We start from the raw sequence: 56,175 nt of genomic DNA, 5'->3' as shown, positions 1-56,175 counted from the left end.
GTAGCGCGGCGAGCAGCCCTCCGGCCAGCCAACCGCCGTGGCGCAGCAACGCCCGTACCGTGTAGCGGTCAGGAATCCCGGCCAGCACGGCGAACGGCAGCACCACCACGGCAGTGGCCTTCACCGTGACCGCCAGCCCGAGCAGCGCTCCGGCCAGCAGCAACGCCGCCGGCCGACCCGGTCGACGGACCACGATCAGCAGCCCAGACAGCAGCAGGCCCAGCATCACGGCGTCGTTGTGCGCGCCGGCCACCAGGTGTACGCCGACCAGCGGACCGGCCAGCGCCAACCAGACCGCCCGCCGGGCCGGCGTCCCGGCCGCCCGCGCCAGGCCGGGCAGGCAGAGCGCGGCCAGCAGCAGCCCCGCCACGGCGATCACGCGCAGCGCCACGATGGTGCCGGTGAGCCCACCACCGAGGCCGACGGCGAGCGCCGCGAGCAGCACGAACACCGGCCCGTACGGTGCCGGGGTGTCCCGCCAGATCGGGGCCACCGTGTCCAGCCATGGGCAGCCCGCCGCCGCCACCCCCACTGTGTACGGGTCGACGCCGTGCGCGTACGTCCAGCCCTGGCAGGCGTACGAGTAGACGTCCCGGCTGCCCAGTGGTGGCGCGACAAGCAGCGGTAGTGCCCACAGCCCGGCGGTGACGTACGCCCAACGGGTCGACGGGGCGCCCCCGCGCAGCGACCACCACGCCCCGACCAGCAGTGCGGTGCCGATCAGCCAGCAGGTGAGCGTCGTCGGGCCGTCCGGGGCCGTCCAGATCGACGCGGGCGTCCCGCCCAGCGGGGCGTTGGGCAGCGCCCCGCCGAGGTATCCGGCCACGGCGAGCAGGACCGCGCCGACCAGGCCCGCGTACCGGGCACCCAATGCCACCAACGACACAGGCAGTGGTGGAACAGGCGGGCCGGGAGTGGTCACCGGCGCACCTTCCCTCAGTCGGCGGCGACCGGCTGACGGGCCGCCCGAGCCGACCGTACCAACCGGATGACCAGCACGATCACCAACAGTGTCATCAACGGCGCACCGACCGTCTTGGTGTACCGGGGCAGCCCGGTGCCGTCGGGCAGCACCAGGAACGACGCGACAAGGGCGACCACGATGAACCATCTGGTCCGCTGGGCGGTGGCCGCCAGCACGAACAGCGGCCACATCCAGTACCAGGGGTGCACCACGGGGGCGAGCGCGACGGTGAGGGCGAGCGCCAGCCCGGCGTGGTACAGCGGGTCGCGGGTGCGCGCCCGCCACCAGAGCCAGACGAGCAGCACGGCCAGAAGCACCACGGCGATCCCACGAGTGACCGGCAGCGCGTCGATGTGACCGCCGAACGGCGCCGCGACGTACCCGATCGTCTGCCCGACAGCTGTCGACGGGGAGGTCCAGGCGATGGCGGCGCCACCCCCGGACAGCCCGCCGACCCAACCGAAGTCCAGCCCACCGGCGACTGTCACGCCGACCACGGCGGCGACCGTGCCGCCGACGACCCAGCCGCCGTCGCGGATCAGCGTTCGGATCCGGAACGGCCCGGCGGTGGCCGCCAGCGCGGCGAACGGCACCACCACCACTGCGGTCACCTTGATCGCCACCGCGACCCCGAGGAGCAGGCCGCCGACCAGCAGCATTCCGCGCCGGCCCGGGTGCGCCGCCACCACGGCCAGCCCACCGACCAGCGCGGCGAGCATCAGCACGTCGTTGTGGGGGCCACCGATCAGGTGCGCGGCGACCAGGGGGGAACCCAGCGCCAGCCACACCGCCCGCTTCGCCGGCACACCGGCTCGACGCGCCAGCACCGGCAGGGCCCAGGCGGTGAGGACCACGCCGACCAGCGACAGCGCACGGAAGAGCACGATGCTGGCGGTCAGCGAACCGGTGGCCTTCACCACGGCGCCCGCGATGAGGACGAACAGCGGCCCGTACGGCGCCGGTGTGTCGCGCCAGATGACCGAGACCGTGTCCAGCCAGGGGCAGGGCAGCGCGGAGACACCCTGTTCGTACGGGCTGATGCCGCCGGCGAAGCTGGCGCCCTGGCAGGCGTACGCGTAGACGTCCCGGCTTCCGAAGGGCGGCGCGATCAGCAGTGGCAGCAGCCAGAGCCCGACGGTGATCAGCGCCCACCGCGTCGAGGGTCCCCCGTCACGCAGTGCCCACCAGGCGTACGCCATCAGGCCGGTGCCGACCACCCAGGCGGCGAGGATCAGCGGGCCGTTGGGCCCCTGCCAGATGCTGACCGGGGTGCTGCGCAGGGGGCCGCTGGGGAACGCGCCGCCGAGGAAGGCGGACAACGCGAGCAGCATCGAGCCGGCCAGGCCGGTCCAGCGCGCGAGGTGGGAAGGCACGCCGGACATGCTGCCAGCCCGACGGTGTGCGGCCGACGGCAGGCACGGTCAACAGTGGCGCGTCGGTGCCAGCGCACTGGAGATCGAGTAGTCACCGGCGGCGCGGACCCGCACCTCGGTCCACCCGTCCTCGCCCGGTCGCAGGCAGCCGTCCGGGCCGCTCAACGAGAGCCAGCGCGACCAGCGCACCCGGACCGGCACGTCCCCGGGCGTGGCGGTCAGCCGAACCGCGCCGCGCTCGGCGGCGACGAGTTGACCCGGGGCGCCGACCAGCGGGGTCGGGTCGACCACTGCGTACATCCGCCAGGTCGGGTCGCTCCAGACCTCCCGCAGGTACGGCAGGCCGGCGCGGATCAGTGCGGCCTCGTCGCGGCCCCACCGGTCGGCGGGGGCCTCCGGGGCGAGCACCACGTAGGTCACCGCCTCGTGCCGTAACCACTGCTCGTACGTCTGCGCGGTCAGGCTGCCGTCGTAGAACAGCGCGTTGCGGTCGCTGTCGACCTGGCGTTCCCAGCCCCGGGCCAGTGGCACGGTCGGCGGCAGGTACGCGGACTCCCAGTGGTCGCGCAACGGCACCACCTCGACCCGCCCGGCCGGCTGCCGCCTGTCGAGTTCGGCGACGAGCGGTTGGTAGAAGCTCCTGGCGCTCTCCGGGGCGCCGGCCCGGGTCACGTCGCTCACCATCACCGGGGACTGCCACCAGACGGTCGCTGCGAGCAGCCCGGCCAGCCACGGCCCGGGCAACGCGGCGTACCCGGCCAGCACGGGCAGGGCGAACAGCATCGGCAGTCGCAGGGCGTTGGATCCGATGGGGCTGGGCACGTAGTACGCCGCGACCAGGAGCAGCACGGTGAGCGCCGCGCCGATGCGCAACACCCGGCGGCGACGCGGCAGCACGACTCCCACCAGCACCGCGAGCGCGACGTTTATGCGCATCGACTCGGCCGAGTACGGCTGGGTGCCGCCGTTGCCGAAGACGAACGCGATCGGGGCGAGCGTGACGGCGGGTGCCACGGCCAGGACGAACCCCTCGGTCAGTGGCCGCTCGGCTCGCCAGCCTCCGGCCAGCGGGCGGCCCGGCCCGTCACCGGTACGCAGGGCGGCCAGCAGCAACGCCGCGCCGGCCAACCCGGTGAACAGGCCGGCGACCGGGCTCGCCGCCGTCGCCAGGGCGGCGCAGCCGGCGGCGAGCGTCAACCGGAGCCAGCGCGGTGGACGTTCCGCGCTGACCGCGCAGAGCGCCAGCAGACCGAACGCCAGCCCGACCGCGAAGGTGATCCGACCGCTCGCCAGGTTGCCGACCAGCACCACGGCGCCGAGGACGCCGGCCAGCAGCGGCCGGCGGGGCCGGTTGCGGGTGAACAGCCAACCCAGCGCGGCCGCGCCGACCACGGCGGCGACCGCCCCCAGCGGGCGCACCCCGATCAGCGCGCCCAAGCGGGCCGTGAAGAGGCTGTAGCCGTACTGGTTGACGCCGCCGTACCAGCCGAAGTCGACAGGCGCGGCCCCGTACCGCTCGGTGAACCCGGCACGGGCCACCTGGGCGGCGAGGTCGGTGCCCATCGGCGGCGCGAGGAGGAACGCGACGGCGAGCGCCACCGCGACCCCGGTCACCGTGCCCACGACGCGTAGCCCGGTGGGGCGCGGCGACGCGTCAGGCATCGAGGACCCGTTCGGCCGCGGCGCGGGAGCGGCGGCCGGTGCGCAGGTACTCGTCGAGGAACTCCCCCGGGTCGTCCCGGCCGAGCAGCCGGGCCACCCCGGCCAACTCCACCCCGTGCCGGGGCAGTTGGTCGCCGGCCCGGCCGCGGACCAGCATCAGCGCGTTGCGGACCTGCGCGGCCAGGGACCATCCGGCGGCCATCTCCGCGGCGTCCGTCGGGTCGATCAGGCCGGCCCGCTCGGCCGCCGCGAGTGCGTCGAGGGTACGCGTGCCGCGCAGCGCCGGGTTCGCGCCGGCGTGCCGGAGCTGGACGAGTTGCACAGCCCACTCCACGTCGGCCAGCCCACCGCGACCCAGCTTGGTGTGGGTGGCCGGGTCGGCGCCTCGGGGCAGCCGCTCGGTCTCCACCCGGGCCTTGATCCGCCGGATCTCGACGACCTGCTCACGGGTCAGCCCGTCGGCCGGGTAGCGCACCGGCTGAATCATCGCCTCGAACTCGGCGCCCAGGTCGGCGTCACCGCAGACGAACCGGGCGCGCAGCAGTGCCTGCGCCTCCCACACCCGCGACCAGCGGGCGTAGTACTGCGCGTACGCGGCGAGGCTGCGCACCAGCGGACCCTGGCGGCCCTCCGGCCGCAGGTCGGCGTCGACGCCCAGCGGCGGGTCGGGGGCGGGCACGCCGAGCAGTCGGCGCAACTCCTCGGCGACGGCGTGCGCGGCGGCGCTGGCGGCGCTCTCGCTGCTGCCCGGCGGCGGGTCGTAGACGAAGAGCACGTCGGCGTCGGAGAGGTAGTTCGACTCGTATCCGCCGAGCCGGCCCATGCCGATCACCGCGAAGCGCAGCCCCTCCGGTGCCGGCTGGCTGGCCTGGGCGGCCCGCAACGCGGCGGTCAGGGTGGCGTCGGTGACGTCGGAGAGGGCCGTACCGACCACTGTGATGTCGGACAGCTTGGGGGCCGACCGGTTCGCGCCGTCCGGCCGGGTGGGACTGGGCGCGAGCGCGCCCGCCCGGCAGAGCAGGTCGGCGCAGGCCACCCGGACCAGCTCGCGACGTCGCAGCGCGCGCACCGCGCTGGTGGCCTCGACCGGGTCGGTGTGCCGGGCCGCCGCCGCCAGGAACCCCTCCCGCAGCACCTCGGGCGGGCGTGGCGCCAACTCGTTCTCCTCGGCCAGCAGCCGCAGCGCCTCCGGGTCGCGGGCGAGCAGGTCGGCGACGTACCGGGACAGGGCGAGGACCCGGGCCAGCCGACGGGCGACCGGGCCACCGTCGCGCAGCAGTCGCAGATACCAGGGGGTGCTGCCCAGCTTGTCGGAGACCTTCCGGTAGTTGAGCAGCCCCCGGTCCGGCTCCGGCGCGTCGGCGAACTCGCTGAGCAGCACCGGCAGCAACGTGCGCTGGATGGCCGCCGTGCGGCTCACTCCGCCGGTGAGCGCCTGGAGGTGACGCAGCGCCCCGGCCGGGTCGGCGAAGCCGAGGATCTCCAGGCGGTTCCTGGCCGCCTCCGGGGTGAGCCGCAACCCGTCGGCCGGCACCCGGGCCACCGACTCCAGCAGCGGACGGTAGAGCAGTTTGGCGTGCAGTCGGCGTACCTCGGTGGCGTGGGTGACCCACTCGGCCCGGAAGCTCTCCACGGCGCTGCGCCCCGGCGCGGCCGTGAAACCCAGCGCGGCGGCGAGCCAACGCAGCGCGCCCGGCTCGGCGGGCACTGTGTGCGTACGACGCAGGCCCTGGAGTTGCAGCCGGTGCTCGACGCTGCGCAGGAAGCGGTAGCCGCGCAGCAGGGCCTCGCCGTCGGCCCGACCGACGTAGCCGCCGGCGACGAGCGCGCGCAACGCCGGGATGGTGCCGGGCGGGCGCAGCGACTCGTCGCCGCGACCGTGCACGAGTTGCAGCAACTGGACGGCGAACTCGATGTCGCGCAGCCCGCCCGGACCGCGCTTGATCTCGCGCTCCAACTCCTTCGGCGGGATGTGGTCGATGATCCGGCGGCGCATGGCGCGGACGTCCTCGACCGCCTCGGGCCGCTCGGCCGCCCGCCAGACCAGCGGCGCGAGCTGGTCGATCCACTCCTGGGCCAGCGGCAGGTCACCGGCGGCCGGGCGGGCCTTGAGCAGGGCCTGGAACTCCCAGGTGCGCGCCCACCGCCGGTAGTAGGCCAGGTGGCTGGCGAGGGTCCGCACCAGCGGGCCCCGGTTGCCCTCCGGGCGCAGCGCGGCGTCCACCGGCCAGGCGACCAGCCCGCAGATGTAGATCAGCCTGGTCGCCACCAGGGTCGCGGCAGACAGGTCGGCGTCCTCGGCGGCCACGAAGATGACATCCACGTCGGAGACGTAGTTCAGCTCGCCGCCGCCGCACTTGCCCATCGCCACGACCGCCAGCCGGGGCCGCTCGGTGCCCTCCGCCAACTCGGCGACAGCGATCTCGTACGCCGCGGACAAGGTCGCGTCGGCCAACGCCGAGAGCGCGGCCATCGTCTGCTCCAGGCCTCGACCGCCGGTCAGGTCGGCCGCGGCGATCCGCAACAACGCCAGCCGGTACGCGGTCCGCAGCGCCGCCACCGCGTTGCCGCCGTCGGCCGGCTCCAGCCGCCCCTCGGCGGTCGGGGCGAGCCCGTCCGCGGCGGTCCGCAGCGCCTGGTAGTGCTCGGGGTGGGCCACCAGGTGATCGCCGAGCGCCGCCGACGCACCGAGAACCGCGATCAGCCGCCGCCGCAGCCCTGGGTCGTTGTGCAGGTCCGCGAGCAGCGCGGATCCGGTGCCGCCTTCGGTGGCGCGGCCTCCCGTCGTGCGGCCCTCGGCGCTGCCTTCGATGGTCCGGCTCTCGGCCTCCACGATGCGGTGCAGTTGGCGTAGCGCCAGGTCCGGGTCGGCGGCCCGGGACAACACGGCGAGCAGCTCCGCGGCGGCCTCGTCGACCGGCTCCTGCTCGACCGGCTGCCACAGCCGCAGCCCGTCCGGGCCGAGCAGGTCCGCGGCGCGCGCGCCGCCGTCGCCCTCGGCGGTGCCGAAGCCGTACCGGGCGAGCCGGCCCGGTGCCCTGGTCGGCCGGCTCATCAGTGCCCGAGCAGCGGCAGGCCGCGCCGCATCGTGCTGTCGTCCAACTCGCCGAGGGCCAACGCGGCGAACCTCGCGGCGAACGGCTGCCAGACCTCCTCGACGTCGGCCAGCACCGAGGCGCAGGCCGCGACCACCAGCTCCGGGTCGTAGCCCAGCTCGGCGAGTTGGGTCGAGTCGGTCGCCCAGTCGGCGATCATCGCGGCGTCGCACTCGATGTGGAACTGCAACCCCCACGCCCGGTCACCCAGGCGGAACGCCTGATGCGGGTAGCGGGTGGACGCGGCCAGCAGGGTCGCGCCCCGAGGCAGCTCGGTGATCTCGTCGGAGTGCCACTGGAGCACGTCCGGGATCAACGGCACGTACCGAAACAGCGGGTCGTTCTCGGCGGCGTCGCGCCGGCCGACCACGCCGGGGCCGATCTCCGGCCCGGACGGGCTGCGCTCCACCAACCCGGCGTGCGCGGTGGCGAGCAGCTGCGCGCCCAGGCAGACCGCCAGGGTCGGCACCCGGTACCGGACCGCCTTTCGCAGCAGGCCCTCCACGGCCGGGAACCACTGTGCGCCGGGCGAGCCGTCCGACAGCGGGTACGCCTGTTGGTCGCCGCCGAGCACCACCAGCGCCGCGTACCCCTCCAGGTCGGCGGGGAGCTCGTCGCCGGCGTGCGGGCGAACCACCCACAGCTCCAGCCCAGCCTCGGTCAGCCACTCACCCAGCCGGCGCGCGTCGTCCGTCGGGTCGTTCTCGATCACCAGCGCGGTTGCCACAGGTCGAGGCTAGCCGGTACGCCGTGCGGCACCACGCCCCGGCACGGCCTCGCGCGGCCTGCCGCCGCCCGCGCTGGGCCTCCCACCGCCCGTGCTCGGCCTCCCGCCGCCCGTGCGGGGGTCCCGGCCACGGCGGGTCGTTAGGCTCTGCGGTTGTGATCAGCGAGGACACCGCCGTCGTACGCCCGCCCGTGCTGCGCCCCGGTGACACGGTGCTGTTGGTCTCGCCGTCCGGGCCGACCTCGCCGGAACGGGTGGCCCGGGGCATGGAGCTGCTCACCGGCTGGGGCCTGCGCCCGGTGCCGGCGCCGAACGCCTACGCCCGCCACGGCTACCTCGCCGGCACCGACGACCTTCGCGCCGCCGACCTGAACGCGGCCTTCGCCGACCCGGACGTGCGCGGCGTGATCTGTACTCGTGGCGGCTACGGCGCCCAACGGATCGTGGACGCCATCGACATGGCCGCCGTCCGCCGTGACCCGAAGGTGGTGGCCGGCTTCTCGGACATCACCGCCTTGCAGTTCGCGCTGTGGCGGGGCGCCCGCCTGGCCGGGGTGCACGGCCCCGGGGCGGCCTGGCGCGACGAGCGCACGCCGCTGCGGTCCGCCGAGTCCCTGCACGCGGCGCTGATGACGACCGAACCGGTGTCGATCACCGCGGACCCCACCGAGGAAACCTTCGGCGTACGCGTCCCGGGTCGCGCCACCGGCACCCTGCTCGGCGGCAACCTGTGCATGATCGCCGCGTCGATCGGCACCCCGGACCTACCCGACCTGACCGGTGCGGTGCTGTTGATCGAGGACGTGCAGGAGCCCCCGTACAAGGTCGACCGGATGCTCACCCACCTGCGCCGGGCCGGCGCACTGGACGGACTGGCCGGGGTGGCGGTCGGGCAGTTCACCGACTGCGGCGACGGCTGGGACACCACGATCGTCGACGTACTGAACGAACGCCTCGGCGACCTGGGCGTACCCGTCCTCGGCGGCCTCCCCATCGGCCACGGCCCCAACCAACTAACAGTCCCGGTAGGCACAAAAGCCACAGTGGACACCACAACAGCCACCCTCACAGCACCCCCCGCAGTCCACTAACCCCACCCCCCGCTTTACTCCGTTGATCATGAAGTTGTTGTCACTCGCCACGGCGTGTCGTGGCAATAACTTCATGATCAACGCCGGGTCGGAGGGGGTTGGGGGGATGTTGTTAGGTGGGCTATCGCGCCGAACTCCAGGGCGGCCCAGATGCCGGTCGGGGTGCGGGTGATGCCGTGGGGTTCGGCGTTGGGGGTGGGAAGGGCGTAGCCCTCGATCCGTCCGGTTCGATCGACGTGACCGATCCGGTTGGCACCCCACTCGGTGAACCACGCGCCGCCCTCCTGGTCGGCCACGATCGCGTGCGGACGGGCCGCCCGATCCGGCAGCGGGAACTCGACGATCTCGCCATCCGGGTAGATCCGACCGAGCTGACCGGCCACGATCTCCACGAACCAGATGACACCGTCGTCGCCGAGGGCGATGCCGACCGGGCCCGCGTTCACTGTGGGTAGCGGGTACAACATCACTCTGCCGTCGAGGTCGATCCGGCCGATCGCGTTCGCCTGGTTGAGGGTGAACCAGAGAGCCCGGTCCGCGCCAGCAGTGATCATCGAGGCGAATCCGCCGGTCACCGGCAGCGAAAATGCGGTGTGGGTGCCGTCGGTCTCCACCCGGCCGATCGTGTCGGAGGTCATCCCGGCGTACCAGAGCGCGCCATCGGGTCCGGCCGCGATGCCGCCCGGCCCGGTGCCGGTCGGCAGGGCGATGGTGCGCTGCTCGCCGTCGACGGTGATCCGACCGATCCGGTCGTCTCCGGAGCGGGTGAACCAGAGCGCCCCGTCCGGCCCGGCCGTGATGATCAACGGGCGGGCGCCGGCCGGATCCAGCGGGTAGATCCGGACCGGGCCGTCGGGCGACAACCGGGCGATCCCGCCGGCATGGGCCAACGTCAGCCAGAGCGCGCCGTCCGGGCCAGGCGCGATGCCGTACGGCCCGGCGCCCGGCTCGGCGAGTGGAATCTCCCGAATCTCGACGGTCATTCCGCGGTGTCCTTCCGTCGGTGAATCGTCCACCCTGACCGCTCAGCCAGCGACGGCACAACCGATTTGGCCCACCACCGGCCAGGATTGTCAGCTCGCTGACAGGGTCGCCACGGCTTCCGCCCAGACTGCCCGGTCACTGTCGGTGACGACAGCGCAGGATGACCGAACCTCTGGAGGACAGCATGTCCCGCACCATCCGTAGGAAGCACCTGCTGGCCGGCCTGGCCACCGCCGGCGTCCTCGGCGTCGGGATCGCGGCCCCGACGATCGCGTTCGCCGCCGACACTCCCACGCCGGCACCGAGCGCCAGCACCGCCCCCGACACGGCTCCGGGCACGGCTCCCGGCGCGAAGGCCGACCGGCAGGGCGAGTTCGCCGAGGCGCTCGCCAAGGAACTGGGCGTGCCCACCGACAAGGTGACCGCCGCCCTGGAGAAGATCCGCGGGCAGCACCGGCCGGCCGACCGACCGCAGCGCCCGTCCGCCGAGGACCGGCAGGCCGCGCTCAAGCAGCGCCTGGACCAGGCGGTCAAGGACGGCAAGCTCACCCAGGAGCAGGCCGACGCCATCACCAAGGCCGTCGAGGCCGGCGTCTTCCCCGGCCCCGGCGGCCACCGCGGTCCGGGCAGCCACCACGGCGAAGGTACGCCCGGCAAGTAACCCGGCGGACACAGCCCCGCCAGGCACCAGCTGGCCGGGGCCGGCCGGAATCACGATGACCTGACCAGGCTCCTTGGATCGCTCCCCCGCCCGCGTCGATCTTGCAGTTTCGGTCGCCGAGATGCACGGAATGCCCCCTATGCCGCGACAGTAAGTGCAAGATCCGCAGAAGGGCGCGGCTGAACCTCGTCGATCATGGAGACGTGGTGCCTGATTTGGGGTCATTCGGGCACTTTGTCACCCACCACAACTCCATGATCGACGAGGCAGCGCGGGCTGACCTACTCAGCGCCGAGTGATCAACGGGAGGACCGCTTGCCGAAGACCCGGTGCGCCCCGATATATCCAGATAGCGCTGATTTCTGTGTCCCCTGGAGCAGGCCCGGGCCCTAGCCCTCGACTTGATCGACTCGGCTTTCAGGAAGTCGCGGTATCCGACGCACTCGAACACCCCGACATCATGAAAACCGAGTCGATCACCGCCCCGGGGACGCGCCGTCGGCTGGCTCAAGCCGTTAAACCGGCTCGGGATGTCAGCCCAGAGCCGGGCCAACCCCGGGACCAGACCAGGACGGGACCAGACCAGGGCCAGGTCAACCAGGACCAGCCGCAGCCGGGGCCAGGCACAACCGGGACCAGCCGCAGCCGGGGCCAGGCACAACCGGGGCCAGGCGCAGCCGGGGCCAGGCACAACCGGGGCCAGGCCCGGCCAGGACCAGCCCAGCCGGGGCCGGGCAACCCAGGACCAGCACGACCCAGGGCCTGGCCAGCCGAGGCCAGGCCAGCCAGGACCAGGCCAACCCAGTGCCAGACCCAGTCGGGACCAGGCCAACCCAGTGCCAGACCCAGTCGGGGCCAGGCCAACCCAGTGCCAGGCACAGCCGGGGCCAGGCCAACCCAGTTCGGAAGCGCAGGCCGGGACGGCTATCGGCCCGGCCCTGGTGGGCGTCAGGGCTGCTGGGGTGGGGGCGCGAACACGCCCAGGTGATTGCCGGCCGGGTCGAGTAGGTGGGCCAACGTGAGACCGCTCGGTGCGGTACGCGCTGGCGCCAGCACGCGGCCGCCGGCTGCTTCGGCCCGGCGGCAGGTTTCTGCCACGTCGGCGACTTCGGCGTAGAACATCGCGTAGTTCGGTGACGTCCCGTCGGTCGGCCGGATCGCCCCGCCGATCCCGGTGTCGCCTCCGGCCCCGGTCACCCGGTAGGACCCGCCGTTGGTCGAGCCCTGCTCCTCGAAGGTCCAGCCGAACAGCTCCCCGTAGAACCGCTCGGCATCCTCGGGTCGGTCGGTGCCGATCTCGAACCAGGTGATGGGCGTGGTGGAGCTGGTCATCTACTGCCTCCAGAATTTCCGTGCCGGCCGTTCGGCCGTCTTCTGGAGCAGTCTCGGGGGCGTTGGCGACAGCGTCCTGTCGGTGTTTCCGGATCACCCGGCGGGGTTTCCAGCGACGAGACCCACCCGGGCCCGCCGCGCCGAGCCCGTTTCAGACCAGGCTCAGCGAGCGAACCCGTTCGTGCGGAATGTCGAGATCTGTCAGGCGTAGCTCCCGGGCCACCACTTCGGGCAGCGCCTGGACCGCCCGGATCCTGTCGGTGCGAAAACAGCGCAGCTCGTCGCGCAGCCGGCACCAGGCGAGCAGATACCAGTGCCGTGTGTTGCCGAGGTAGCCCAGCGGTTCGACAACTCGGGTCGAGTCGGCGCCGGCGCGGTCGGCGTACCGGATGCGCAGCACGCGCCGCGCGGCAACCGCGTCGGCGACGGTGGTCGGGACGGGCGTGGCCGGCCCGTCCCCGATCAGGTGCACGCGGCCGGCGAGGTGGTGTGCTTCGGCGGCGTCGGCGGCCGGCAGCACCGCCACCAGTTTGCGCAAGGCGGTGGTGGCCGGCCCGGCGAACGGTGTCCCGGCGAGCCGGTGCAGCGCCACGGCCATCGCGACGGCCTCGGCGGCGGTCAGGTTGACTGGCGGCAGGGTGCGGGCGCGGTCCAGGACGTAGCCGCCGGTGCGCCCGGGCTCGGCCCAGATCGGCACCCCGGCCTCCTGCAACGCGCCGAGGTCCCTTTCGATGGTCCGGCTGCTCACCTCGAAGCGCGCGGCCAGCCAGCGGGCGCTGCGCGGGCGTGGTGACACCGCCCGCAACTCCTCGACCAGCGCGTAGAGACGGTCCGTGCGATTCATGCCCAGCACGCTACGACCGGGGTACGACTCCCTCCAGCAACCGCCCACACAGCTACGCAGGCAGCCGCCCGCAGACAACCAGACCGCACGGCGACGCGGACAGCCGCCTCAGGCGATGCAGGCGCAGACGATCAACGCGGCCCCGAAGTGGGTGGCGGCGCTGACCCGGGCGGCGGGGTGCGGCTCGGGCGAGCAGATGACCTCGCCGAGCTTGCCGGGGGTGAGCAGGTCCAGCACCACGAAGGCCAACGCCATGATCGCCAACCCGACCAGCCCGAAGACCACGGTGGAGGCGAGGCCCCTCCCGAAGTCGCTGTAGCTGGTCAGGATCGCGGTGAAGACGATCCCGGCGATGCCGAGCTGGTTGGCGGCGAGCAGCAGCCCGGCGTTGGCGTTGCGCTCGACCCAGATCAGGTGTCGTAGCCGGCCCGGGGTGAGCAGGTCGACGAGCCCGAAGCCGGCGGCCATGAGCCCGACTCCGACGATCCCGAACACGACGCTCTGCCAGGCACCGCTGAGCAGATCCTCCAGCACCGACTGCCTCCCGACTCTCCGCCCGGAGGGGTACCGGCGCGGTGATCGAGACGATAGCGGCAGCGCGCAATCGCGTCAGCCCCCGCGCCTACAGCGCCAGGTAGCGCTGCCGCTCGTACGGGGTGACCTCGCGGCGGTACTGCTCCCACTCGGCCCGCTTGTTGCGCAGGAAGAAGTCGAAGACGTGCTCGCCGAGCACCTCGGCGACCAGTTCGGAGCCGGCCATCACGTCGATCGCCTCGGCGAGGTTCTCCGGCAGGGCCTCGTAGCCCATGGCGCGCCGCTCCGCGCTGGTCAGCGACCAGACGTCGTCCTCGGCGCCCGGCGGCAGCTCGTACCCCTCTTCGATGCCCTTGAGGCCGGCGCCGAGCAGCACCGCGAAGGCGAGGTACGGGTTGGTCGCCGAGTCCAGCGAGCGGACCTCGACGCGGGCGGAGTTGGGCTTGCCGTAGGCGGGGACGCGGACCAGCGCGGACCGGTTGAGGTGACCCCAGCAGACGTAGGCCGGGCTCTCGGTGATCCGGTCGGGCAGGGCCTGCGGGAAGAGCCGCTTGTACGAGTTGACCCACTGGTTGGTGACGGCCGTGTACTCGCGGGCGTGCACCAGCAGGCCGGCGATGAACGACTTCGCCACCTTGGACAGCTTCATCGGGTCGCCGCTGTCGTGGAACGCGTTGCGTTCGCCCTCGAACAGCGACAGGTGGGTGTGCATGCCGCTGCCCGGCTGGTCGGTGAACGGCTTCGGCATGAAGCTGGCCTGCACGCCTGTGGAGAGCGCGACCTCCTTGACCACGTGCCGGAAGGTCATGATGTTGTCGGCGGTGGTCAGGGCGTCGGCGTAGCGCAGGTCGATCTCCTGCTGGCCGGGCGCGACCTCGTGGTGGCTGAACTCCACCGAGATGCCGATGCGTTCCAGCGCCAGGACGCCCTGCCGGCGGAAGTCCCGGGCCACGGCGTGGGTGGTGTGCTCGAAGTAGCCGCCGGTGTCGACAGGGGTGGGCACCGAGCCGTCCTGTGGGCCGTTCTCGAGCAGGAAGAACTCGATCTCGGGGTGGGTGTAGAAGGTGAAGCCCTTCTCGGCTGCCTTGGACAGCGCGCGGCGCAGCACGTGCCGGGGGTCGGCCCAGGACGGGCCGCCGTCGGGCAGCAGGATGTCGCAGAACATCCGGGCGCTCTCGCCGCTGACCCCGCCTTCGAAGGGGAAGACCTGGAAGGTGGTCGGGTCGGGCATGGCCACCATGTCCGATTCGAAGACCCGGGCGAAGCCTTCGATCGCCGAGCCGTCGAAGCCGATGCCCTCTTCGAAGGCCGATTCCAGCTCGGCGGGTGCCACCGAAACGCTCTTGAGCGTGCCCAGAACGTCGGTGAACCACAGCCGGACGAACCGGATGTCCCGCTCTTCCAGCGTGCGGAGGACGAACTCCTGCTGACGGTCCACTTCCCCAACCCCTCGCGACAACTCTTTTGTCCGCCTTGGTCGGGCTGTACCCGACCTGACCGCCCAGTGTTCCCGGGCCTGGTTACGCAGACGTTACGCGAACTGCCGCCGCCCGTCCCCTCGTGTCCCGCCCGGCGAGCGCCCGCCGCCACGGGTGGCGGCAATCTCGTCCGAGGGTACGGATTGTCGCGCGGAGGCTGGGGCAAGATGAAGGCATGCCCACCCTGCGTCTCGCCCTGTCCCAGGTCAACCCGAGCGTCGGCGACCTCGCCGGAAACGCCGACCTGGTCCGCAGCTGGACTCGCCAGGCCGCCGATGCCGGTGCCCAGTTGGTGCTCTTCCCGGAGATGATGTTGACCGGGTACCCGGTCGAGGACCTGGTCTTCCGGCGTTCCTTCGTGGCCGCGTCCCGGGCCGCCGTGGAGCGGCTGGCCGCCGACCTGGCCGCCGATGGTCTCGGCGAGTTGCCGGTCGTGGTCGGCTACCTGGACGCCGACGGCCCGCCGCAGGTCAGCGGGGACGCCGAGCCGGGCCGGGGTGCCCGCAACGCCGCCGCGCTGCTGCACCGGGGCGTCGTGGCCGCCCGCTACTTCAAGCACCACCTGCCCAACTACGGGGTCTTCGACGAGGACAGGTACTTCGTCTCCGGCGACGCGCTGACAGTGGTGCGGATCGGCGGCGTGGACGTCGCGTTGACCATCTGCGAGGACCTGTGGCAGGCCGGCGGCCCGTTCGCCGCCGCCCGGAGGGCCGGCGTCGGCCTGGTCGTCAACATCAACGGCTCGCCGTACGAGCTGAACAAGGACGACATCCGGCTGCCGCTGGTCCGCCGCCGGGCCGCCGAGGCGGGCGCCACCATCGCGTACGTCAACATGACCGGCGGCCAGGACGAGCTGGTCTTCGAGGGCGACTCGATGATCGTGGGCGCCGACGGTGAGCTGCTCACCCGGGCCCCGCAGTTCGTCGAGCACCTGCTCGTGCACGACGTCGAGTTGCCGGCCGCCGCCACCCCGCCGACCGCCGAGACGGTGGCGGACGGCATGCGGATCGTGCACAGCACGCTGGACGCCATTCCGGCCGCGCCGTCCGGCCCGGCCGCCACCGGCGGGCTGATCGAGCCGGTGGCCGACGAGGCGGAGGTGTGGCAGGCGCTGGTGCTGGGTCTGCGCGACTACGTCAACAAGAACCGGTTCCCGTCGGTGGTGCTCGGTCTCTCCGGCGGCATCGACTCGGCGGTGGTGGCCGCGCTCGCCGTCGACGCGCTCGGGCCGGACCGGGTGGTCGGGGTGTCGCTGCCCAGCCAGCACTCCTCGGAGCACTCCCGAGAGGACGCCGCCGACCTGGCCAAGCGCACCGGCCTGGACTACCGCGTCGAGCCGATCCAGCCGATGGTCGACGGTTTCCTCGCCAACCTGTCGCTGTCCGGCGTGGCCGTGGAGAACCTGCAGGCCCGGGTCCGTGGCGTGATCCTGATGGCGCTGTCGAACCAGGAGGGCCACCTGGTGCTGACCACCGGCAACAAGAGTGAGCTGGCGGTCGGCTACTCCACCCTGTACGGCGACTCGGTGGGCGGCTTCAACCCGGTCAAGGACGTCTGGAAGACGCTGATCTGGCGGCTCGCGAAGTGGCGCAACACGGACGCGGCGCGGCGCGGTGAGACCGCCCCGATCCCGGAGAACTCGATCGGCAAGCCGCCGAGCGCCGAGCTGAGCCCGGGCCAACTCGACAGCGACAGCCTGCCCGACTACGACGTCCTGGACCCGATCCTGATCGGCTACGTCGACGGCGACCTCGGCCGCGACGGGCTTGTCGAGTCGGGTCACGACCCGGCGATCGTGGACAAGGTGCTGCGGCTGGTGGATACCGCCGAGTACAAGCGACGGCAGTCGGCGCCGGGCACGAAGATCTCCATGAAGGCGTTCGGTCGGGACCGCCGTCTGCCGATCACCAACCGGTGGCGCGAGCACGGCTGAGCCGTACCCCTGGGGGTGCCGGGTCGGTGGCGCGGCCCGGCGCCGCCGCGCGGTCCGTTCTCCGAGTGGCGTTGCGCGGCGTTCCCGCGCTGGTGGAGTGACATCTTGCACTGGGCCCTGCCGTCACCCCGTCTCACGGTGCGACGATCGCGACGGAACCCGGGGACCGCGCAGGCGGCCTCGAGGAAGGGAGACAGAGATGGTGGAGTCCACTCCGCACGAGGTGACCGCGTTGTACGGCGGCCCGGCCACCCGACGGGTCCGCACCCGCGACCTGATGGCCGCCAAGGAGCGCGGCGAGCGGTGGCCGATGCTGACCTCGTACGACCAGTACACGGCGTCGATCTTCGACCAGGCCGGTGTCCCGGTGCTGCTGGTCGGCGACTCGGCCGCGAACAACGTGTTCGGCTACGAGACGACCCTGCCGATCACCGCCGACGAGCTGCTTCCGCTGGTCCGGGCAGTGGTGCGGGCGACCCGGCAGGCGCTGGTCGTCGGTGACCTGCCGTTCGGCTCGTACGAGGAGGGTCCGGCCCAGGCGCTGCGGACCGCCGTCCGGTTCATGAAGGAGGGTGGCTGTCACGCGGTCAAGCTGGAGGGTGGCCGCCGCAACGCCGCGCAGATCGCCGCGATCGTCGGCGCGGGCATTCCGGTGATGGCGCACATCGGTTTCACGCCGCAGAGCGAGCACACCCTGGGTGGGTACCGCGTGCAGGGTCGCGGCGACACCGCCGACGAGGTGCTGGCCGACGCACGGGCGGTGGCGGAGGCGGGCGCGTTCGCTGTGGTGCTGGAGATGGTGCCCGGCGAGGTGGCCAAGCGGATCACCCACGAGCTGCCGATCCCCACGGTGGGCATCGGCGCGGGCCCGGACACCGACGCGCAGGTGCTGGTCTGGCAGGACATGGCAGGGCTGCGGACCGGCAAGGCGCCACGCTTCGTCAAGCGGTACGCGGACCTGGCCGGCGCCCTCACCGACGCCACCCGCCGTTTCGCCGACGAGGTCCGCGGCGGCGAGTTCCCCGCCGCCGAACACACCTTCTAGCCAGCGACTCGGTCCTGCCGATGTCGGGGTGTCCTGGCGGCACTGGGACACCCCGACATCGAGGGTCAGAGGTCGGTGACGCGGATGCCGGCGTGCGCCTTGTAGCGCTTGTTGATGGCGATCAGGTTGGCGGTGAACGCCTCGATCTGGTGGGCGTTGCGCAACCGGCCGGCGTAGATGCCCCGCATGCCGGGGATCCGGGCGGCGAGCGCGCCGACGATGTCGACCAGTTCGCGGTCCTCGGTGCAGATCAGCACGTCCAGATCGATCCGGTCGACCTCGGGGTCGGCGAGCAGCGGAGCGCTGACGTGGTTGAACGCGGCGCAGACCCGGGAGTCGGGCAGCAGCGCGGCGGCCTGCTGCACGGCGCTGCCCTCGGCGACGGTCAGCGCGTACGGGCCCTGCTTGTCGAAGCCGAGCGGGTTGACGCAGTCGACGACGATGCGGCCGGCGAGCGGCTCGGCGAGGGCGGCGACGGTGGCGGCGTGCCCGTCCCACGGCACCGCGATGATCACCACGTCGCTCCGTCGGGCCACCTCGTCGTTGGCCGCACCGGTGACGCTGCCGCCGGCCGGCACCCCGGGCAGGGCGGCGATCTCGGCCGCGGACTCGGCGGCCCGCTCAGCCGACCGGGACCCGATCAGCACCGTCTGGCCGGCCCGCGCGAACCGGTAGGCGAGGCCCCGCCCCTGGTCGCCGGTGCCGCCGATGATGCCGACCGTCAGCCCGGACACGTCGGGCAGCGTGCTCGCGTCGTATGCCATGGCCTCATCCTCGCAAACCGCTCCGCGGGTCAGCAGCGCCGAGCACTGTGAGAATCCCCGCTGCCGCCGACATCAGCCCATCACCTGCGGACCGACCCCACCAGCCTCACAGTCAGGCCAGCTCGAACAGGACGGTGCGGGCCGCCGGGTCGGCGGTGACCAGGCGGACTCGGACCCGTTCGCCGAGCGGCAGTTGGCCGAGGCAGCGTGCGCGTACCGGTGGGGCGTCCAGCGCGACGGTGCCACCGGGTGGCCGGGGCCGGGACTTGCCGTTGGGCGGGGCGTCGACGTCGAGGACGGCCGCCTCGAAGGTCTCGCCCACCCGGTGCTCCAGCACCGCCGCCTCGGCCAACTCGACGGCGCCACGAGCGGCCGCCGAGGCGACCCGGTCGGTGCTCGCCATCACCTCGGGCAGCCGCGGCAGCGCGGCGCGGGCCCAGTCGGGCACCGGCCGGCCCGCGTGCAGGGCCAGGCAGACCTCGGTGGCGTACCGGTCGGCCAGCCGCCGCAACGGCGCCGTCACGTGGGCGTACGCGGCCGCCACGCCGCCGTGTTCAGGGTGCTCGGGCAGCTCCCCGTCGAAGGCGGTGTACGCGGCCCCGCGCATCAGTTCGGCCGCCTGGTCGATGAACGCGGCGGCGCGCGGCTGGGCGGCGTCCAGACCGGCGATGACCTGACCCGGGCCCACGTCGTCCGGCCAGTGCACGCCCAGCGGCGCGGCGGCGGCCCGGAGCCGCTGCACCGCCTCCGGTTTGGGTGCCGGCATCGTCCGCAGCAGGCCGACCCGGCCGGCCAGCATGATGTCGGCGGCGGCCATCCCGGTCAGCAGGGAGATCTGCGCGTTGTGCTCCTCCATGGGGATCGGCGCGCGCAGCACCAGCTGCCAGCCCTCACCGTCGGGCTCCAGATCCTGCTCGGGCAGCGGCAGGTTGATGGCCCCGCGCCGCAACCCACGCGCTGTCAGTCGGTCACCGATCTCCGGCAGCAGCGCGATCGGGTCGGGTAGCCGCCCGGCCTCGGCTGCCGCCTGCACCCCTGTGTAGTCGAGTTTGGCGCGACTGCGGACGAGGGCGCGTTCCAGCTCGACGGCCACGGTGCCGCCGTCGGCGTCCAGGTCGATGGTCCAGACCACCGCGGCCCGGTCGTCGTCGGGCAGCAGACTGGCGGCACCCTCGCTGAGGGTGCGCGGGTGCAGCGGCACGTTTCCGTCGGGCAGGTAGATGGTCTGCCCCCGCCGCCAGGTCTCCGCCTCCAACGCGCCACCCGGGGTGACGTGCGCGGCGACGTCGGCGATCGCGTACCGCACCCGGTAGCCCCCACCGGGGCGGCGGGCGAGGTGCATCGCCTGGTCCAGGTCCCGCGAGGTGGCGGGGTCGACAGTGACGAACGGTATGTCGGTGCGGTCGACGGGCGGCCGCGGCGGTGCCGCAGCCGCCTCGTCGGCTTCACGCTGTGCGTCGGCCGGGAACTCTTCTAGCAGGCCGAGCTCGCGGCGCAGCGCGCCGAAGTCGATGCGGGGCGCGAGTACGCGTCGGATGACCACGGGTCAATCCTGACAGCGCCATCGGTGATCCGCTTCCGGTGACCGGCCGAGAAATCCGCCCGGCGAGGGGTGGCCCGCTCTCAGCTGGTCGCCTTCCGGGCGGCGCTGCGCGTACCCCTCGGGGCGGTGGCTCGGGCGGCGACCGGGCGGGCCGGCGACTTGCGGGCGGTCACCTTGCGGGCCGGCGCCTTGGCCGCGACGGTCTTCTTCGCCGGGGCCTTCTTCGCCGCCGCCTTGCGGGCGGTGGTCGACGAGGTGCCTGTCGACTTCGCGGCCGGGGCCTTCTTGGCCGGGGCCTTGCGGGCGCCGCCGCTGGGGCGGGTGGACGCGGTCTTCTTCGCCGCGGCCGTCTTCTTCGCCGCCGTCTTCTTGGCGGCGGACGCCGTGGTCGCGACCTTCCGCGCCGGGGCCTTCGCCGCGGTGGTGGTCTTGCGCGCCGGAGCCTTGGTCGCAGCGGTGGTCTTGCGCGCGGGAGCCTTCGCCGCGGTCGTGGTCTTCCGCGCCGGAGCCTTGGTCGCGGCGGTGGTCTTCCGCGCCGCCGAGGCGGTGGTCTTCTTGGCCGCGCTCACCGTCTTCTTCGCCGTACCTGTGGTCTTCCTCGCGGCGGTGGTGGTCTTGCGCGCCGTGGACGCCGGGGCCCGCTTGGCGGCGGCGGTCGTCTTGCGGGTGGTTGTCGACGTCCTCGCGGGGGCCTTCTTCGCCGCGGCGGTGGTCTTCGTCGTGGCCTTCTTCGCGGGGGCCCTCTTCGCCGCCGTGGTGGTCTTCTTGGCCGGGGCGCGGCCCGCCGCGCCGGCGGCCTTGCGCGCCGGTGCCTTCGCGGCAGCCGTGGTGGACTTGCGCACGGGGGTGGTCCGGCTCGCCGCCGTGTTCCGCTCCGCCGCGGCGGTCTTCTTCGCGGTGGTGCGTCGGGCGGCCGGGCGCTTGGTGGCCTGCTGTGCTTCGGCCATCGTGGTTCCCTCCTCGGGGGACGTGCTCTCGCGTGCGTCCTCGCGGAGCACGAAATACCTCGGCGCGAGCCGTCCCGCGCCGCCTATCTGTCCTCCCCGGCCCAACGAGCGTCCTCGGCATCCCACGCCTCGTTCCGCTCCTGCACTCGTTGCAGGGCGTTCTCCGCGTCGGCCGCCGAGTCGTACGGGCCGAGTACATGCTTCGCCGGACACACGTTGCCGTCCGTCTCGACCCGGTGATGCCGGGTGCACCAGTAGAACTGCCCACCACGTCCGCTGTCGCTCATGGGAATCACTGTGCACCGCGATCCGGCCGGCCGCCACCGGATCGCACAAGTCGCCGACGATCTCCACAGTAGATATGCATTGCGTCCGTCGGGCCGAAATGGCGAAACGCGTGGGACTGGAACTCCAGAAGATGCGCAGGTGAGCCCCGCTGTGGTCGCATCTATGATCGCCGGATGGCGATACCGGACTACATCGTGGGGATGCGCAAGCACGTCGGCCACGACCTGCTCTGGCTGCCGAGCGTCAGCGCGGTGGTCCGCAACGACGCCGGCGACCTGTTGCTCGGCCAACGCGCCGACGACGGGCGCTGGTCGGTGATCAGCGGTTTCGTCGAGCCGGGCGAGCAGCCGGCCACCGCGCTGGTCCGTGAGGTGCGCGAGGAGACGGGCCTGGACGTCGCCCCGGTGCGGATGTCCAGCGCCGTGTCGCATCCGCACACGTACCCGAACGGGGACCGGTGCGAATACCTGAACCTGGGGTTCCTGTGCCGGCTGGTGGCCGGCACCGCCCGGGTCAACGACGACGAGTCGCTGGCCGTGGGGTGGTTCCCGTTGGACCGGCTGCCCGAGCTGGACAAGCACGCCCTGCTGGTCATCGCGTACGCGCTGCGCGAGAACCAGCTGACCGGTTACCTGGAGCCGGGTACGACCTGGGACGACGTACCCGACTGAGGTTCACACGGGGTCGCGGCGAGGACGACCGGTGCGGCCGGGGCCGACCGGGCCGCCCGGATGGCGTACGTCAGCGCGTAGGGCGAGCAGGCCAGATAGAACAGCGGTTCCACCAGCACCTCGTCGGTGATCAGGAAGATCTCCCAACGGGTGGGCCGGGGCAGGCCGAAGTTCCAGTCGGTCCAGCAGGCGAAGAGCCACAGCGGCGCCGAGATCCGGTCGACGGCGTCTCCCGCCGTTCCCTCGATGACGGGACTGGAGCCGGGGATGTTCCCGACCACGAAGAGGATCACGGCGAGGTCGGCGACGACGAGCGCGCCGAGGATGCCCAGCCACCAGGCTGCCCGGACCCGCCCCCGCGCGCTGAGGGTCGCCGCGGCCCAGAGGACAAGTGTCAGGCCGGCCAGCCAGAGCAGCAGACCGGGTGCCGCGGCGATGATGCCGGCGGTATTGAGGCTGTACGCGGCCAGGGCCACGACCGCGCCGATGGGGAGCACCACTCCGAGCGCGATGCGCAGCGGGCCGCCGAGCGAAGTGTGCCGGGCCCAGCGTGTGGCGCACACCGCCAGGATCACCGCCAGCCCGGCGGTCGACAACGACCAGAGCGGTAGCTGGAACTGCGGCGGCAGCAGCAGCCAGTTCAGGACCACGTTCATCAGCACCGCGCTGGCGAACACGATCGCGGCGCAGGCAATCGGGGACAGCAGTAGTGCGGCGACGGTGCGGCCGGCCCGACCACGCATCAGTGTGCGGTCGACGAGTGGGGCGCCGGCGCGGCTGACGGCCAGGCTCACTGCGAAGCCCACCATCTTCGTCCAACGACCGCTCTCGGCGAGCACGTGCAGCTCGGCTGCCCACTCGCGGCGCAGGTCGTCACGGACCTCGACCGGCCAGCGGCGCGCGGCCAACTCCAGCAACAGTTCGGCGGCCCGGCGGGTCACCACGCCGGCGCCCCGGTGGGCTCGGTGCCGCCCCACGAGCGGCGACCGTCGGGGAGCGCGGCACGCAGGTCGGCGAGCGCCCGGCGGGCCTGCGTCACGCCTTCGGCGGTGAGGCGGTAGTAGCGGCGGGCCGGCCGGCCGGCGGCGACGGGATCGATCGCTTCCCAGTCGGCGGCCAGCCAGCCGGCCCCCTGCAACCGGTGCAGCACCGGGTAGAGGGTGCCGCTGGGCAGGCCGGTCAAGCGCATCAGGTCCAGCCCGTAGCGCTGCTCGTCGGGCTCGGCGAGCAGCGCCGCGAGCACCTTCGCGACCGGAATCGTCATCCGCATCCAGCCACTGTATCGGAACTCTATATAGGGGTGGGGACCCGTTCGACAGGGATCCACAGCTCGGCGTCCGCCTGGGTGCCGTCCGCGGACACCCGCACCCGGGAGATCTCCGGTCCCGGTCGGCTGCGGTACGGGTTGGACGGGAACCACTGGGTGAACACGTCACGCCACAGGAACTGCACCGCCTGCGGAAACGCGCCGGACGTGGTGAACACCGCCCACGACCCCGCCTGCACCGGCAGCGCGTCCAGGTCCTCCGGCGGCACGGCGCTCGTCACCACGCCGTGCCAGTAGTCCAACTCGGTGCCCTCCTGCCGGCTGTCGGCGAGGTTGTCGCTGACGTTGACGATCCCCTTCGGCTCCTGATCGGAGAGCGCCTCGATCCGCCCGGTCGTCTCCCTGTCGATGCTCCTGATGAACGCGACGATCGCCGGGTTCATCCCCTCGTGCACCAGCGGGACCCGGGCCTTGCGCCCCACCAGCGCGAACGCGTCCTTGTCGACGATTCGGTACTCCATGCTGCCGCTCCCTTCGACTGTGAGTCGGAAGGACATCCGGGGCTGGGCGCGCAACGCTGCCCCCGTACGCCGAGCTTCTCCGGGGCCCACGCCGTGCACGGCGTGGAACGCCCGGGCGAACGCCTCCGCCGAGCCGTAGCCGTAGTGCACCGCGACGTCGAGCAACGTCCGCTCCCCCGCCAGCACGTCCGCACCGGCGACGGTGAACCGACGCCGACGGATGTACTCCGACAGCGGCATCCCGGCCAGCGCGGAGAACAGCCGCCGGAAGTGGTACTCCGACGTCAGCGCGATCCGCGCCAGCTCGGCCACCTCGATCTTCTGGTCGAGGTGCCGCTCGATGTACGCCATGGCCTCGTTGAGCCGATCCAGCACCCGGGCCTCCTTCCCTTTCGACCACTGACGCTAGGTCGCGGGGTCGGTGCCCCACCCGACATCCGATGCCCGCATCGGTCGGGTGGGCCGCACCGGTCGTCGTGTCGTAGCCTGGCGGACTTTGCTTCCCGAGGAGGTTGACGTGGCCGAGTATCCGCAGGACGTCGTGCAACGTTTCCACGGCACCCCCGAGCAGGTCGACGCCGGCCTGGTGGGCGAGCCGCCACGGACGTGGGAGTCAGTCGTCATCGAGGAGTACGACCCGTCCTGGGCGCAGCGGTTCATCGTCGTTCGGTCGTCGCTCACCGAGACGCTGGGTGCTCTGATCATCGAGGTGGAACACGTCGGGTCGACGGCGGTGCCGGGGCTCGCCGCCAAGCCCGTCATCGATGTCGACCTCACCATCGACGACACCGCGGAGGAGGCCGGCTATCTCCCCGCCCTGGAACGGCTCGGGTACCGGCTCGTCCTGCGGGAGCCCTGGTGGCACGGGCATCGGATGCTCATCAGCCCTGCCGAGGACGTCAACCTGCATGTCTGGCCGAGGGGTGCGCCGGAACCCGTCCGGCACCGGCTCTTCCGCGACTGGCTGCGCTCGCATCCCCACGACCGGGAGTTGTACGCCGCGACCAAGCGGCGCCTCGCGCGGGACACCGCGCACCGACCCCGTGACTACAGCCTGGCGAAGAACGACGTCATCGACGAGATCTACGCGCGCATCTTCGCCGCCTGATGACCCCACGTCGGCGACGGTCACGCCTAGGGCGTGTGTCCGTACCGGCTGGCGGAACCGTCGACGAGTACGGGCACGAAGAGGTCGATGGCGATAGTCATTCGCTGGCCGAACTCTGCCCGAGTGGCCACCTCGTGCTTGATGCCGGCGGCGGTGCTGTGCAGGGTGCGGGCCATGTCCTCGGCCATGCCCGTGCGCGGGGCCGGCAGCGCGTCGGCGAGAGCATTCGTGATCATGGCGACGAAGCGCTGGGGATATGCCCGGACGATGGGCCCCAGCAGGTCGGGATTGCTGTCGATCAAGACAGCGAACTCGGTGGCCATTGCGCCGATGTAGCGGCCGGTCCACAGGTCGAAGGCCTCGACCAGCCGATCCCGTAGGGGACGCTCAGTGTCCTCCAGCACCCGCGCTGCCGCCGCAAGATCGCGGTCGAGCGCGTCGATGACGGCGTCGCGGAACAGGTTTTCCTTGGACGAGAACAGGAAGTACAGACCGGGACGGGAGATGTCTGCTGCGCGGGCGACGTCGTCCATCGACGTCTTCCGGTACCCGTAGCGCGCGAAGGTGTGCAGAGCGGCCTTCAGCACGTGCTTCCGACGGCCGCCCTCACCCTGCCCGCCGGCGACCTCGGTCGCCCGCGAAACGCTCATGACACCACCCTAGCAAGCGCCGCGCCAACTAGACAATATATGTAGAGCTTGTATAGTCGCCATAGTGCCGATGGCGATGGACCTCGGTGCCACCCGTTCGACTCCAGGAGACGAATTGACGACCCCTCATCCACTGATCACGACCCGCTTCGACGCCAACAGCACCGCCGACGACGTCGTGAGCGGCGTCGACCTCACGGGTGTCCGCGCGATCGTCACCGGCGCCTCCTCGGGAATCGGCGTGGAGACGGCACGCTCGCTCGCACGGGCGGGCGCCGAGGTCACGCTGGCGGTTCGCGACATCACCGCCGGCACGACGACCGCCCAGGACATCACCGACACCACCGGCAACCACAGCGTCCACGTGGCGGCGATCGACCTCCTCGACAGGTCCTCCATCGCCGAGTTCGTCGACCGCTGGACGGGGCCGCTGCACCTGCTGATCAACAATGCCGGCGTCTTCCTCAGCAACCTGCACCGAACCCCCGAAGGCTGGGAACAGCAGTTCGTGGTCAACCACCTCGGTCACTTCGCCCTGAGCGTCGGCCTGCACGACGCCCTCGCCGCAGGCGCGCGCGAGCGCGGTGCGGCCCGCATCGTCGTGGTCAGTTCGACGGCACACATGAACTCGCCGGTCGTCTTCGACGACATCCACTTCGAGCGACGCGCCTACGAGCCGCAGGCCGCGTACGCGCAGTCCAAGACCGCCAGTTCACTCTTCGCGGTGGAAGCCACGCGCCGATGGGCCGCCGACGGCATCGTCGCCAACATCGCCAACCCCGGTGGCGTCTCCACCGGGCTGCAACGCGATTTCACGCCAGAGCAGCGGGAATACCTGGCGGCGGCTGAGGCTGCGGGCGTCTTCACCTACAAGACGCTCCAGCAGGGTGCCGCCACCACACTCGTCGCGGCTGTCTGCCCTGAGTTCGCCCACACTGGCGGTCACTATCTCGACGACGGACGCGAGGCGTACACCGTCACCGACGACGCCGACCTCTTCACCAACAGCCACGGCGTCAAGCAGTGGGCACTCGACCCGGCCGCCGCGATGACGTTGTGGGCGCGATCGCTGGAGTTGATCCGCCAACCGTGATTTCTCGTGGACTACATCCTCGACAGCGACCAGTACCGATTTCCGCTGCCCCTGGCCGCCGAGCGTCCGGCCGTGGACGAGATCGCGGCATTGCTGCTCTCCGCCGACGACGGCGACGAGGCCGCAGAGAAGGATCGCGCCAACCGGTATGCGACCGACAGCCGTCTGCGTCCGGCGCTCAGGTACTCAACTTTTCACCGGTCTTCAACACGGAGAGCGCGATCGATCCGCGCGTCAGCCGAAGGTGAAGGCGTACGCCTGGACGCCGGGCTCGCCGAACGTGATCTCCAGGGTCCGTTCACGGACCGGGCCGTCCTGGCGGACGAGCTGGTAGAGCCGGCCGTCCTGGAGTACGCCGTTGCCGTTCCCGTCGACGTCGACGCCGTGTGACGGGCCGGGGGCGTCACCGTCGAGCAGCACCCGGAACGGGATCGACTGTCCCGCTCCGGGGGCCAGCACGAGATGCACGTCGCGGGCGTGGAACCGGAAGGCTATGCCGCCGCCGGCTCGGTCGAGCACGACGTTCTCCGACCCGATCGTCCACTCCCCCGCCAGGGCCCACTGGTTGAGGCCGAGGCTCTCCGGCACCTGGTAGGCGCGGCGTTCGTCGAGGGCGGGGCCGTCCGGCGACGCGAAGTGTTCGCCGCGACCGAAACCGAGGTACGTCTCGGGCGTCCGCAGGTTGTTCCAGTCGGCCTCCGCCTCCGGGCCGGCCCCCTTGACGGGTACGGGGTCCCGCTCGATGCCGAGCAGTTGCTGGAGCACCCGTTCGGACTGCTCGTAGCGTCCCTCGCCGAAGTGGTCGTCGCGGATGACGCCGTCGGTGTCGACGAAGTAGAGCGCCGGCCAGTAGTGGTTGTCGAAGGCGCTCCAGATCGCGTAGTCGTTGTCGACAGCCACCGGGTAGTCGATCGATCGGGCCGCGACCGCCCGCCGCAACCAGTCGACGTCGTGCTCGAACGCGAACTCCGGGGTGTGCACCCCGACGACGACCAGCCCGTCGTCGCGGTAGGCCTGCGACCAGGCACGCACGTACGGCTCCTGACGCAGCCAGTTGATGCAGGTCAGCGTCCAGAAGTTGACCAGGACGACGCGCCCACCCAGGTCGGCGGGGCCGAGTGGCTCGGAGTTGAGCCACTCGGCCGCCCCGTTCAGCGGGGGCAGGTGCACGGCCATCTAGCGAAGTGACCGGAAGGCGGTACGAAGCTCCTCGGAGAAGATCTTCGGCTGTTCCCAGGCCGCGAAGTGCCCACCCACGTCGAGCTTGTTGTAGTAGATGAGGTTGGAGTACGCCTGCTCGGCCCAGCTCTGCGGCGCCTCGTACAGCTCGTCGGGGAAGACGCTCACGGCGACCGGGACTTTGACGCCCTTGGCGGCGAAGAACGACAGCTTGTTCTCCGCGTACAGACGGGACGCGGAGACGGCGGTGTTCGTCAACCAGTAGAGCGAGATGTTGTCCAGGATGTCGTCGCGGGTGAGGCCCGCTTCGGCCCCGTCGAAGACCTGTGCGATCAGGGCCAGACTCTTCGCGTCGTGGTCGAGCAGGAAGGACGCCAGGCCGACCGGAGAGTCCGCCAGCCCGGTCAGTGTCTGCGGGCGGGTCGCCATCATGAGGGCGTAGGCGACGTGTTTCCAGACGTAGTTGACTTCCTCGGCGGCGCGCATCTCGTCGTCGGAGAGCCCTGATGGCAGCGAGCCCATGGCGTTGTTCGCGCCGGTGGTGTCGCCCTGGAACAACAGGTCGATCTCGGGTGGGACCGCACCGGGCATGTTGGTGTGGATGCCGAGCAGTTCCGGAGGCGCCTGGATGCCCATCTGGTCCACGATGACCGCGCCCCAGTCGCCGCCCTGCGCGACGAACCGGTTGTAGCCGAGACGCTTCATCAGCTCCGTCCAGGCGGTCGCGATCTTCTGCGGGTTCCACCCCGCCTCGGTCGGCTTGCCGGAGAAACCGTGACCGGGCAGCGACGGGATCACCAGGTGGAAGGCGTCCGACGCGCTGCCGCCGTGCGCCGTGGGGTCGGTGAGCGGCTCGATGATCTTCATCTGTTCGATGATCGACCCCGGCCAGCCGTGGGTGACGATGAGTGGCAGCGCGTCCTCGTGCTTCGAGCGCACGTGGATGAAGTGGATGTCCACCCCGTCGATGGCTGTCATGAACTGCGGAACGGAGTTCATCCGCGCCTCGACCTTGCGCCAGTCGTACTCATTCTCCCAATAGCGGGCGACGGCCTGAATCGTCGCGAGTGGCACGCCCTGCGACTGGTCGTCCACCGTTTCCTTGTCCGGCCAGCGGGTGGCCTTGATGCGCCTCTTCAGGTCATCGAGGTCGGCCTGAGGAATGTCGACCGAGAACTGCCGAATCTCCGTGGTGCCCGGACGAGTCTTGGTTTTGACAGCCATGCGTGTTTCCTCTCCGTCTAGGTTTGCGCCTCGCGAGGAGAAATCATGGGGTGAAGGCTCTGCCCGGACTTGTGTGCCAACGAGATAGGCACGCCGCCGCCATATCTCGGAGCCTAGATCGCCGCACCGGTTGCTCGTGGCGATACGAGCAGCCCTCTCATTGGCCAGATCCGGGGGCCGCGACGCCGTGTTCGGCAGCTCGGCTGACCTGCTCCCAGCTCGCCCAGGTGTCCATCCGCCGACGGGCGATGTCGAACGCCAGGTCGTACACCATGCTCCCGAGCAGGAGCCGCAGCGGCGGCTCGTCGCTGTCGACCAGTTGCAGCAACGCCTCGGCGGCCAGCCGGGGTTCGCTGTCGATGGAGCTTTCCGCCCACTGCCGCTCCAACTCGGCGCGCAGTGGCGCGTAGGCGTCCATCGGGGTGGTGACGCGCACGCTGGTGTAGAGGTCGGTCCAGTAGCCGCCCGGCTGCACGATGCTGACCGTGATGTCGAAGGCCGCCGCCTCCATCGCCAGGGCCTCACTCATGCCCTCCAGGGCGAACTTGCTCGCGCTGTACAGGCCGGTGCTCGGAAAGCCACCGAGCGCGGCGATGCTGGAGACCTGCACGATGTGGCCGGACCGTTGGGCGCGCAGGTGCGGCAGCACGGCCTGGCTGACCCAGAGCGCGCCGAAGAGGTTGACCTCGAACTGGGCCCGCGCCTCGGCCTCGGTGAACTCTTCGATCATGCCCATGGACAGGGTGCCGGCGTTGTTGACGACGATGTCGAGCTGGCCGAACTGCTCGACGGCGGTGTTCACGGCGTCGATGACCGCCGCCCGGTCGGTCACGTCGAGGGTCAGGGCCAGCAGCCGGTCGGCGTACTTCTCGTCGAAGTCGGCGGTGGCGATGGTCCGGGCGGCGGCGACCACCCGGTCACCTCGGTCGAGTGCGGCGTCGGCGAAGGCGCGGCCCAGGCCGCGGCTGGCGCCGGTGATGAACCAGGTACGCATGCGGGTCTCCCAGCATTTTCGAGACGAGACGGTTCGTATCGTGATGACAGAAGACTAGGGCGTGTAGCCGCCACCCGTCAAGACGAGACGGATCGTCTCGTACGCTGGTATCGTTCTGCTCCATGACCCCCAACACGGCCCGCCGGCGCGAGACCTCCCGGCGCGCCATCCTCACCGCGGCCTTCGACCTGCTCCAGGAACTGGGGTACGCGAAGCTCAGCATCGAGGGCATCGCCGCGCGCGCCGGCGTCGGCAAACAGACCATCTACCGCTGGTGGCCGTCGAAGGGCGCTGTCATCTTCGACGCCTTCCTCATGCTCAGCGAGGCCACCGAGGGTGGGCCGCCGACGCTGCCGGACACCGGCGACCTGGCGGCGGACCTGACAGTGGTGCTGCGCGCGACGGTCGAGGAGATGAACGATCCCCGGTACGAGCAACCGATGCGCGCGCTGGCCACCGAGATCGCGCTCGACCCCGAGCTGGCGGCGGCGTACGCCGAACGGTTGGACGGGCCGTTGAAGGAGGCCAAGCGGCAGCGCCTGCGCAGCGCCCAGCGGGCGGGTCAGATCGCCGAGGGCGTCGACCTCGCCGTGGCGGTGGACATGATCTGGGGGCCGATTCTCAACCGCTGGTTGCAACGCAGTGGGCCGCTCACCGCCGAGTACGCCGACCTCGTCGTCACCACCGCCCTCACCGGATTGCGCCCCCGGTAGCGCCCGGCGGGGTACGACCCTTCAGGGGCTGCGGCCGTCCGACAGAAACCCTGCCAGCCCGTCGAGCAGGCGCGACAGCCCGAACTCATAGAGCCTGTCCAGATCGAAGTCGACGTCGTTCCGCATCGCCATCCGCAGCAGCGGCGAACCCCCAGCCGCCAGTTCGGCCAGCCGCGACTCCTGGAACGTCATCCACTCGTCGTTGGTGAGGCCGGTGTCGCGCTGCGCCTCGATCTCCGGCTCGATCGCCACCGCCAGCCCTCGCCCGAAACTGAAGAGCGTGAGGTGCACGTAGAGCTCGGTCTCCGAATCGAGGCCGAGGCCGTCCAGCGCGTTCAGCACCCCGTCAGTGATCGCCACGGTGTTCGGGGTGAGCTGGGGTCGGGTGATCGACATGGCCGGGGCCAGCCACGGATGGCGGCGAAAGAAGCGCCACTCCAGCCGAGCGATCTCCGCCAGATCGACCCGCCAGCCTTCCGTGCTCCGCGGCGGCACCTCCTCCTCGCCCAGGACCGTGTCGATCATGTGCAGCAGCAGCTCGTCCTTGCTCGCCACGTATCTGTACAGCGACATCGTGGCGACGCCGAGTTCGGTGGCGACGCGGCGCATGGAGAGCTCGGCCATGCCGTCCGCGTCGGCGACGGCGATCGCGACGGCGACGATGCGCTCCCGACTCAGCTCGCCCTCGCCTCCCGGCCGCGCCACGGCGCGAGGCCGTCGGGCGCGTTCGGCCGCCGGGACACGCGCGGGCTCCGGGGCGCTGGCCACGACGGTGCCGACGCCGGAACGGGCCTCGGTCAGTCCCTGCTGCCGCAGCGCGGCATGCACCTTCGTGGCGGTGGCGATGGCGACGCCCCACTCCTGACTGATCCGGCGGGCGGAGGGCACCTGGTCGCCTGGGCGCAGCTCGGCGGCGGCGATGCGGCGCCGGATCTCCTCGACGATGCGCAGGTACGGCGCCTCCGGTCGGCTCACCCCTGCACCCGCTGTACTAGTACGCCAGTGTCGGGTACTTCACTGCGACGGTGCGGCAGCCGCCCCACGCACAGGTGGGCTGTCCTAGCAGTAGTACTAGTACAGCGCTGGTCCTCAACGGCCCGACCAGGGCAGGTATTGCCTCGCGCCGAACGACCCGCATAGCCTGCACACGACATGACGTACACCGTACACGAACGGGGGGAACGACCCATGGCCAACGAAACTGTCCTCATCTCCGGTGCCAGCATCGCCGGGCCGGCGCTGGCGTACTGGCTACGCCAGCACGGCTTCACTCCGACTGTCGTGGAGGTCGCCCCGGGCCTGCGCCCCGGCGGTCAGGCCGTCGACCTGCGCGGCGCCGGCCGCGAGGTGGTCGAGCGGATGGGTCTCATCCCCCGGGTACGCGAGGACCGCGTCGACGAGCGCGGTGTCGCCAACGTCGACGCGAACGGCCGCTGGGTGGCCCGGATGCCCGCCGACCTCTTCGGCGGCGAGGGCATCGTGGCCGAGATCGAGATCATGCGGGGCGACCTGACCCGGATCCTCCACGACGCCACCGCGGGCGAGGTCGAGTACCTCTTCGCCGACCGGATCACCGAACTCGACCAGGGCGACACGGGGGTACGGGTCCGCTTCGCCAGCGGCACGGTGCGGACGTTCGACCTGGTCGTCGGCGCGGACGGGGTGCACTCGGGCGTACGCCGGCTCGCCTTCGGATCAGAGGACGAGTACGTGCGGCCGCTCGGCGGGTACACCGCGTACTTCACCGTCCCGGATCCGGGCGACCTCGACGACTGGTTCCTCATGTACAACGCGCCCGGCGGGCGGGTTGCGGGGATCCGCCCCGAGCGGGGCGGCACCGCGAAGGCCATGCTGAGCTTCACCTCCCCGCCGATGGAGTACGACAGGCGCGACGTACGCCAGCAGCAGCGCCTGCTCACCGACGCCTTCGCCGGGGTGGGTTGGCGGGTGCCGGCGCTGCTGGATGCGCTGGCGGACGCGCCGGACTTCTTCTTCGACAGCATCTGCCAGGTGCACGTGCCGAACTGGTCGCGGGGGCGGGTGACGCTGCTCGGCGACGCCGGGTACTGCGGCTCGCCGCTGACCGGCATGGGCACCAGCATGGCGCTGGTCGGAGCGTACGTGCTCGCCGGCGAGCTGGCCTCGGCCCGCGACGACCACGGGCTGGCGTTCGCGCACTACCAGGAGACCATGCGCGACTACGTCCGCCAGTGCCAGGAGTTGCCGCCCGGCGGAATCGGCGGCTTCGCGCCCCAGAGCCGGCTCATGATCTGGGCGCGGAACCAGTCGATGCGGATGATGGGGCACTGGCCGATGCGCGGCATCCTCGCTCGGCAGTTCCAGAAGGCGGACGCCATCACGCTGCCCGACTACAACGACCTCGTCGCCACCGCCCTCGACGGATTGCGTCCCCGCCGATCCGGCGAGTGACGATCGCTGGGACGGCTTTGCGCTGCCGCAGCATCGTGCGGCAACATCAGGCGCCGTGACGGCACCAGGCACGGCCCCCGACAACGACACCCCGGCCGGCAACAACGGCACGCTCCGGTCGAGTCGGCGGGTCAGACACTGGTTGGCCGGTGCCGGGGTCACCGCCCTGGCCGCCGTACTCGGGATCGTCCTCGCCGTCCGCGGTGGCGCCACCCCCGCCTGCGCCGCGCCACCCACCGGTAACGCCGTCCACAAGGGAAAAGCAAGCTTCTACGACGCGGGCCGCTCCGGCGGGAACTGCTCCTTCCCGGGCCCTCCGGCAGACCTGCTCTACGTGGCCCTCGGCTCCTCCCAGTACTCCGGATCGGCGGCCTGCGGCAGCTACCTTGAGGTGAGCGGCCCGAAGGGCAAGGTCCGGGTCATGGTGATGGACCAGTGCGGCGGCTGCGGAACCAGCAAGATCGACCTCTCCACCGAGGCGTTCACCAGGATCGCCGACCGGTCGCAGGGCATCGCATCCGTGACGTACCGGGCGGTGGTGAACCCGCCGCTCGACGGAGGGCTGACCTTCCGGATGAAGGGCGGCGCCTCGAAATACTGGTTCGCGGTGCAGGTCGGCAACCACGGCAACCCACTGCGCTCGGTCGAGGCGAAGGGCCCGGCTGGCGGTTTCCGCAAGGCCGCCCGGCAGAGCGACAACCACTGGACCATCGCTGACGGGATCGGCCCGGGGCCCTACAGCATCAGGGTCACCGACGTGTACGGACGCCAGGCGACCGCCACCGGCATTCGCATGGTCACCAAGCAGGTGCAACGCAGCACGGCCGTCCTCGCCAGCGCCTCCCCCACGCCCAGCAGTTCACCAGCGGCCCCGCCGAGCCCCAGCGCCGCCCCGCCCTCGCCGACCCCGACCGAGTCGGTCGCACCGACGGCGACTGTCGAAGCGCTCGCCGGTGCTGCCGCTCCCCTCGACCGCCCCCGCTGCTGACTCATCACGTTCCGCTCCGCGGAGCATCGCGTGGCTATTCTTCGTTGCCCCGCTGGGCTGCCAGGGCAACTGCCAACGTGGCGTCCACGACGGTGAGTGACGCCATGGCAATCGCTCCCGCTCGGGCGCGACGGTTGCCGTCCGGGCGGCTGGCCTCCGCTGCGTAGCAGCCGGTCAGCACGAGATTCAAGGCCGCCCGCGCCGCCATCCACGGCCAACGGGGACGCCCGACCAGGACGCCAGAACCGACGACGAGATCAGTCATCCCGACCGCTCGGGCCAGCGCGGGCCGGTCACCCAGACCGAGGGCTACCGCGCTACGTCGCGGCATCACCGTCAACACCACGCCGAAGCCGAGCGTTACGAGACCGACCGCGTCCGCCAGCTTGTCCGTCCGCCGCCGAGTCATGCAGCAGATCATCGCAGGCGGATCGACACAGGAGCATGGCGTGCAGAGTGAATCTGGGTTGCGGCAGGACAGGTAGCGGCCGAACATCCTCGTGTGGATGCTGTGGTGCAGTGGGTTCGCACGTCGTGGACCAAGTGTTCGCGCGGTGGCGCCGAGGCAACCCGGCGTAACGCCGTACCGGTGTCGTTCGCCCTGCCGGCAGGGGCCGCGCCGCTCACCCACGAGGTGGACATGGCGGAGGCCGATGGCTTCGAGCCTCGCGAGGGCCTGGCACGCGCGTCGTACCGGAGCGAGGTGCGTCTCCGGCCGGTGGACGGTCAACTCCGGGTTGAACTGATCGCCTCGGCCTGGGGTAGGCCACGCCGTCACCGCCGGCCGCCCGCGGTGCGACTCGCCCATGGCCAATGGCTGCGCTGGCAGATCAACTACCGTTTCACCAGGATGACTGATGGTGCCTGGCTGTACCGCTTGGACACCCTCAACCTGGCGCACGGTGCGGTTCCGGCGGACACCTTCCTCGGCGAACCGCCTCGATTCATCGACGAGCGCGCCCTCATCTGGTAGCTGCCACCGCCGCGCCTCGGCCCTGTACCCGCCGTACCATCCGACGATGATCTCGGAGACCTTCGATGCGCGCGGCGGGCTCACCTACGTTGACCGCCTCGACTTCACCCGAGGCGACACACTCAGGGCTGCCCGACGGCTGGCCTGGCCGACGGTGAAGCTGCACGCCGACGACAGCACGTTGACCTTCACGTCGCGTACCGGATCGGACACGCTGGAACACTTCTCCGTGGCCGCGCTGGCGCACCATCCGTTTCACCGACGGTTCCCGCTGCCGGCGACCGCCGTCGCCTTCGAGGTCGAGGGACGCGACCAGGTCCTGCTCTTCTGGACTCCCCGCGCGGGCGCGGTCCTGCGTGCACTCGACAAGCTGGGCTGGGACGCCGAACAGCCCGAGCCCTGGAGCCCGTACGTCTGAGCTGGCAGTTCGCGCGCGACCACCCGACGTGTCGGTTGACCCAAGGTCAACATCCCCGGAACGAGTACTAGGCTCGGGGGGTGTCCGAGCACCGCAGCCTTCCGCTGTGGGCGGGACGCACTGCCGCGCTGCTGGGCATCGTGCTCGTCGCATTCACCCTGCGCCAGGCGGTTGCGACGATATCGCCGATCCTCGGCGACATCCGAGTGGACATTCCGATTTCGAACATCGGCGTCGGGCTGCTCGGCACGTTGCCACCGATCCTGTTGGCGGCATCCGGGTTCATCGCGCCGCGCGTCGCTCGTGGCTTCGGCCTCGACGGCGGCATCGTGCTCGCGCTGCTGCTCATGACCCTCGGCCATCTCGTGCGCGCGTTTGCCCCGGGCTTCGCGGTGCTGCTCGTCGGCAGTGTCGTCGCGCTCGCCGGTACGGGCATCGGCAACGTGCTGCTGCCGCCGATCGTGCGGCGCTACTTTCCCGACCGGGTGGCGCTGCTGACCGCCGTCTACGTCTGCGTCGTGGGCGTGGGCACGGCCGTGCCCGCCGCGGTCGCCGCTCCGGTCGCCGAGCAGGTCGGCTGGCGGTTCCTGCTCGGCACCTGGTCGGTGACCTCGGTAGTCGCGCTCGTTCCGTGGCTCGTCATCATCGCGCGGGAGCGCCGCCAGCGACGCTCGGATGCCGTCGCCGTCGAGTCCCCGCCTTCCGCCCTCGTCACGCGACTGTGGCGGTCACGCGTGGCCCTGTCGATCACCGTCGTGTTCTCGACCAGCACGATCCTTACCTACGCGGCTTTCGCGTGGCTGCCCGAGATCCTCGGCGACATCGCCGGCTCGACGCCGACCGAGGCCGGTGTGCTGCTCGCCGTCACCGGCATCATCAGCGTGCCCGGCGCATTCATCGCGCCCCTACTCGTCGAGCGGCTGCGCAATGTCGGCTGGCTGATCGCCGCCGGTGTCGCAAGCTTCCTGTTCGGTTACCTCGGCCTGCTGCTCGCGCCCGCCACACTCACACTGCTCTGGGTGCTGCTCATCGGCTCGGGGTCGGTCCTGTTCCCGGTCTGCCTCGTGCTCATCAACGTTCGCACCCGAACCCACGGCGGCACCGTCGCGCTGAGCGGCTTCGCCCAGGGGGTCGCGTACGCGCTCGGCGCGCTCGGTCCGCTGCTCGTCGGGCTGCTGCACGACGTGAGCAGCGGGTGGACCCTGCCGCTGCTGTTCCTGCTCGCTGTCACCCTCGTGGCGACCATCCCGGCGATCACGCTCGCCAGGCCCGCGTTCGTCGAGGACGAACTCGCCCGCTAACGCACTGCTGGATCACAGTGGCGATCCCCGCCCACGCCCTCCTCGCCGCTGACGAGTGAGAGAAGGGACACCCTCCAAGATCCGTTGACATCCGTTTCGAGCGAGTGACAGCGTTGTCATCGACTCATTTCCTCCATATGAGACGAGGAGCGCATCTTGCTCTATCGGAACTCACAGCGCCGCCGCGCGACAGCGGCCGCCGCGACCGGCATTCTCATCACGGGGCTGGCACTCGCCCCGTCCGCGCCGGCCCAGGCCAGCCACCACCGGGCGCAAGACGGAGCCGTACGGTCGGGCCAGGCACGTTTCGAGGTGCTGTCCCCGACCCTGATCCGCACCGAGTACCAGAAGGACGGCAGGTTCACCGACGCCGCCACGTTCAACGCCATCGGGCGTGACGATTTCCCGCGTACCCGTTTCACCAAGCGTGTCGAGCACGGCTGGCTCACCATCGACACCGGCGAGATGACACTGCGTTACCGGGTCGGCTCGGGCGCGTTCACCGCCGACAACCTCACCGTGCAGCTCAAGGCCGGCAAGCAGACCGTGCAGGGCCAACCCTGGGCCGGCCACACCGCCCCGGCCTGCACGTTCGGCGCGCTCTGCGAGGCCGAATCGCTGCAGCTGAACGGTCCCGGCGTGGCCACCGACCACCAGGGATTCACCGGGCGCGGCTTCGCGGCCGGTTTCGCCTCGTCCGGCGACTCGGTCACGTTCGCGCTCGACGCGTCCGAAGGCGGCACGAAGCAGCTCAGCGTCCGCTACGCGAACAGCACCGGCGGCGACGGCCAGAACGTGGGCCGCACCCTGACGGTTCAGGTCGACGGCGACGCCGGCCACACGCTGACGCTGCCGCCCACCGCCAACTGGGACACCTGGGGCCTGGCCAGCGTGCCGGTCGACCTCACCGCCGGCCGGCACGAGATCAGCGTCGTACGGGGGCCCAACGACTCCGGCAACGTGAACGTCGACAGCCTCGCGGTGGTCAACCCGGCTGATGCGTTCCCGGCACCGGCCACGCCCCAGCCGCAGCCGCTACGGTTCGGCACGCTGGGAGAGGCCGAGACCGGCGCGCTGACCGGCGGCGCGAGGCCCGCGAACGACCACAACGGCGCTTCGGGTACGGGATTCCTGGCCGGCCTGGAAAGCATCACCTCGGCCGTCGCGCTCACCGTGACTGATGTTCCGTTGGCAGGTGACTACCGGGTGCAGATCCGCTATGCCAACGGTCAGGCCGGCGCCCAGCCGAGCCAGACGCGCACCATGTCGGTCACGGCCGGAACGGCGGCGCCGGTCACGGCGACCCTTCCACCGACCAGCGGGTGGGACTACTGGAACACCGTCTCCGTCCCGGTCCACCTCGACCGTGGCACCAACACCGTGACGCTGGGCTGCCCCACCGACGCCAGCTGCAACGTCAACGTCGACACGGTCGCCGTCACCAGCAAGGGCTCCCCGCTGCTCGCCCCGCACGCGCCGCTCGGCGGCTACCGCCGGGGCCTGGACGGCGTGACCGGTTCCGCGCTCACCGCTCCGGGCCTGCTCTACCAGGACGGCTGGTACCTCCTCGACGACTCGGCCTCAGCCCTGAGCACCACCAAGCCCCGGCCCGCCGCCGAGCAGGACGGCTACGTCTTCGCGTACGGGCAGGACTTCACAGGTGCTCTGAAGGACCTGTCGACCCTGACCGGGCCCACGAAGCTGCTGCCGAAGTGGGCGTACGGGGTGTGGTACTCCGAGTACTACGACCGCACCGCCACCGAGTTCCAGAACCTGGTGACCCGGGCCAAGGCCGAGGGCGTGCCGCTGGACGTGCTCGTCCTCGACACCGACGTCAAGGCGCCGGACAAGTGGAACGGCTGGAGCATCGACCCCACCCGGATCCCCGACCCGAAGGCGTTCTTCGACTGGGCCAAGAAGCAGGGCCTGCACACCGGCATCAACATCCACCCGAGCATCCTCGGTTCGGACCCGAAGTTCGCGCAGGCGCAGGCCACCGCGAAGGGCAAGCTCCAGCGCGTCGGCTGCAACGGTGGTGCCGACTGCTACGCGTTCGACTTCGGCGACCCGGACCAGCTCACCGCGTACATGCAGCTCCACGACGGGATGATCCCCAAGGGCAGCAAGGGCCCGGACCTGTGGTGGCTGGACTGGTGCTGCGACAACACGAAGTCCTCCCTCGCCGGGGTGACCGCTGACGCGTGGATCAACCAGCAGTACGCCGACAAGACCGGCTTCGCCTTCTCCCGGGCGTACGGCTCGTTGCAGGCCGGCGGCTACAGCAGCCCGACCCCGGTGTCGACCGGCCCGTGGGCCGACAAGCGCACCACGCTGCACTTCACCGGCGACACCACCTCCGACTGGTCGACCCTCCAGATGGAGGTCGGCTACACGCCGGGCGAGTCGGCCGCGACCGGGCTGGCCGCGGTCAGCCACGACATCGGGGGGCACACCGGCGGCCTCCAGGAGCCGGGCACCGAACCGGGCAGCACCAAGCTGCCCGACGACCTCTACGCCCGGTGGGTCCAGTTCGGCACGTTCCAGCCCATCGACCGGCTGCACTCCAACCACAGCGACCGGCTGCCCTGGCAGTACGGCCCGGCGGCCAACGCGTCGGCCAAGAAGTTCCTGAACCTGCGGGAAAAGCTGCTGCCGTACACCTACGCCGCCGCAAAGGAGGCAACCCGCACGGGTACGCCCATCGTCCGCTCGATGTACCTCGCGTACCCGAATGAGCAGGCCGCCTACGCCACCGCCGGTTCCCAGTACCTCTACGGCCCGGACTACCTGGTGGCACCCGTGACGACGCCCGGCACCACCGCCACCACGTCGGTGTGGTTCCCGCCGGGCAACAGCTGGACCGACATCTTCACCGGGAAGACGTACCGGGGCGGCACCACGCAGAACATCACCACCACGCTGGACACCATGCCGGTGTTCAAGAAGCACTGATACGCCGTTTCCGACACCGGCCGGGTGGGGCAACCCCACCCGGCCGGTTCGTTTGTTGGCTGGGCTCAGCGTTGGTGGGGCCGGCGGGCCAGCGACAACCAGCCGAGGAACCGGGCGTGCATCGCGGACGGGTCCGGGCGCAGCCCCAGGCCGTACACGTCATCGATCGCCTCCTGCATCGACGCGGCCAGGTAGAACGCCAACGCGATCGAATGACCGTAGAACTCGGTGATGAGGGCGAGCTGAGCCGGGCCGCACGGCCAGGGCGCGGCGCAGTTACGGCACAGCCATGCCGGGCGCATCGGCAGGTGCGGGCGAGGGCGGACGGTCATCCGACCCGCACCGGACGCCGCCGGCGTTTGGCGGGCCTGGCCGGTATAGCGGGCAGAGCTTGCAACCGCACGCCAGCACGCATCACGTACAGCTCGCGCCGCGCGACCGCGTCGCCGCCCGCGTTCAGCTGGTAACCCTCAATCCAGACCCATCCGTCGTACGTGTGCCGCTCGGGCAGCTCGCGGATGACGCGAACGAAGATCGGGTGCAGGAACTGCACGCTCGCCGCGGTGGTCAGGTGGACCACGTCGCCAGCCTTCATCTTCCCGATCTCCTCGGGTTTGTCGTCGGGCACGGTCTCCCCCTGGTGCCGTTGGGAGGGGCCGCTCCCGTGAGTGCTCGCCCGTCGGGAGCGGCCCCGCTACGAACGCGACCGCCGGATCTCGTGGGCCTGCCAGCCGCGCCGCCTGGTGACACTCTGCTGTGGAGACCGTTACGCTCGGAAGGTGCTTCCGGTGTCCGGGGTGACCTGGCCTAACAGGGCCTCGACGTGTGGCACCTCGGGTAGTCGATCTTTGAGTTGAGGGGCGTTGCATGGCTGACGTACCAGGGCCGTTATCGGCGTTCATCGTTGGCGAGATCCGCCGCGCCCGCGGGGCTTCCGGCATGACGCAAGAGTCGTTCGGCCGCGCTGCGGGCTTCAGTGCCTCACACGTCAGCGCCGTGGAGAGCGGCACGCGAGCGCTGACGATCGACTTCATCAAGGGCGCCGATCGAGGGCTTAACAACGGCGGGCTCTTCGAACGCCTGGCGACGAAGTTCGGCGCACCGTCGTGGTTCCTGCCCTGGCTGGACGCTGAGCGCGAAGCGACACAGCTCCGCTACTTCGAGCCCAACCTGATCCCCGGCCTACTACAGGTGGAGCACTACGCGCGCACCGTCCTGCGAACAGTCGAGAGCCTTACCGATGACGAGGTTGAGCAGCGGGTGCAGGGGCGTATGAGCCGGCAGGCGATCCTGACTGGGGAGCGTCGGCCACAGTTCGTCGCGGTGCTGGACGAAGCCGCGATCCGCCGCACGGGTGATGGTCTGGGCGGGATCATGGCCCAGCAGGTCGCTCATCTGGTCGCGATGGCCGAACTCCCCCACGTTCACGTCCACGTCATCCCGATCGGCAGCGGCCTGCACATCGGGCTGTCCGGACCGTTCGCCCTGGCTCGGTCCAGCGAGGGAGTGTGGGTTGGCCACCTCGAAAACCAGCTTGGCGGGGACGTCATCGACAAGGACGATAATGTAGCTACGCTTCAGGCAAGGTGGGAGAGCGTCCGAAACGAGGCTCTACCGCGCCGGCAGTCCATCGACCTGCTGAAGGAAGTTGAGAGCCATCATGGACCTCAGTAACGCCCGGTGGCGCAAGTCCACCCGCAGCGGCGCGAGCGGCGGGAACTGCGTCGAGGTGGCAAGCAACCTGCCCGGTGTTGTGGCTGTGCGCGACTCGAAGGACGCCGCCGGACCGGCTCTGACCTTCGCTCCAGCGGCCTGGGCCATGTTCGTCGCCCAGGTGGCCGAGCGGCCGTAACCGACGCGACACGCGTGCTCTCTTCAGGCGTCCAACCTGCATGGAGTTGCCCTCCGCTGCGCCCAGACAGAATGCTGGCGGCTGGCTCGGAGTTGGAAGGCGGTGGGTCGCCGCAACGCGACAAGGCGTTGACCCAGTGGTGACGACAGCCGGCGGTAGCCATCCTGCCGGCTGCCGCTCTGGGCGAGCGAGCACGTCGACCGCTGACTGTGTTAGCAGGCTCAGTGCTTGCGGCGGTGGCGAAGCCGTTTTACAACCTATAGCGCTCTGCCGAGATAGCCTGCCACGGACGACAAGAAATCGATGAGCAATGGGGGAGACTGGCGGTAATTATTGTTTTCAAGAACCTGCGTTAGCCAATTTTGTTTATTGACGTTCAACGGGATCCAGCGCTCAAGCTCACCCACTGGGACGACGAAGATGCCGATCGCTTGCAGCTGAGTGAAAAGCCGCGGCGCTGATTCAGCCGCAGCTTCAGGGAGAATGCTCATCCCGCCTTTCTTCAAGAGATGCCAGGGCGACTTCGGCGCGAGAGCATCCTTGATTGCCTCTGTTACTTTATCGGGTACCCCTTCTTTTCCGGGCAACCCCTTAAACAGCTCAGCAATTTTGCTCCGAGTGGCTTCAGCCGTCGGGACGGTAAGACCTAAGCTCTCCACCGCAAGCTTGACCACCTCGAAGTCCTCTTCGAAATCAGCCCAATCACCTCCGGCATCCTTGATAATCGATTGAAGCAGTTGCTGACTATTCAGCAGGTCAATATCAACAATTGCCGCGCACTCGACGTGGAACTCTCGAAGTTGCCGAATACCCTTACCAAGGCGAGCTTTACCGTTTACGTGCGTGAAGAGAAGATCTCTTGCTTCAGGCAGACTGGAGAGGTGCTCGTCCAGTACGGCTTGATAGAACCGGCAATCGCTATCCCCTTCACAGAGCACGACCCCGGCATGAAAAAGGCCATCCAGCAGGTCTGAGTAACGCATTAACGGATCGGACCATGTTTCCCGGATACGTTCTGGGGCGACGGTGCTAGGCGCAAAACCAGAGCTTTTCTTTTTACTCATCCGCACGATCTGCACGGGCCGATCACGGGAGTCAAGGATTCCCTGCAAGAAGTCTTCGCTGTGAGTAGCAACAATAAGCTGGGAAGAGCTCGGCAATTCGTCCAGCAGCAACTTGCCTAGCCGGCGGGCCTGCGGAGGATGCAAGAACGCTTCGGGCTCATCGACGATTACGACTGGACGCGGCGACAGCATCGTTTGCAGCAGGAGTCCTACGAATGCACGGATACCGTCTCCTTGCGAACCAACCGGCTGCAATGCCGCGTAATGCTTCAGGACCTCCATCGAAGGCGGTGGCGGCGGCAAATCTGCAGGATCTTCACCGATTAGTATCCTCAGTGCCGTGCCGTACCGATTGATGCACACCTTAAACCCAAAGGTATCTTGAGTCCAGTTCGATAGGCGATGCAATGTGTCTGGGTTGGCATAAAGAGCCTGGATCGGATCCCCGGGTATATCCGTTAGCATGTCATAAAGCGAGCTATCGGGTATTAACCCGAGGCGACTGTCGGCAAACTGTGTGGCGACGAAGAAGTTGCCTAGTTCATGCAGACGCGGCCATTCCTGGAAAGATTCCACTAGGCGGCGAGGCGCTTCTCCGAAAGAATTTTTGAACCAGGTTTCATTATATGCGTGAGGCCTGCGCCTCTCTTCCGATATATTATGGCGAAACCAATTGAGCGTATCCTCTGAACTACCTTCCTTGATTATTTCAATGTCGTCCAGGAGTGCCCGATCGTCGGGCGATGGCTCATTAACCAGTCGGTTAGCAATGCTCCGCAGCAGGAGAGATTTTCCACTGTTGTTCGCGCCGACGACGACGAGTGCACCACCGGCGGGTACAACCACGGAACTGCCGTCCGTAAAGCGAACTTCTCGTACTTGCACCTTAAATACCACACTGCCACCAAGGAGAAGAGTCGTGGTCGAGGTAGGCACGTAAGGTACCGCATCGTGGCGTGATATGCGCGCCTTTCTGGTGCGGTACGCGTGTCAGCAGGCGGTTGCCCCGTCGTCCAAACCAGGGATTGGCTTGACACTTTGTCCCTGGGTTCGGCACCAGTCCATCGCCAGGGCGTGCTCGGCCAAGACGGAGCGACCTTCGACACCATAAATAGGCTCCGACTGCCTCACCGCTGCGGCTCCAAGATCGGGGCAGATAGGCTCCGATGATCCGCAGCTCAGGGCGTCTCCCTGGCACAACGCCGCCCAATATTGACCATGAACGACCATCGAACCCCGGGTTTAGAGCCGGCTCAAACCCATGATCAGGTCTCTGAGCTGGTGGGCGACGGACGAGTCGACCTGTACGCCGGATTCTGTGCGCGGCGCGTACCCCGAAGGGTTTGCGCCGGCGGCGGCCATCCATCTGGGCCTGCCGTTGCCGACAGGCTCTAGCGGCCTACCCGCAGACATCGGGCGGGCAGCCCTCAAGCGTCTGCGCCGGGTCGTCATCTTGCGGTGACGGCCCTTGCTTGGCCTTGCTCCGGGTGGGGTTTACCGAGCCACCCCGGTCACCCGGGGTGCTGGTGGGCTCTTACCCCACCGTTTCACCCTTACCGTCCCCGTTGGGGTCGGCGGTCTGTTTTCTGTGGCACTTTCCCGCGGGTCGCCCCGGGTTGCCGTTAACAACCACCCTGCCCTGTGGAGTCCGGACGTTCCTCGGCGGCGGGCCGAAGCCCGCCGACGCGGCCGCCCGGTCGACTCGTCCGTCGCGCTCTCATCCTAACGACGCCGGCGGCACGCCTATTGCCGCCCCACAGGCGGGTGCCCGCACAGACCTGCCCCGCAGGCGGGCCTTCGACAGACCCGGCCCGCACGGCAGCGCGCGTGGAGACCGGTCAGTTCACGCTGATCGTCACGACACCGGTCCCGGCGTACGCCTTCGGCAGCTCGGTGAGGACCGGACGCCCGGTGGGCCACTCGGCGTCGGGACGTCCCAGCGCGGCGGCATGGGCTAGCTGCCAGTCCACACCTTGACGTAGCAGACGCCCCACCAGCAGAGCGGTCGCGTAGCCCAGCTCGACGACCTCCAGCGCTGGTAGGGCACCGATGTGCTCTCCCAGGGCCGGGCGGGCGGAGGTGGCTGCGGCAAGGCAGAGCGCCGGCACCTGGACGTGCCGCCCCGCGTCCCTGTGTGCGGTGACCACGAGCCCGGAGAGCGCCGGGTTGCCGGCACCGAGCGCGAGCAGCGCCGTGTGGTCGAGGATGACCGCGGCCTCGGTCACGCCGCCCGCCGGCCATCTTCGGCTAGAGATTCCGGGACATTGCCAGCCTCGACGGCCGCCCAGACGTCCTCGCCCCGGGTGAGGTCCTCGGCGCTGAGGTCGGCAGCGATCTTGAGTCGGACGTACTGCTCCGCGCGCGCAGCGCGGTCGCGCAGTTCGTCGGCGGTGAGTGCCGCCTGGGTGAGTTGGGCGACGAGGTCCCGCATCGTCGTTCCACGTTCGTTCGCCAGGAGCGCCAGGCGGTCGCGTACCTCGGTGTCGACTTTGATCGTGGTATCCACGACCGGAGTATACGACCGGTATACCGCTGCCCTGTTCCGCCTCGCCGGCCAGCTCACGACGGGTTCGCCGCGCGTACTAGCCTCGTGGGGCTATGGATCTCTCCCACGCCGCGCTGCTGCTCGCCGCCGGTCTCGCCGCTGGCACTGTCAACGCGGTGGCCGGTGGCGGTTCGTTGATCACCTTTCCGGCGATGATCGCGATCGGGTTGCCCCCGGTGCCGGCGAATGTCAGCAACTCCGTCGCCGTCTTCCCCGGGTATCTGGCCAGCGTGGCGGGCAGCCGACAGGACCTGCCGCGTCCCCGCGCGCTGGCCACGCTCGTGCCTACCACCATCGTCGGCACGATTCTCGGGGCGTTGCTGCTGCTGGCCACTCCGGCCCGCGCGTTCGAGCTGGTCGTACCCTTTCTGGTTCTCGGCGCGACAGCGGTCCTGGCCTTCCAGGACCCGCTGCGCCGGCTGGTCGGCCACCCCCGGGACCTGTCGCCGCGCCAGCGGACGGTCGCGGTCCAGACGATGGTCGCGCTCGGTGCGGTGTACGGCGGTTACTTCGGTGCGGCGCTCGGCGTGATGCTGGTGGCCGGGCTGGCCCTGGTGCTGGACGCGACCCTGGTACGGGTGAGCGCGATCAAGAATCTGCTCTCCGCGGTGGTGGGGTGCACGACGCTCGTGGTGTTCGCCCTGTTCGGCCCCTTGAACTGGGCGGCGGTCGCGGTGGTCGCGCCGGCCACCCTGATTGGGGGGTACGCGGGCGCCCGGCTCGTCCGCCGGCTGCCGCCGGTGGTGCTCAAGACGGTGATCGTGGTGTTCGGTACGACGATCGGCCTCTACCTGCTCTGGCGCGCCCTGAACTGAGCGGCGTCAAAGGCCAAGATCCGCGCAAGGCCAAGATCCGCGCAACATCGGGGAAACTGCTGCCTCAGCGAGCCCGGAGGCAGCAGTTTCCCCGCAAGTGCGCGGATCTTGGGGACTAGCCCACGCGGGTCAGTAGGTTTCGCCAACGGGCTCGTGTTCGGTGTCGGCGGCGGCGCGGTTCCAGCGGGACCAGAGGACCCGTTCGCCGTAGCCGGCGGCCATCAGGTGCGCGAAGGCCAGGTAGACGAGCACGCCGACGGCGAGCACGCCGAACCCGACCCAGAACGGCAGCGACAGGGACTGCTCGGCGAGCTTGCCGGAGATGATCGGTGCCGGCGCGGCGGCGCCCCAGCGGACCAGGTTGAACGCGCCGGTGGCGACGCGCCGGTCGCTGGAGCCGAGGCCGAGTGCCAGGTCGGTGAGGTTGGCGTTGGCCAGTCCCATGCAGAGTCCGGCGAGCACCAGGACCACGAGCGCCTCGGCGGTGCTGGTGGAGGTGGCGAAGAGGACCATGCAGATCAGCAGCCCGGCGATGGCCACGCCGACGGTCTGTACCGCGCCGATGCGGTGGGCCAGCCGGTGACCGATCACCATGATGCCGGCGGCCAGGCCGAGCCCCCAGCCGGTGAAGGCGAGCCCCAGCGGGATGACGTCCAGGCCGAGGAAGAGCGGCGTGTAGCCGAGCACCACGAAGAACACGAAGTTGTACGCGGCGGTGACCACGCAGAGGGCGATGAACGCCGGCCGGCGGTAGGTGGCGAAGATCTGGCCGACGCGTACCGGTGCTTGGCGGTTGGTGGGCTCGCGGAGTTTGCGGGACGCCACGCCCAGAGCGAGGACCATGAAGACGCCGCAGACGAAGAACGGCAGCCGCCAGCTGACCTCGCCGAGCAGGCCACCGATCAGCGGTCCGACGGCGAAGCCGAGACCGAGGGCGGTCTCGAAGAGGCCCACCACCCATTCTCGGTCGACGGCCAGGTTGACAAGCACCACCATGGCGGTGGCGAAGAACATCGCGTTGCCCAGCCCCCAGACGCCGCGCAGCACTGACAGCTGCACGATGTTGTCGCTGAACGAGGCGAGGATCGCGGCGAGGCCGACCACTGAGACGCCGGTGATGAGCACCGGCTTGAAGCCGAACCGGCCGCTGGCCAGCGTCGCCGGGATCATCCCAAGGGCCATGACCGCGATGTACGCGGTGAACAGCAGCTCGACCTGCCAGGCGGTGACGCCGATCGCCTCGCCGATGGCCGGCAGGATCGGGTCGACGACGGCGATGCCGGCGATGGCGAGGAAGGCCACCAGCGTGGTGGCGTAGATGGCACTGCGGTTCGGTTCGGAACGCCGATCCACTCCGACTCCTCAGATAGCTGTATCGTACAGGTACTTATTCTGTATCATACAGCTATGAGCGACGACCATGACGAGAGCACCCTCGGCCGGATCGAGACCGAGGTGGCCCTGCTGATGCGCTTCGGCGAGGCCACCCGGCGGGCCACCGGCACCGCCGAGCACCGGGTGCTGGACCGCGCGGCGTACGTCATCCTGCGCCACCTGGCCGACGCCGGCCCGCAGAACGTCTCAGCGCTCGCCGCCCGACTCAACCTGGACGGCTCGACAGTCACCCGGCAGGTGTCCGCGCTTCAGCGGGACGGCCTGATCACCCGTACCCCGGACCCGTCCGACGGCCGCGGCACCGTCATCTCCCCCACCACGGCCGGTCTCCAACGGATGACCGCCGTGCAGGCCGCCCGCACCCGGCTCTACGGCGACATGCTGGCCGACTGGAGCACCGAGGACCGCTCCACCCTGGCAGCCCTGTTGGGCCGCCTCAACCAGGCCCTGATCAACCGCAACCGCCCCCGCTAACCCGCCCAGCCCACCCCCAGCTCGTCGATCTTGCACTTTCGGTGGGAATAAACAGGGGCGAATCGGCACCGAACGGGCACCATAACTGCAAGATCGACGCGCGGCACGCGACGACGCGCGGGCACGCAAGGACCCGCGGCACGCAAGGACCCGGATACAGGTACGCCCGAGCACCGACCGACGTCGGCGCCCAGGCGTACCTCAGGTCACGCGACCGGTTCGCGGGCCGAGTCGGCGTCGCGGTCGGTGCCCGGGGTGACTCGGGGGTCACCCTCGTCGGCGAAGTAGTCGTCCGGCACGGTGCCGTCGACTCCCTCGTCGACCTTCGCGGCCCGCAGCGCCAGCGTCACCAGCGCCGCGACGGCCAGGTTGACCGCCACCGCCACGATGCCGACGTAGATCGTCTTGGTGGTGTCGAACCCGAACTCCGACAGCGGGAACGCCGAGCCGCCGAAGTGCTTCCGGGTCGGGCTGGCCACCTGGTAGAGCATCCACATGCCCAACCCCATGCCGGCGACCCAGCCGACGATGAGGCCGGTGCGGTGGAACCAACGGGTGTAGAGGCCCAGCGCCACCGCCGGCAGCGTCTGCAGGATGATCACGCCACCGATCAGCTGGAGGTCGATGGAGAACTGCGGGTCGAGGAACACGATGCAGGCCACCGCGCCGACCTTCACCACCAGTGAGGTGATCTTCGAGACGGTCGCCTCCTGTGCGGGGGAGGCGTCCCGCTTCAGGTACTCCTTGTAGATGTTGCGGGTGAACAGGTTCGCCGCCGCGATCGACATGATCGCCGCGGGCACCAGCGCGCCGATGCCGATCGCCGCGTACGCGACACCGGCGAACCAGTCCGGGAACTGCTGGTCGAACAGCAGCGGGACGATCGTGTTGTTGTCCACCGAGCCGGCCGAGTTGCCGGGCAGCGGCTTCACGCCGGCGGCGATGGCCATGTAGCCGAGCAGCGCGATCAACCCGAGCAGCAGGCTGTACGCGGGCAGCGCCGACATGTTCCGCTTGATCACGTCGCGGTTCTTGCTGGCCAGCACACCTGTGATGCTGTGCGGGTAGAGGAAGAGCGCCAACGCCGAGCCGAGCGCCAGTGTCACGTACTGAAGCTGGTTGTTGCCGTTGAGCAGGATGCCGTCGTTCGGGTTGGGCGAGGCGTCGAACTTCGCGTCCGCAGCGGCGAAGATGTCACCCCAGCCGCCCAGCTTGTACGGCAGGTAGATGACCGCCACCAGGATCACGATGTAGATCAGGCTGTCCTTGACGAACGCGATGAGCGCGGGCGCGCGCAGCCCCGACTGGTACGTGTAGGCGGCCAGGATGGCGAACGCGATGATGATCGGCAGGTGCCGGGCCAGCGCGTTGTCGCCGGTGACGCCCATCGTCTTGAGCACCGCCTCGATGCCGATCAACTGCAACGCGATGTACGGCATGGTGGCGACGATGCCGGTGATGGCGATCAGCAGCGCCAGCACCGGCGAGTCGAACCGGTTGCGGACGAAGTCGGCAGGCGTGACGAACCCGTGCCGGTGTGACACCGACCAGAGCCGCACCAGCACCAGGAAGACCAGCGGGTAGATGACGATGGTGTAGGGGACGGCGAAGAACCCGGCCGCGCCGGCACCGAACATCAACGCCGGCACCGCCACGAAGGTGTACGCGGTGTAGAGGTCACCGCCGATCAGGAACCAGGTGATCCAGCCGCCGAAGCTGCGCCCGCCCAGCCCCCACTCGTCCAGGTGCGCCATGTCCTTCGGTGCCCGCCAGCGGGCAGCCACGAAGCCCATCGCGCTGACCAGGAGGAACAGCAGGGAGAAGACGATGATCTCGGTGAGATGGTCGCGCCACATCAGGAATCACCTCGCTTCTTCGTCATCTGGTAGACCAAGGTGGTGGTGCCGACGCCGAGCAGGATGAAGGCCAGTTGCAGCCAGTAGAAGCGCGGGAAGCCGAAGACCCGGGGCGAGTCGCCATTGAAGAAGACCGGGATCAGCGGCACCACGATGGGGATGAAGAGCAACCAGTTCCAGGGGCTGTGGTCCTTCGCCCTGGTCGGCGCCGTGGTGGGCGCCTCCGGTTCGGGTGCAGCCATCTGACACACCTCCGGGGAGTCGTGGCTCTCGATGTAACGGCCGGAGGCTACGACTCTGTGATGGCGGTCACCTGACCCGCTCAGAGGGCGCTGCGCCGAACGGCCGGCCGGATGCGCCGAACGGCGCGCCCGACCGGCCCTGGCAACGGAGGGTGCGGCGGTTCAGTCGAGGGTGGAGAGGTGGGCGGTGTCGTTGACAGTGCGCACGGCCACGCCGCCGTCGGGCCACATGTCCAGCACCGAGATACCGGCCGCGTCCAGGAAGAGCCGGTGCAGGAAGCCGTCGCCGGCCGCGAGAGCGTCGCGCAGCATCAGCTTGATCGGCGAGACGTGCGAGACGACCACAACGGTCTCACCGGGGTACGCGGTGAGCAGCCCACTGATGACGCGGTGCGCACGTTCGGCGACCTGGGTGAACGACTCCCCGTCCGGCGGCGCGATCCGGGGTGAGGCGAGCCAGGCGTCCATCTCCCCCGGCCACTGCTGGCGCACCTCGGCGAAGGTGCGCCCCTCCCACTGGCCGAAGTCGCACTCGATCAGGTCGTCCTCGGTGCGGACCGGCACGTCACCGAGCGCCCCGGCGATCGACGCCGCGGTGGCCGTACACCGGGACAGCGGTGAGCTGAGCACGGCCGCGACGGACGGGGCCAGCTCGGCCACCCGGGCGCCGGTGGCGCGGGCCTGGGCCCGGCCACGTTCGGAGAGCGGCACGTCGCCGCGCCCGGAGTAGCGTCGCTGCTCGGTGTACGGGGTCTCGCCGTGGCGGACCAGGATCAGTCGGGTGGCGGTGAAGGTCGGCCGTGGCTCCCAGGAGGCCGGCGCGGTCGCCGGATCGCTGCCGATGATCGGGGCGGCGGGCGTAGTCGCGGGCTGGCCGGTAGGCGCAGCCGTCGCAGGACGGCCGGGGGCCGCAGCCGTCGCAGGACGGCCGGGGGCCGCAGCCGTCGCAGGACGGCCTGCGGCGGCGTCCATGGCGGCGTTGGCGAGAGCGTCGGCGTGCCGGTTCTGCTCGCGCGGGATCCAGCTGAACCGGACCGCACTGAACCTGCCGACCAGCGCGGCGGCCTGGGCGGCGAGGGGGCGCAGGCCGGGGTGCTTGATCTGCCACCGGCCGCACATCTGCTCGACCACCAGCTTCGAGTCCATCCGGACGTCCACCTCGGCGGCGCCCAGCTCGGCGGCGGCGGTCAACCCCGCGATGAGGCCCTGGTACTCGGCGACGTTGTTGGTGGCCGTGCCGAGCGACTCGGAGCGCTCGGCGAGCACCTCGCCGGTGTCCGGGTCACGGACCACCGCGCCGTAGCCGGCGGGGCCGGGGTTGCCCCGGGACCCGCCGTCGGCCTCCATCGAGACCACGCGCGGCGCCACGACCTACAGGCCCGACTCGTTGGTGCGGACCATGATCCGTCGGCAGTCCTCGCAGCGGACCACGTCGTCGGGTGCGGCCTTGCGGATCCGGGCCAGGTCGGCACCGGACAGGTCCAGGCGGCACCCGCCGCAGCGGCCGGCGGTGAGCAGCGCGGCGCCCAGACCGGTGTCCGCGCGGATCTTGTCGTAGAGGGTGACCAGTTCGCTCGGGAGGTCGGCGGCGAGCGGTTGACGGGCGCCCCGCTTGAACTCCTCCTCCTTGGCGATCTCGGCCATCGCGTCGTCGCGGCGCTGCTCGGTCGCGGCCCGCTTGTCCCGGGTCTCGGCCAGCCGCTGCTCCACGCCGTCCAGTACGCCCTGCGCGGTCTCCCGCTGCTCCATCAGCTCCAGTTCGGCGTCCTCCAGGTCACCCTGGCGGCGCTTCAGCGAGACCAGCTCGTGCTGGAGCGCCTCCAGCTCGCGGGCGGGACCGGTGCCGGCGGCCAGCCGGTTCTCGTCCTTCTCCTTGCGGGCCCGGACCTGCTCGACGTCCTTCTCCAACCGGGCGATGTCCCGGTCCAGGTCGTCGACGGCCACCTGGGCGCGCACCCGCTCGTCCTCCATCGACGACAGTTCCCGGGCCAGCGACTCCAGCTCGGCCCGCTCGGCAAGCGTTCGCCGACGGTGGGCGAGCTGGGCGAGGTTGGTGTCGATCGCCTGGAGGTCGAGCAGGCGGCGCTGCACCTGAGGGTCAGCCTTCACGGTCGGGCTCCTTGTCGTCCACAACGGGTGCGGCGGCGTGCACGGTCCACGGGTCGGTGTCCAGGTCGGACACCAGCGTCTCGACGTCCAGCGCCTCCCGGAGGAAGGCGGCCAGGTCGTCCAGCCACGGTCGTTCGGTCGCCCAGTGGGCGGCGTCGATCAGGGCGGGACCATCGGCGGCGAGGTGCTCGCCGGCCGGGTGGTGCCGCAGGTCGGCGGTGAGGAACGCGTCCACCCCGGCGGCGGTCGCGGCGCCGAGGAAGCTGTCCCCCGACCCGCCGCTGACGGCGAGGGTACGAACCATACGCCCGGGATCCCCCGCCGCGCGAACTCCCCAGGACGTGACGGGGAGCACCGCGGCGGCGTGTCGGGTCAGTTCGGCGAGGGTCATCGGCTGGGGCAGCTCGCCGATCCGGCCGAAACCCCTGTCGTCGTCGTGGGCGGGCGACCCGGGTGCGGGCCGCTGGAGTGGGCGTAGTCCGGTGAGCCCGAAGCGGGCGGCGAGGGCGTCCGAGACGCCCGGGGAGGCCACGTCGGCGTTGGTGTGCGCCGCGTAGAGCGCCACCCCGGCCCGGATCAACCGGTGGATGATCCGCCCCTTGAAGGTCGTCGCGGCGACCGACGACACCCCGCGCAGCAGCAACGGGTGATGCGAGACGATCATGTCCGCGTCGGCGGCGAGGGCTTCGTCGACCGTCTCGGGCACCACGTCGACCACGCAGAGCACCCGGCGGACCGGGGTGGCCGGCTCGCCGAGCACCAGGCCCACCCGGTCCCACTCCTCCGCCCAGGCCGGCGGAAAACGCCGTTCCAACGCGGCCACCACGTCGCTGACTGTGGGGGCGGATCCGCTTGTGCTCACGGCGGGCCAGCTTACCGGCGTGGAGGCCACCGGGCGGTGACACCCGGCCCGGCCGCGTCGGGTGGAAGATCTGCCGGACGCCCTACGCGGCGCTCCAGGAAACGGTCTGCAACGCGGCCAACGGCATCGCCCAGGGGAAGGCGTGGGTGTGCTGTTCCCCCGTTCCGGGCGGATGCAGAGCGATCACGTCGTCGCCGAAGAGCACAGTGACGCCCCACTCGGCCAATCGGGCCACCCCGGCACGAAACGCCGGGTGGCAGGCCATCGCCGCGTTGGTGTACGGCACCGCCACGATGGGGACGCCCTTGCCCTGGGCCTCGACCAGCAGCCCGAGCGCCAGGGTGTCGGTGATCCCGGCCGCCCACTTGTTGACAGTGTTGACGGTGGCCGGGCAGACGATCATGGCGTCGGCGGGCGGCAGGACGTCCGGGTCACCGGGATTCTTGTAGTGCGTCCGCACCGGGTGGCCGGTCTGCCGGATCAGGGCCGACTGGTCGACGAACTTCGCCCCGTCCGGCGTGGTGATCACGCAGACGTCCCAACCGTCCTGCTGGGCGAGGTCGACCAGACGACCGACGTGCCGTGCCAGCGGCGAACCGCAGGCGATGACGTAGAGCACCTCGCGGTGCTCGCTGTTGCGCGCTGCACCGGCCATCAGACCGGCTCCGCGCTCATACCCCTACTCCCATGTGCTCAGCCAACTCCGCTACCGGAGAAGGCGGCGCACCACGTGTGCGACGAAGGATGTCGGACATCACCTCGTGCGCGATCGGCCGGCAACGGATCTCGGACGGGGCGAGCCGATCACCGAGCAGCAGCATCTCGCCGGCGTTCGCGACGTCACCTATCTGGGCGTAGCCGCGGGCGATGTCGAGCAGGTGGTGGGCGCGGCGCTCGGGCAGCAGCGCGTTGAAGGCGGGCTCCGCGATGCGCAGCTGGTGCACCTCCACGGCCCGTCCCCCGTCGCCCAGCTCCACCGCCGCGGCGGCCCGGTGCAGTTCGACGTTCGTCGGGCCGAACGACGTCCAGTAGTGGTTGTGGTCGCCGCCGAGCAGGGTGGCTGCCTCCTGCGCGCAGTTGATCAGATCGTCCACGCTGGCCGAGTCCCCGATGCGGGACGCGGCCATCGCGCCCTGGAGCAGCAGCATCCCGTAGACGGAGAGGCGGGCCGGGGAGACCTCGTTGCTCCCACCCGGTGCCAGCCGGTTGGCGATCTGGACGTTCAGTTCCAGCGCGGGACGGGCCCGCCCCATCGCGACCAGGGCGTTGCACACCCGGGTGGTGGCGATCCCGGCCAGCAGCGGGTCGTCGGCCCGCTGGGCCACCGCCATCGACCGGTCGGCGGCCAGCCAGGCGAGCTCGCACTCGCCGAGCTTGCGCAGCACCGAGGAGGCGATCTGGTAGACCTGGCCGAGCAGGTGGGCCGCCTCGGCGGCCCGCTCACCGCCGTAGGCGGCGTCGGCCGCCTGGGCGTCGCGCAGCAGCTTCGGCAGCGCCCGGGTGAGCATCCCGTAGCGGCCGTACTGGTAGGTGAGCCAGGCGTGGTTGACAGCCTTGCGCATGTCGTCCATCGGCGGCGGGTACGGCACCGCGTCGAAGTAGGCGCTCATCGAGTCGTAGCGCTCCAGCGCCGCCCGGATCTCCTGCACCTCGATCTGGTCGATGCAGTTGAGGGCGTCGGCGCGCCGCTCCGGGTCCTTGCCCATCAGCAGCTGCACGTCCATCTGGAGGATGTCGGCGATCTCGTAGAGGACGGAGAACTTGTCCAACCGGCGGACGCCGCGTTCGACCTTGTCCACCCAACTCTTGGACTTGCCCAGCCGGTCGGCGAAGACCTGCTGCGACATCTTGCGGCGCCCCCGCCAGTAGGCAACTCGCCGTCCTATGGGTAGCTCGTCCATCTCCCCATCCTCCCCTGCCACCGACGACCAATCGAGTCGGGGCGATGTCTGCGGGCGCGGCGACTGCCGTTCATTTTCAGGTTTTGGCTGGTCGCACAGGATGTACGTCAGCCGTACAGCTAGTCCTCGTACTTTTCGTGCAAGTTGCACGGGCCGTTCGTCAACCTCAACGATCGTGGGTTACGGCAGTGACGGTGCTCGACATACGACCTGGCGAACGCCGGGCCAGACGAGAGGAGTTGGCACATATGTGGGGGAATGTCGGACCGCGCGTTGCCGAACTGTCGCCGCTGGAACGGGTACGGCTGCGCCGGGTCGCCATCCGGTACGCCATCCACGGCTGGGAGGTCACGCCAGGCGCCTGCCTGGCCCGCAGCCGCTTCGTGTGCGGCCGGGCCGGCTGCCCCACAGTGGGCTGCCACCCCGCCCTGGAGAACTGGGAACTGGCCGCCAGCGCCGACCCGGCCCGGGTCGCGACCTGGTGGCGGAGCCGACCGCACGGGGTGCTGCTGCCCACCGGCCGGGCCTTCGACGTGCTGGAGGTGCCCGCCCACCTCGGCCGGCACGTGCTCGACGCGGTCCAGATCCACCCGGCCGGCACCGGCGTACGCGGGCCGGTGCTGGTCACGCCCACCGGGAGGTGGATGTTCCTGGTCCGCCCCGGCGACCCGCTCCGACCGGAGTTGGAGCACTGCTTCCACGTGGTCCGGCACGGGCCGGGCTCGTGGATCCCCGCGCCGCCCACCCGGCTGCCGGAGGGCACCGTCCGGTGGGCGGTCGCCCCCGAGCAGGCGCGCTGGCAGCTGCCGGATTCCTACCTCGTGCAGAACACGTTGATCGGGGCGCTACGCGCCAGCGGGGTGACGCTCGCCCCCGACCTGCTCCCCGGTCACCTGCCGCTGCCCCGGCGAGGCATGTGAGACCGGCCCGGTCGACGATTCGATCCGGTGCCCGACAGCGTCGCCAGGGCGCCGGTCCTCGTTGACAGGGGAAGAGCGCGAACGCGCGCCACGAACGGGGGAACGATGTCCACAAACGACAGAGCGCCTCACCCCGGCGGCACCGAGCCACCCCGGCGCAGGCACCCAGGGCGACGCTGGGCCGGCACCCGACCGTCCGGCTCCCGCCCCGGCCGCCCCCGCCCCACCGGCTCCCGCCCGGCCGGCACCCACCGCCCGCTGCGCTAGTCGCTCGCCGCACTCCCACCCAACTCCCGGCGATCTTGCACTTTCTGTCCCGATACTCTCCGCACAACGGGACAAGTGCGCAACAGAAACTGCAAGATCGCGGGCGCGGGGGGCGGGGGGCGGGGG

55 protein-coding genes and 1 other RNA gene (1 of these 56 only partly in view) are annotated in these 56,175 nt (G+C 70.6%); 19 read left to right on the top strand and 37 right to left on the bottom strand.

Translation table 11 applies throughout. The annotated features are described in order from the left end of the window. The 5 genes in view from mptB (KBX71_RS29415) to KBX71_RS29395 are tightly spaced (at most 39 nt apart) and all read right to left on the bottom strand, a layout consistent with a single transcriptional unit that may run on beyond the window. A protein-coding gene (gene mptB / locus KBX71_RS29415; protein WP_307847375.1) for a polyprenol phosphomannose-dependent alpha 1,6 mannosyltransferase MptB crosses the window boundary here: on the bottom strand, positions 1-922 show its 5' portion. It extends 596 nt beyond the left edge of the window; the window shows 922 of its 1,518 coding nt (coding positions 1-922); the start codon lies at positions 920-922; the stop codon falls past the left edge of the window. Between the two features lie 14 nt (positions 923-936). Continuing rightward, positions 937-2,346, bottom strand: a complete 1,410-nt coding sequence (gene mptB / locus KBX71_RS29410; RefSeq protein WP_247684310.1) for a polyprenol phosphomannose-dependent alpha 1,6 mannosyltransferase MptB — start codon at positions 2,344-2,346, stop codon at positions 937-939. A gap of 39 nt (positions 2,347-2,385) precedes the next feature. Beyond that, entirely contained in the window at positions 2,386-3,999 is a 1,614-nt protein-coding gene (locus tag KBX71_RS29405; RefSeq protein ID WP_210821033.1) for a hypothetical protein, read from the bottom strand. Continuing rightward, positions 3,992-7,054, bottom strand: a complete 3,063-nt coding sequence (locus KBX71_RS29400) for a bifunctional [glutamine synthetase] adenylyltransferase/[glutamine synthetase]-adenylyl-L-tyrosine phosphorylase (protein ID WP_210821032.1) — start codon at positions 7,052-7,054, stop codon at positions 3,992-3,994. The genes KBX71_RS29405 and KBX71_RS29400 overlap by 8 nt, the downstream gene beginning before the upstream one ends. After that, positions 7,054-7,821 (bottom strand): type 1 glutamine amidotransferase, encoded by a 768-nt coding sequence (locus tag KBX71_RS29395; RefSeq protein ID WP_196925292.1) that lies wholly within the window; start codon positions 7,819-7,821, stop codon positions 7,054-7,056. Before KBX71_RS29395 ends, KBX71_RS29400 begins: the two co-directional genes overlap by 1 nt. 155 nt (positions 7,822-7,976) lie before the next feature. Between KBX71_RS29395 and KBX71_RS29390 the strand changes: the two genes are divergently transcribed. Further along, entirely contained in the window at positions 7,977-8,912 is a 936-nt protein-coding gene (locus KBX71_RS29390) for an LD-carboxypeptidase (protein ID WP_210821031.1), read from the top strand. A gap of 77 nt (positions 8,913-8,989) precedes the next feature. Here the strand turns inward: KBX71_RS29390 and KBX71_RS29385 are convergent, their stop codons facing one another. After that, positions 8,990-9,895 carry a virginiamycin B lyase gene (locus KBX71_RS29385; RefSeq protein WP_210821030.1) on the bottom strand — a complete coding sequence of 302 codons (906 nt, stop codon included), beginning with the start codon at positions 9,893-9,895 and terminating at the stop codon, positions 8,990-8,992. Positions 9,896-10,080: 185 nt separating this feature from the next. Between KBX71_RS29385 and KBX71_RS29380 the strand changes: the two genes are divergently transcribed. Next, positions 10,081-10,557, top strand: coding sequence for a hypothetical protein (locus KBX71_RS29380; RefSeq protein ID WP_210821045.1), 477 nt, complete (start codon positions 10,081-10,083; stop codon positions 10,555-10,557). A gap of 948 nt (positions 10,558-11,505) precedes the next feature. On the opposite strand, the gene KBX71_RS29375 is transcribed toward KBX71_RS29380, so the two are convergent. From KBX71_RS29375 to glnA, 4 genes are all read right to left on the bottom strand, one after another. Then, positions 11,506-11,889: a VOC family protein gene (locus KBX71_RS29375; protein ID WP_210821029.1), complete on the bottom strand. Its 384-nt coding sequence runs from the start codon at positions 11,887-11,889 to the stop codon at positions 11,506-11,508. A 151-nt stretch (positions 11,890-12,040) separates the two neighbouring features. Next, a complete protein-coding gene (locus KBX71_RS29370) occupies positions 12,041-12,733 on the bottom strand; it encodes a YafY family protein (RefSeq protein ID WP_210821028.1) in 693 nt (230 codons plus the stop codon). Positions 12,734-12,841: 108 nt separating this feature from the next. Then, a complete protein-coding gene (locus KBX71_RS29365; RefSeq protein WP_210821027.1) occupies positions 12,842-13,267 on the bottom strand; it encodes a DUF350 domain-containing protein in 426 nt (141 codons plus the stop codon). Positions 13,268-13,355: 88 nt separating this feature from the next. Next, positions 13,356-14,705, bottom strand: a complete 1,350-nt coding sequence (glnA, locus tag KBX71_RS29360) for a type I glutamate--ammonia ligase (protein ID WP_210821026.1) — start codon at positions 14,703-14,705, stop codon at positions 13,356-13,358. A 215-nt stretch (positions 14,706-14,920) separates the two neighbouring features. Here glnA and KBX71_RS29355 point away from each other — a divergent pair, with 215 nt between their 5' ends. Both KBX71_RS29355 and panB read left to right on the top strand, forming a co-directional pair. Further along, positions 14,921-16,678, top strand: coding sequence for an NAD+ synthase (locus KBX71_RS29355; protein ID WP_210821025.1), 1,758 nt, complete (start codon positions 14,921-14,923; stop codon positions 16,676-16,678). 199 nt (positions 16,679-16,877) lie between these two features. Further along, complete coding sequence (gene panB / locus KBX71_RS29350) at positions 16,878-17,723, top strand: 3-methyl-2-oxobutanoate hydroxymethyltransferase (RefSeq protein ID WP_196925286.1); 846 nt, start codon at positions 16,878-16,880, stop codon at positions 17,721-17,723. 65 nt (positions 17,724-17,788) lie between these two features. Here panB and npdG read toward each other — a convergent pair whose 3' ends face one another. The 4 genes from npdG to KBX71_RS29330 all read right to left on the bottom strand — a co-directional run bounded on the left by npdG (position 17,789) and on the right by KBX71_RS29330 (position 21,264). Then, a complete protein-coding gene (gene npdG / locus KBX71_RS29345) occupies positions 17,789-18,487 on the bottom strand; it encodes an NADPH-dependent F420 reductase (RefSeq protein WP_091409546.1) in 699 nt (232 codons plus the stop codon). A 112-nt stretch (positions 18,488-18,599) separates the two neighbouring features. After that, positions 18,600-20,030 (bottom strand): RNB domain-containing ribonuclease, encoded by a 1,431-nt coding sequence (locus KBX71_RS29340; RefSeq protein WP_210821024.1) that lies wholly within the window; start codon positions 20,028-20,030, stop codon positions 18,600-18,602. 80 nt (positions 20,031-20,110) lie between these two features. Further along, positions 20,111-20,977, bottom strand: coding sequence for a histone (locus KBX71_RS29335; RefSeq protein WP_247684308.1), 867 nt, complete (start codon positions 20,975-20,977; stop codon positions 20,111-20,113). 83 nt (positions 20,978-21,060) lie between these two features. Beyond that, positions 21,061-21,264, bottom strand: coding sequence for a hypothetical protein (locus KBX71_RS29330; RefSeq protein ID WP_124818259.1), 204 nt, complete (start codon positions 21,262-21,264; stop codon positions 21,061-21,063). A 174-nt stretch (positions 21,265-21,438) separates the two neighbouring features. Here KBX71_RS29330 and KBX71_RS29325 point away from each other — a divergent pair, with 174 nt between their 5' ends. After that, positions 21,439-21,936 (top strand): NUDIX domain-containing protein, encoded by a 498-nt coding sequence (locus tag KBX71_RS29325; RefSeq protein WP_210821023.1) that lies wholly within the window; start codon positions 21,439-21,441, stop codon positions 21,934-21,936. On the opposite strand, the gene KBX71_RS29320 is transcribed toward KBX71_RS29325, so the two are convergent. From KBX71_RS29320 to KBX71_RS29310, 3 genes are read right to left on the bottom strand one after another with little or no spacing between them, the layout of a single operon-like run. Further along, positions 21,894-22,913, bottom strand: coding sequence for a hypothetical protein (locus KBX71_RS29320; RefSeq protein WP_210821022.1), 1,020 nt, complete (start codon positions 22,911-22,913; stop codon positions 21,894-21,896). The genes KBX71_RS29325 and KBX71_RS29320 overlap by 43 nt on opposite strands. Next, positions 22,874-23,206: a PadR family transcriptional regulator gene (locus KBX71_RS29315; RefSeq protein WP_210821021.1), complete on the bottom strand. Its 333-nt coding sequence runs from the start codon at positions 23,204-23,206 to the stop codon at positions 22,874-22,876. Before KBX71_RS29315 ends, KBX71_RS29320 begins: the two co-directional genes overlap by 40 nt. Positions 23,207-23,226: 20 nt before the next feature. Next, complete coding sequence (locus tag KBX71_RS29310; RefSeq protein WP_210821020.1) at positions 23,227-24,099, bottom strand: AraC family transcriptional regulator; 873 nt, start codon at positions 24,097-24,099, stop codon at positions 23,227-23,229. A gap of 142 nt (positions 24,100-24,241) precedes the next feature. Between KBX71_RS29310 and KBX71_RS29305 the strand changes: the two genes are divergently transcribed. Continuing rightward, positions 24,242-24,832 (top strand): GrpB family protein, encoded by a 591-nt coding sequence (locus tag KBX71_RS29305; protein ID WP_210821019.1) that lies wholly within the window; start codon positions 24,242-24,244, stop codon positions 24,830-24,832. A 26-nt stretch (positions 24,833-24,858) separates the two neighbouring features. Here KBX71_RS29305 and KBX71_RS29300 read toward each other — a convergent pair whose 3' ends face one another. Further along, positions 24,859-25,482, bottom strand: coding sequence for a TetR/AcrR family transcriptional regulator (locus KBX71_RS29300; protein ID WP_210821018.1), 624 nt, complete (start codon positions 25,480-25,482; stop codon positions 24,859-24,861). Between the two features lie 115 nt (positions 25,483-25,597). On the opposite strand from KBX71_RS29300, the gene KBX71_RS29295 reads away from it, so the two are divergent. Beyond that, entirely contained in the window at positions 25,598-26,575 is a 978-nt protein-coding gene (locus KBX71_RS29295; RefSeq protein ID WP_247684306.1) for an SDR family NAD(P)-dependent oxidoreductase, read from the top strand. Positions 26,576-26,809: 234 nt separating this feature from the next. On the opposite strand, the gene KBX71_RS29290 is transcribed toward KBX71_RS29295, so the two are convergent. The 3 genes from KBX71_RS29290 to KBX71_RS29280 form a co-directional block, all read right to left on the bottom strand. Beyond that, positions 26,810-27,751, bottom strand: a complete 942-nt coding sequence (locus tag KBX71_RS29290; RefSeq protein WP_210821017.1) for a redoxin domain-containing protein — start codon at positions 27,749-27,751, stop codon at positions 26,810-26,812. Next, positions 27,752-28,978, bottom strand: coding sequence for an epoxide hydrolase family protein (locus tag KBX71_RS29285; protein WP_210821016.1), 1,227 nt, complete (start codon positions 28,976-28,978; stop codon positions 27,752-27,754). A gap of 157 nt (positions 28,979-29,135) precedes the next feature. Next, positions 29,136-29,972, bottom strand: coding sequence for an SDR family oxidoreductase (locus KBX71_RS29280; RefSeq protein WP_210821015.1), 837 nt, complete (start codon positions 29,970-29,972; stop codon positions 29,136-29,138). A 122-nt stretch (positions 29,973-30,094) separates the two neighbouring features. Here KBX71_RS29280 and KBX71_RS29275 point away from each other — a divergent pair, with 122 nt between their 5' ends. Further along, a complete protein-coding gene (locus tag KBX71_RS29275) occupies positions 30,095-30,685 on the top strand; it encodes a TetR/AcrR family transcriptional regulator (protein ID WP_210821014.1) in 591 nt (196 codons plus the stop codon). Positions 30,686-30,706: 21 nt separating this feature from the next. On the opposite strand, the gene KBX71_RS29270 is transcribed toward KBX71_RS29275, so the two are convergent. Beyond that, positions 30,707-31,660: a TetR/AcrR family transcriptional regulator C-terminal domain-containing protein gene (locus KBX71_RS29270; protein WP_210821013.1), complete on the bottom strand. Its 954-nt coding sequence runs from the start codon at positions 31,658-31,660 to the stop codon at positions 30,707-30,709. Between the two features lie 213 nt (positions 31,661-31,873). On the opposite strand from KBX71_RS29270, the gene KBX71_RS29265 reads away from it, so the two are divergent. Both KBX71_RS29265 and KBX71_RS29260 read left to right on the top strand, forming a co-directional pair. Next, the gene (locus tag KBX71_RS29265) at positions 31,874-33,115 is read left to right on the top strand and encodes an FAD-dependent monooxygenase (protein ID WP_210821012.1); all 1,242 of its coding nucleotides are present in this window, start codon (positions 31,874-31,876) and stop codon (positions 33,113-33,115) included. A gap of 55 nt (positions 33,116-33,170) precedes the next feature. After that, positions 33,171-34,103, top strand: coding sequence for an expansin EXLX1 family cellulose-binding protein (locus KBX71_RS29260; RefSeq protein ID WP_210821011.1), 933 nt, complete (start codon positions 33,171-33,173; stop codon positions 34,101-34,103). Positions 34,104-34,137: 34 nt separating this feature from the next. On the opposite strand, the gene KBX71_RS29255 is transcribed toward KBX71_RS29260, so the two are convergent. Then, positions 34,138-34,512: a hypothetical protein gene (locus KBX71_RS29255; protein WP_210821010.1), complete on the bottom strand. Its 375-nt coding sequence runs from the start codon at positions 34,510-34,512 to the stop codon at positions 34,138-34,140. 93 nt (positions 34,513-34,605) lie between these two features. Here KBX71_RS29255 and KBX71_RS29250 point away from each other — a divergent pair, with 93 nt between their 5' ends. The 4 genes from KBX71_RS29250 (at position 34,606) to KBX71_RS29235 (ending at position 39,747) form a co-directional block, all read left to right on the top strand. Next, complete coding sequence (locus tag KBX71_RS29250) at positions 34,606-35,076, top strand: hypothetical protein (RefSeq protein WP_210821009.1); 471 nt, start codon at positions 34,606-34,608, stop codon at positions 35,074-35,076. Positions 35,077-35,122: 46 nt separating this feature from the next. Beyond that, a complete protein-coding gene (locus tag KBX71_RS29245; RefSeq protein ID WP_210821008.1) occupies positions 35,123-35,494 on the top strand; it encodes a hypothetical protein in 372 nt (123 codons plus the stop codon). Positions 35,495-35,574: 80 nt separating this feature from the next. After that, positions 35,575-36,795 (top strand): CynX/NimT family MFS transporter, encoded by a 1,221-nt coding sequence (locus KBX71_RS29240; RefSeq protein WP_210821007.1) that lies wholly within the window; start codon positions 35,575-35,577, stop codon positions 36,793-36,795. 156 nt (positions 36,796-36,951) lie between these two features. After that, a complete protein-coding gene (locus KBX71_RS29235; RefSeq protein WP_210821006.1) occupies positions 36,952-39,747 on the top strand; it encodes a TIM-barrel domain-containing protein in 2,796 nt (931 codons plus the stop codon). A gap of 65 nt (positions 39,748-39,812) precedes the next feature. Here the strand turns inward: KBX71_RS29235 and KBX71_RS29230 are convergent, their stop codons facing one another. Both KBX71_RS29230 and KBX71_RS29225 read right to left on the bottom strand, forming a co-directional pair. Continuing rightward, a complete protein-coding gene (locus KBX71_RS29230) occupies positions 39,813-40,079 on the bottom strand; it encodes a hypothetical protein (protein WP_210821005.1) in 267 nt (88 codons plus the stop codon). Beyond that, a complete protein-coding gene (locus tag KBX71_RS29225; protein WP_210821042.1) occupies positions 40,076-40,342 on the bottom strand; it encodes a hypothetical protein in 267 nt (88 codons plus the stop codon). Before KBX71_RS29225 ends, KBX71_RS29230 begins: the two co-directional genes overlap by 4 nt. A 272-nt stretch (positions 40,343-40,614) precedes the next feature. On the opposite strand from KBX71_RS29225, the gene KBX71_RS29220 reads away from it, so the two are divergent. Beyond that, entirely contained in the window at positions 40,615-41,421 is an 807-nt protein-coding gene (locus tag KBX71_RS29220; protein ID WP_210821004.1) for a helix-turn-helix transcriptional regulator, read from the top strand. Next, complete coding sequence (locus KBX71_RS29215) at positions 41,408-41,599, top strand: DUF397 domain-containing protein (protein ID WP_210821003.1); 192 nt, start codon at positions 41,408-41,410, stop codon at positions 41,597-41,599. Before KBX71_RS29220 ends, KBX71_RS29215 begins: the two co-directional genes overlap by 14 nt. 257 nt (positions 41,600-41,856) lie before the next feature. On the opposite strand, the gene KBX71_RS34665 is transcribed toward KBX71_RS29215, so the two are convergent. From KBX71_RS34665 to KBX71_RS29195, 4 genes are all read right to left on the bottom strand, one after another. Then, positions 41,857-43,599 carry an ATP-dependent endonuclease gene (locus tag KBX71_RS34665; RefSeq protein WP_210821002.1) on the bottom strand — a complete coding sequence of 581 codons (1,743 nt, stop codon included), beginning with the start codon at positions 43,597-43,599 and terminating at the stop codon, positions 41,857-41,859. 353 nt (positions 43,600-43,952) lie between these two features. Further along, an RNA gene (gene rnpB, locus KBX71_RS29205) (RNase P RNA component class A) lies at positions 43,953-44,368 on the bottom strand. Positions 44,369-44,501: 133 nt separating this feature from the next. Further along, complete coding sequence (locus tag KBX71_RS29200) at positions 44,502-44,888, bottom strand: hypothetical protein (protein WP_210821001.1); 387 nt, start codon at positions 44,886-44,888, stop codon at positions 44,502-44,504. Continuing rightward, positions 44,885-45,169 carry a hypothetical protein gene (locus KBX71_RS29195; RefSeq protein ID WP_210821000.1) on the bottom strand — a complete coding sequence of 95 codons (285 nt, stop codon included), beginning with the start codon at positions 45,167-45,169 and terminating at the stop codon, positions 44,885-44,887. The genes KBX71_RS29200 and KBX71_RS29195 overlap by 4 nt, the downstream gene beginning before the upstream one ends. 92 nt (positions 45,170-45,261) lie before the next feature. On the opposite strand from KBX71_RS29195, the gene KBX71_RS29190 reads away from it, so the two are divergent. Further along, positions 45,262-46,023, top strand: coding sequence for a sulfite exporter TauE/SafE family protein (locus KBX71_RS29190; RefSeq protein WP_210820999.1), 762 nt, complete (start codon positions 45,262-45,264; stop codon positions 46,021-46,023). A gap of 129 nt (positions 46,024-46,152) precedes the next feature. On the opposite strand, the gene KBX71_RS29185 is transcribed toward KBX71_RS29190, so the two are convergent. After that, entirely contained in the window at positions 46,153-47,376 is a 1,224-nt protein-coding gene (locus KBX71_RS29185) for an MFS transporter (RefSeq protein ID WP_210820998.1), read from the bottom strand. 54 nt (positions 47,377-47,430) lie between these two features. Here KBX71_RS29185 and KBX71_RS29180 point away from each other — a divergent pair, with 54 nt between their 5' ends. Continuing rightward, positions 47,431-47,892: a MarR family winged helix-turn-helix transcriptional regulator gene (locus tag KBX71_RS29180; protein WP_210820997.1), complete on the top strand. Its 462-nt coding sequence runs from the start codon at positions 47,431-47,433 to the stop codon at positions 47,890-47,892. A gap of 206 nt (positions 47,893-48,098) precedes the next feature. Here KBX71_RS29180 and mctP read toward each other — a convergent pair whose 3' ends face one another. The 7 genes from mctP to KBX71_RS29145 form a co-directional block, all read right to left on the bottom strand. Continuing rightward, positions 48,099-49,748: a monocarboxylate uptake permease MctP gene (mctP, locus tag KBX71_RS29175; RefSeq protein WP_210820996.1), complete on the bottom strand. Its 1,650-nt coding sequence runs from the start codon at positions 49,746-49,748 to the stop codon at positions 48,099-48,101. Next, positions 49,748-49,990: a DUF3311 domain-containing protein gene (locus KBX71_RS29170; RefSeq protein ID WP_124822819.1), complete on the bottom strand. Its 243-nt coding sequence runs from the start codon at positions 49,988-49,990 to the stop codon at positions 49,748-49,750. Before KBX71_RS29170 ends, mctP begins: the two co-directional genes overlap by 1 nt. 162 nt (positions 49,991-50,152) lie before the next feature. After that, positions 50,153-51,358: a bifunctional RNase H/acid phosphatase gene (locus KBX71_RS29165; RefSeq protein WP_210820995.1), complete on the bottom strand. Its 1,206-nt coding sequence runs from the start codon at positions 51,356-51,358 to the stop codon at positions 50,153-50,155. Positions 51,359-51,361: 3 nt separating this feature from the next. Then, on the bottom strand, positions 51,362-52,099 hold the full coding sequence (locus tag KBX71_RS29160) for a zinc ribbon domain-containing protein (protein ID WP_210820994.1): 738 nt from the start codon (positions 52,097-52,099) through the stop codon (positions 51,362-51,364). After that, positions 52,089-52,961: a Nif3-like dinuclear metal center hexameric protein gene (locus tag KBX71_RS29155; RefSeq protein WP_210820993.1), complete on the bottom strand. Its 873-nt coding sequence runs from the start codon at positions 52,959-52,961 to the stop codon at positions 52,089-52,091. The genes KBX71_RS29160 and KBX71_RS29155 overlap by 11 nt, the downstream gene beginning before the upstream one ends. A gap of 82 nt (positions 52,962-53,043) precedes the next feature. Next, complete coding sequence (locus KBX71_RS29150) at positions 53,044-53,616, bottom strand: flavoprotein (protein WP_210820992.1); 573 nt, start codon at positions 53,614-53,616, stop codon at positions 53,044-53,046. Positions 53,617-53,632: 16 nt separating this feature from the next. After that, entirely contained in the window at positions 53,633-54,862 is a 1,230-nt protein-coding gene (locus KBX71_RS29145) for a helix-turn-helix domain-containing protein (RefSeq protein WP_124819130.1), read from the bottom strand. Between the two features lie 248 nt (positions 54,863-55,110). On the opposite strand from KBX71_RS29145, the gene KBX71_RS29140 reads away from it, so the two are divergent. Continuing rightward, positions 55,111-55,782, top strand: a complete 672-nt coding sequence (locus tag KBX71_RS29140) for a bifunctional DNA primase/polymerase (protein WP_124819132.1) — start codon at positions 55,111-55,113, stop codon at positions 55,780-55,782. Positions 55,783-56,175 lie beyond the last annotated feature (393 nt).

The organism is Micromonospora sp. D93 (genome assembly GCF_018070365.1).
Classification (GTDB): domain Bacteria; phylum Actinomycetota; class Actinomycetes; order Mycobacteriales; family Micromonosporaceae; genus Micromonospora; species Micromonospora ureilytica.
This window is presented reverse-complemented; position numbering and strand designations above follow the sequence as displayed.

Bases quoted from the DNA above. Each gene is read 5' to 3' on its own strand.
- KBX71_RS29385 (WP_210821030.1), bottom strand. From the start codon at position 9,895: ATGACCGTCGAGATTCGGGAGATTCCACTCGCCGAGCCGGGCGCCGGG.
- KBX71_RS29290 (WP_210821017.1), bottom strand. From the start codon at position 27,751: ATGGCCGTGCACCTGCCCCCGCTGAACGGGGCGGCCGAGTGGCTCAAC.
- KBX71_RS29140 (WP_124819132.1), top strand. From the start codon at position 55,111: ATGTGGGGGAATGTCGGACCGCGCGTTGCCGAACTGTCGCCGCTGGAA.
- KBX71_RS29405 (WP_210821033.1), bottom strand. From the start codon at position 3,999: ATGCCTGACGCGTCGCCGCGCCCCACCGGGCTACGCGTCGTGGGCACG.
- KBX71_RS29335 (WP_247684308.1), bottom strand. From the start codon at position 20,977: ATGGCCGAAGCACAGCAGGCCACCAAGCGCCCGGCCGCCCGACGCACC.
- KBX71_RS29285 (WP_210821016.1), bottom strand. From the start codon at position 28,978: ATGGCTGTCAAAACCAAGACTCGTCCGGGCACCACGGAGATTCGGCAG.
- KBX71_RS29145 (WP_124819130.1), bottom strand. From the start codon at position 54,862: ATGGACGAGCTACCCATAGGACGGCGAGTTGCCTACTGGCGGGGGCGC.
- mptB (WP_247684310.1), bottom strand. From the start codon at position 2,346: ATGTCCGGCGTGCCTTCCCACCTCGCGCGCTGGACCGGCCTGGCCGGC.
- KBX71_RS29215 (WP_210821003.1), top strand. From the start codon at position 41,408: ATGGACCTCAGTAACGCCCGGTGGCGCAAGTCCACCCGCAGCGGCGCG.
- KBX71_RS29255 (WP_210821010.1), bottom strand. From the start codon at position 34,512: ATGACTCGGCGGCGGACGGACAAGCTGGCGGACGCGGTCGGTCTCGTA.
- mctP (WP_210820996.1), bottom strand. From the start codon at position 49,748: ATGTGGCGCGACCATCTCACCGAGATCATCGTCTTCTCCCTGCTGTTC.
- KBX71_RS29265 (WP_210821012.1), top strand. From the start codon at position 31,874: ATGGCCAACGAAACTGTCCTCATCTCCGGTGCCAGCATCGCCGGGCCG.
- KBX71_RS29230 (WP_210821005.1), bottom strand. From the start codon at position 40,079: ATGACCGTCCGCCCTCGCCCGCACCTGCCGATGCGCCCGGCATGGCTG.
- KBX71_RS29400 (WP_210821032.1), bottom strand. From the start codon at position 7,054: ATGAGCCGGCCGACCAGGGCACCGGGCCGGCTCGCCCGGTACGGCTTC.
- KBX71_RS29275 (WP_210821014.1), top strand. From the start codon at position 30,095: ATGACCCCCAACACGGCCCGCCGGCGCGAGACCTCCCGGCGCGCCATC.
- KBX71_RS29190 (WP_210820999.1), top strand. From the start codon at position 45,262: ATGGATCTCTCCCACGCCGCGCTGCTGCTCGCCGCCGGTCTCGCCGCT.
- KBX71_RS29225 (WP_210821042.1), bottom strand. From the start codon at position 40,342: ATGAAGGCTGGCGACGTGGTCCACCTGACCACCGCGGCGAGCGTGCAG.
- KBX71_RS29375 (WP_210821029.1), bottom strand. From the start codon at position 11,889: ATGACCAGCTCCACCACGCCCATCACCTGGTTCGAGATCGGCACCGAC.
- KBX71_RS29180 (WP_210820997.1), top strand. From the start codon at position 47,431: ATGAGCGACGACCATGACGAGAGCACCCTCGGCCGGATCGAGACCGAG.
- KBX71_RS29170 (WP_124822819.1), bottom strand. From the start codon at position 49,990: ATGGCTGCACCCGAACCGGAGGCGCCCACCACGGCGCCGACCAGGGCG.
- KBX71_RS29380 (WP_210821045.1), top strand. From the start codon at position 10,081: ATGTCCCGCACCATCCGTAGGAAGCACCTGCTGGCCGGCCTGGCCACC.
- KBX71_RS29245 (WP_210821008.1), top strand. From the start codon at position 35,123: ATGATCTCGGAGACCTTCGATGCGCGCGGCGGGCTCACCTACGTTGAC.
- KBX71_RS29220 (WP_210821004.1), top strand. From the start codon at position 40,615: ATGGCTGACGTACCAGGGCCGTTATCGGCGTTCATCGTTGGCGAGATC.
- npdG (WP_091409546.1), bottom strand. From the start codon at position 18,487: ATGGCATACGACGCGAGCACGCTGCCCGACGTGTCCGGGCTGACGGTC.
- KBX71_RS29300 (WP_210821018.1), bottom strand. From the start codon at position 25,482: ATGAGCGTTTCGCGGGCGACCGAGGTCGCCGGCGGGCAGGGTGAGGGC.
- KBX71_RS29150 (WP_210820992.1), bottom strand. From the start codon at position 53,616: ATGGCCGGTGCAGCGCGCAACAGCGAGCACCGCGAGGTGCTCTACGTC.
- KBX71_RS29330 (WP_124818259.1), bottom strand. From the start codon at position 21,264: ATGAGCGACAGCGGACGTGGTGGGCAGTTCTACTGGTGCACCCGGCAT.
- KBX71_RS29370 (WP_210821028.1), bottom strand. From the start codon at position 12,733: ATGAATCGCACGGACCGTCTCTACGCGCTGGTCGAGGAGTTGCGGGCG.
- KBX71_RS29325 (WP_210821023.1), top strand. From the start codon at position 21,439: ATGGCGATACCGGACTACATCGTGGGGATGCGCAAGCACGTCGGCCAC.
- KBX71_RS29355 (WP_210821025.1), top strand. From the start codon at position 14,921: ATGCCCACCCTGCGTCTCGCCCTGTCCCAGGTCAACCCGAGCGTCGGC.
- KBX71_RS29315 (WP_210821021.1), bottom strand. From the start codon at position 23,206: ATGCGGATGACGATTCCGGTCGCGAAGGTGCTCGCGGCGCTGCTCGCC.
- panB (WP_196925286.1), top strand. From the start codon at position 16,878: ATGGTGGAGTCCACTCCGCACGAGGTGACCGCGTTGTACGGCGGCCCG.
- KBX71_RS29280 (WP_210821015.1), bottom strand. From the start codon at position 29,972: ATGCGTACCTGGTTCATCACCGGCGCCAGCCGCGGCCTGGGCCGCGCC.